The sequence below is a fragment of the Pseudomonadota bacterium genome, from assembly GCA_039196715.1.
In the GTDB taxonomy this organism is placed as follows: Bacteria; Pseudomonadota; Gammaproteobacteria; order CALCKW01; family CALCKW01; genus CALCKW01.
The window spans coordinates 1-40,630 of sequence record JBCCUP010000042.1; the positions used below are offsets into that span (position 1 = coordinate 1).

The 40,630-nt window shown below is 66.1% G+C and carries 38 protein-coding genes; 19 read left to right on the forward strand and 19 right to left on the reverse strand.

What is annotated here, in order from left to right; translation table 11 throughout:
• Positions 1–186 precede the first annotated feature (186 nt).
• The 3 genes from AAGA11_14360 to AAGA11_14370 form a co-directional block, all read right to left on the reverse strand.
• On the reverse strand, positions 187–960 hold the full coding sequence (locus AAGA11_14360) for an ABC transporter substrate-binding protein (protein ID MEM9604046.1): 774 nt from the start codon (positions 958–960) through the stop codon (positions 187–189).
• Between the two features lie 62 nt (positions 961–1,022).
• The gene (locus AAGA11_14365; GenBank protein ID MEM9604047.1) at positions 1,023–3,443 is read right to left on the reverse strand and encodes an EAL domain-containing protein; all 2,421 of its coding nucleotides are present in this window, start codon (positions 3,441–3,443) and stop codon (positions 1,023–1,025) included.
• Between the two features lie 431 nt (positions 3,444–3,874).
• The gene (locus AAGA11_14370) at positions 3,875–4,753 is read right to left on the reverse strand and encodes a LysR substrate-binding domain-containing protein (protein ID MEM9604048.1); all 879 of its coding nucleotides are present in this window, start codon (positions 4,751–4,753) and stop codon (positions 3,875–3,877) included.
• A gap of 117 nt (positions 4,754–4,870) precedes the next feature.
• Between AAGA11_14370 and AAGA11_14375 the strand changes: the two genes are divergently transcribed.
• Positions 4,871–5,620: an SDR family oxidoreductase gene (locus tag AAGA11_14375; protein MEM9604049.1), complete on the forward strand. Its 750-nt coding sequence runs from the start codon at positions 4,871–4,873 to the stop codon at positions 5,618–5,620.
• Positions 5,621–5,849: 229 nt separating this feature from the next.
• On the opposite strand, the gene AAGA11_14380 is transcribed toward AAGA11_14375, so the two are convergent.
• The 3 genes from AAGA11_14380 to AAGA11_14390 are packed head-to-tail and all read right to left on the reverse strand — an operon-like array spanning position 5,850 to position 7,581.
• Positions 5,850–6,236 carry a DUF4345 family protein gene (locus AAGA11_14380; GenBank protein ID MEM9604050.1) on the reverse strand — a complete coding sequence of 129 codons (387 nt, stop codon included), beginning with the start codon at positions 6,234–6,236 and terminating at the stop codon, positions 5,850–5,852.
• Between the two features lie 59 nt (positions 6,237–6,295).
• Positions 6,296–6,901 (reverse strand): urea carboxylase-associated family protein, encoded by a 606-nt coding sequence (locus AAGA11_14385; GenBank protein ID MEM9604051.1) that lies wholly within the window; start codon positions 6,899–6,901, stop codon positions 6,296–6,298.
• A 26-nt stretch (positions 6,902–6,927) separates the two neighbouring features.
• Positions 6,928–7,581, reverse strand: a complete 654-nt coding sequence (locus AAGA11_14390) for a sulfotransferase family protein (GenBank protein ID MEM9604052.1) — start codon at positions 7,579–7,581, stop codon at positions 6,928–6,930.
• Between the two features lie 330 nt (positions 7,582–7,911).
• Here AAGA11_14390 and AAGA11_14395 point away from each other — a divergent pair, with 330 nt between their 5' ends.
• A complete protein-coding gene (locus AAGA11_14395; protein MEM9604053.1) occupies positions 7,912–9,549 on the forward strand; it encodes a thiamine pyrophosphate-dependent enzyme in 1,638 nt (545 codons plus the stop codon).
• A 22-nt stretch (positions 9,550–9,571) separates the two neighbouring features.
• Here AAGA11_14395 and AAGA11_14400 read toward each other — a convergent pair whose 3' ends face one another.
• From AAGA11_14400 to AAGA11_14415, 4 genes are all read right to left on the reverse strand, one after another.
• Positions 9,572–10,321 carry a metallophosphoesterase family protein gene (locus tag AAGA11_14400; protein ID MEM9604054.1) on the reverse strand — a complete coding sequence of 250 codons (750 nt, stop codon included), beginning with the start codon at positions 10,319–10,321 and terminating at the stop codon, positions 9,572–9,574.
• Positions 10,322–10,337: 16 nt separating this feature from the next.
• Positions 10,338–11,039, reverse strand: a complete 702-nt coding sequence (locus AAGA11_14405) for a glutathione S-transferase family protein (protein MEM9604055.1) — start codon at positions 11,037–11,039, stop codon at positions 10,338–10,340.
• Between the two features lie 79 nt (positions 11,040–11,118).
• Positions 11,119–12,300 carry an FAD-binding oxidoreductase gene (locus AAGA11_14410; GenBank protein MEM9604056.1) on the reverse strand — a complete coding sequence of 394 codons (1,182 nt, stop codon included), beginning with the start codon at positions 12,298–12,300 and terminating at the stop codon, positions 11,119–11,121.
• A gap of 580 nt (positions 12,301–12,880) precedes the next feature.
• A complete protein-coding gene (locus AAGA11_14415) occupies positions 12,881–13,666 on the reverse strand; it encodes a copper chaperone PCu(A)C (GenBank protein ID MEM9604057.1) in 786 nt (261 codons plus the stop codon).
• 74 nt (positions 13,667–13,740) lie between these two features.
• On the opposite strand from AAGA11_14415, the gene AAGA11_14420 reads away from it, so the two are divergent.
• Positions 13,741–15,129: a hypothetical protein gene (locus AAGA11_14420; GenBank protein ID MEM9604058.1), complete on the forward strand. Its 1,389-nt coding sequence runs from the start codon at positions 13,741–13,743 to the stop codon at positions 15,127–15,129.
• Between the two features lie 33 nt (positions 15,130–15,162).
• Here the strand turns inward: AAGA11_14420 and AAGA11_14425 are convergent, their stop codons facing one another.
• Positions 15,163–15,357: a hypothetical protein gene (locus AAGA11_14425; protein MEM9604059.1), complete on the reverse strand. Its 195-nt coding sequence runs from the start codon at positions 15,355–15,357 to the stop codon at positions 15,163–15,165.
• 325 nt (positions 15,358–15,682) lie between these two features.
• Here AAGA11_14425 and AAGA11_14430 point away from each other — a divergent pair, with 325 nt between their 5' ends.
• Entirely contained in the window at positions 15,683–18,634 is a 2,952-nt protein-coding gene (locus AAGA11_14430) for an NAD(P)-dependent oxidoreductase (GenBank protein ID MEM9604060.1), read from the forward strand.
• A gap of 131 nt (positions 18,635–18,765) precedes the next feature.
• Here AAGA11_14430 and AAGA11_14435 read toward each other — a convergent pair whose 3' ends face one another.
• Entirely contained in the window at positions 18,766–19,368 is a 603-nt protein-coding gene (locus AAGA11_14435; protein MEM9604061.1) for a carboxymuconolactone decarboxylase family protein, read from the reverse strand.
• 71 nt (positions 19,369–19,439) lie between these two features.
• Positions 19,440–20,354, reverse strand: coding sequence for a LysR family transcriptional regulator (locus AAGA11_14440; GenBank protein ID MEM9604062.1), 915 nt, complete (start codon positions 20,352–20,354; stop codon positions 19,440–19,442).
• Positions 20,355–20,488: 134 nt separating this feature from the next.
• Here AAGA11_14440 and AAGA11_14445 point away from each other — a divergent pair, with 134 nt between their 5' ends.
• Positions 20,489–21,352: an NAD(P)-dependent oxidoreductase gene (locus AAGA11_14445; GenBank protein MEM9604063.1), complete on the forward strand. Its 864-nt coding sequence runs from the start codon at positions 20,489–20,491 to the stop codon at positions 21,350–21,352.
• A 34-nt stretch (positions 21,353–21,386) separates the two neighbouring features.
• On the opposite strand, the gene AAGA11_14450 is transcribed toward AAGA11_14445, so the two are convergent.
• Positions 21,387–21,749 carry an SgcJ/EcaC family oxidoreductase gene (locus tag AAGA11_14450; protein MEM9604064.1) on the reverse strand — a complete coding sequence of 121 codons (363 nt, stop codon included), beginning with the start codon at positions 21,747–21,749 and terminating at the stop codon, positions 21,387–21,389.
• Between the two features lie 213 nt (positions 21,750–21,962).
• Between AAGA11_14450 and AAGA11_14455 the strand changes: the two genes are divergently transcribed.
• Together AAGA11_14455 and AAGA11_14460 are read left to right on the forward strand one after the other, a co-directional pair.
• Positions 21,963–22,652 carry a DUF1826 domain-containing protein gene (locus AAGA11_14455; protein MEM9604065.1) on the forward strand — a complete coding sequence of 230 codons (690 nt, stop codon included), beginning with the start codon at positions 21,963–21,965 and terminating at the stop codon, positions 22,650–22,652.
• 109 nt (positions 22,653–22,761) lie between these two features.
• Positions 22,762–23,013 carry a type B 50S ribosomal protein L31 gene (locus AAGA11_14460; GenBank protein MEM9604066.1) on the forward strand — a complete coding sequence of 84 codons (252 nt, stop codon included), beginning with the start codon at positions 22,762–22,764 and terminating at the stop codon, positions 23,011–23,013.
• A gap of 104 nt (positions 23,014–23,117) precedes the next feature.
• On the opposite strand, the gene AAGA11_14465 is transcribed toward AAGA11_14460, so the two are convergent.
• The 4 genes from AAGA11_14465 to AAGA11_14480 all read right to left on the reverse strand — a co-directional run bounded on the left by AAGA11_14465 (position 23,118) and on the right by AAGA11_14480 (position 26,380).
• Positions 23,118–23,477 carry a YbaN family protein gene (locus AAGA11_14465; GenBank protein ID MEM9604067.1) on the reverse strand — a complete coding sequence of 120 codons (360 nt, stop codon included), beginning with the start codon at positions 23,475–23,477 and terminating at the stop codon, positions 23,118–23,120.
• Positions 23,474–23,887 carry a VOC family protein gene (locus AAGA11_14470; protein ID MEM9604068.1) on the reverse strand — a complete coding sequence of 138 codons (414 nt, stop codon included), beginning with the start codon at positions 23,885–23,887 and terminating at the stop codon, positions 23,474–23,476. Before AAGA11_14470 ends, AAGA11_14465 begins: the two co-directional genes overlap by 4 nt.
• 613 nt (positions 23,888–24,500) lie before the next feature.
• Entirely contained in the window at positions 24,501–25,187 is a 687-nt protein-coding gene (locus tag AAGA11_14475; GenBank protein ID MEM9604069.1) for a hypothetical protein, read from the reverse strand.
• A 92-nt stretch (positions 25,188–25,279) separates the two neighbouring features.
• On the reverse strand, positions 25,280–26,380 hold the full coding sequence (locus AAGA11_14480; protein MEM9604070.1) for an NAD(P)/FAD-dependent oxidoreductase: 1,101 nt from the start codon (positions 26,378–26,380) through the stop codon (positions 25,280–25,282).
• Between the two features lie 67 nt (positions 26,381–26,447).
• Between AAGA11_14480 and AAGA11_14485 the strand changes: the two genes are divergently transcribed.
• The 10 genes from AAGA11_14485 (at position 26,448) to AAGA11_14530 (ending at position 38,327) form a co-directional block, all read left to right on the forward strand.
• On the forward strand, positions 26,448–26,807 hold the full coding sequence (locus AAGA11_14485; GenBank protein ID MEM9604071.1) for a metalloregulator ArsR/SmtB family transcription factor: 360 nt from the start codon (positions 26,448–26,450) through the stop codon (positions 26,805–26,807).
• Between the two features lie 2 nt (positions 26,808–26,809).
• Positions 26,810–27,874, forward strand: coding sequence for a permease (locus tag AAGA11_14490; protein MEM9604072.1), 1,065 nt, complete (start codon positions 26,810–26,812; stop codon positions 27,872–27,874).
• The gene (locus AAGA11_14495; protein MEM9604073.1) at positions 27,871–28,242 is read left to right on the forward strand and encodes a hypothetical protein; all 372 of its coding nucleotides are present in this window, start codon (positions 27,871–27,873) and stop codon (positions 28,240–28,242) included. The genes AAGA11_14490 and AAGA11_14495 overlap by 4 nt, the downstream gene beginning before the upstream one ends.
• A 77-nt stretch (positions 28,243–28,319) precedes the next feature.
• On the forward strand, positions 28,320–29,450 hold the full coding sequence (locus AAGA11_14500; GenBank protein ID MEM9604074.1) for a TauD/TfdA family dioxygenase: 1,131 nt from the start codon (positions 28,320–28,322) through the stop codon (positions 29,448–29,450).
• A complete protein-coding gene (locus AAGA11_14505) occupies positions 29,447–30,043 on the forward strand; it encodes an HD domain-containing protein (protein MEM9604075.1) in 597 nt (198 codons plus the stop codon). The genes AAGA11_14500 and AAGA11_14505 overlap by 4 nt, the downstream gene beginning before the upstream one ends.
• A gap of 151 nt (positions 30,044–30,194) precedes the next feature.
• Positions 30,195–31,025, forward strand: a complete 831-nt coding sequence (locus AAGA11_14510; protein MEM9604076.1) for a phytanoyl-CoA dioxygenase family protein — start codon at positions 30,195–30,197, stop codon at positions 31,023–31,025.
• A 386-nt stretch (positions 31,026–31,411) separates the two neighbouring features.
• A complete protein-coding gene (locus AAGA11_14515) occupies positions 31,412–32,659 on the forward strand; it encodes an outer membrane protein transport protein (protein ID MEM9604077.1) in 1,248 nt (415 codons plus the stop codon).
• A gap of 10 nt (positions 32,660–32,669) precedes the next feature.
• On the forward strand, positions 32,670–34,160 hold the full coding sequence (locus AAGA11_14520) for a G-D-S-L family lipolytic protein (GenBank protein ID MEM9604078.1): 1,491 nt from the start codon (positions 32,670–32,672) through the stop codon (positions 34,158–34,160).
• Between the two features lie 163 nt (positions 34,161–34,323).
• Positions 34,324–35,973, forward strand: coding sequence for a VRR-NUC domain-containing protein (locus tag AAGA11_14525; GenBank protein MEM9604079.1), 1,650 nt, complete (start codon positions 34,324–34,326; stop codon positions 35,971–35,973).
• Positions 35,970–38,327, forward strand: a complete 2,358-nt coding sequence (locus AAGA11_14530) for a helicase C-terminal domain-containing protein (GenBank protein MEM9604080.1) — start codon at positions 35,970–35,972, stop codon at positions 38,325–38,327. Before AAGA11_14525 ends, AAGA11_14530 begins: the two co-directional genes overlap by 4 nt.
• A 58-nt stretch (positions 38,328–38,385) precedes the next feature.
• Here AAGA11_14530 and AAGA11_14535 read toward each other — a convergent pair whose 3' ends face one another.
• Positions 38,386–38,787 carry a hypothetical protein gene (locus tag AAGA11_14535; protein MEM9604081.1) on the reverse strand — a complete coding sequence of 134 codons (402 nt, stop codon included), beginning with the start codon at positions 38,785–38,787 and terminating at the stop codon, positions 38,386–38,388.
• A 190-nt stretch (positions 38,788–38,977) separates the two neighbouring features.
• Between AAGA11_14535 and AAGA11_14540 the strand changes: the two genes are divergently transcribed.
• Both AAGA11_14540 and AAGA11_14545 read left to right on the forward strand, forming a co-directional pair.
• Positions 38,978–40,189 carry a serine hydrolase domain-containing protein gene (locus AAGA11_14540; protein MEM9604082.1) on the forward strand — a complete coding sequence of 404 codons (1,212 nt, stop codon included), beginning with the start codon at positions 38,978–38,980 and terminating at the stop codon, positions 40,187–40,189.
• A 238-nt stretch (positions 40,190–40,427) separates the two neighbouring features.
• A partial coding sequence (locus AAGA11_14545; GenBank protein ID MEM9604083.1) for a DUF1840 family protein occupies positions 40,428–40,630 on the forward strand: 203 nt, incomplete at its 3' end.

The following is a 40,630-nucleotide window of genomic DNA, read 5'->3' on the forward strand; positions in this document are numbered from 1 at the left end:
CGACCAGAACCCGTCGACCGAAGGGTGTCAATCGGGCATTCTTGTGGGTGTTCATCCGGGCCTCTTTGGTGTGTTGGACGTAGACACCCAACAGCATCGAGCAAGGGGCTCGGATGAACAACCTACTGAAAGATCACAGCTAGCGCGCGGCCTGCTGACCGACGTTGCTCCCGCGCCGAACTGAGGTCAGCCGGCCTGGTACCCGCTCAGGATGGCCTGGTACGTGCCGTCGGCGACCATTGAATCGAAGGCCCCCTGCAGCTCGGTGACAATCGCGTCCGGCGTCTGGCGGTGCAGCGCGAGATACAGGTCGCTGCGTTTGAGCTCGTGGACGACCTCGTAGTCGTCTGGGTTGGCGTTCAGTTGCTGCAGGCCCCAACGCGTCACCTCGGTTTCATAGGCAATGGCATCGAGGCGACCGGCGATCAGCTTGCGGTAGTTCTGGTCGTTCGACACCACCACCTCCATGCGCTCCTCAGGGAAGCCGACGGCCTTGAGCAGGAGCTGGCCAACGTCGTCCTTGACCACGCCAATGCGCAGTTGGAACAACGTGTCGAGGTTATCAACGGTGAGCTTGCGCCCCTTGTGTGCGGTGAGCCCGACGACCGTCGGGACGAAAGGCCCCACCCACTTGAACAGCTCTTCGCGGTCAGCGGTGCGCGTGGTCGAGAAGAGCGCGTGACCGCCACGCTGCAGAGTCAGGTTGTAGCCGCGCGCCCAAGGCAGCATCTCGATGCTGGAGCGGGCGTGGCCGCTGTCCACACGCGCAAACATCTCCACCACCACATCCACGCTGATGCCGCGCAACTGCCCGGCCTCGGCGTAGTTGTACGGTGGGTACTCTTCGGTCATGAACTTCAACGAGGCCAGGCCGTTCCCGGCACGCGCCTGGCCGACGAACGGCAGCGCCGCCGAAGCGACCAACCCGGTGACAAAGCTGCGTCTTGATATCCGGTGCACGTTTCACTCTCCTTCACAACACGGTGATGTGTGCAGTGTGTTTCTGGCGTGATCCCTCGGCGTCACGCGCGTTTACGGGGGACAGGCGACGAGAACGCGTCGGCGTAGCGTCGGATGTCACCGTCGGTGAAAAACGCCTCTAGCGGCTCGGCCGGGCTGAACAGATAGCCCTGGCCGTTGTCGATCTCCATCTCAACCAGCCGCGCCAATTGGCATTCGGTCTCGATGCCTTCGGCCACGACCGTGAAGCCGAGCCGTTGCGACAGCCCGACGATGCCCTCGATCAACGCAATGGTCTTCTCCTGCTTCGCCGGGCCGGTGTGGCATTCCATCTCGCTGATGAACGAGCGATCGATCTTGATGGTGCTGACCGGGAAGCGGTTGATGTAGCTCAGTGACGAGTAGCCCGTGCCAAAATCGTCGAGCGCAAAGCGGCAACCGAGCGCGACGAGGTCGTCGAAGATGTCGATCAGACCCGATTTTTCCTGTATCAACACGTTCTCGGTGATTTCGAGCACCAGCCGCTGAGGCGGGACGTTGCGCTCGGCAAGGCAGTGCGCGATCTTGGCGGTGAGGTCGGGCTGGAACTGGGCGGCTGCGAGGTTGATCGCGACGTAGGCGCCCGGTATCCCGTGCTCGACGTCGAGTTTGCGCAGCGCCTCGCACCCGAGTTCGATCACCCGGTCGCCGATCTCCACAACGTGACCGGACTGCTCGGCCACGGTGAAGAACTCGGTCGGTTGCACGATACCGAGTTCCGGGTGCACGAGGCGCAACAGGCCTTCGAAGCCAACGGTCTCCTGCGTGACAAGGTCGACAATGGGCTGGAAATACAGCTCGAACCAGTCATTCTTCAACCCCTCCGAGATCAGGCTCTCGACTTCGAGCTGGCGCGCAGCCTCGGCGCCAAACTGCGCGTCGTAGAGGCAGAACCCGTTGCGTCCATCGCGCTTCTGTCGGTACATCGCGACATCCGAGGTTTTCAGCAGGGTCTCGACATCCCCGGCGTTCTCGGGGTAGAAGGACACGCCGATGCTCGCGGAGATCTGGACGGTGCGTTCGTCGAGCTCGATCGGCGCGCACACCATCTTGTTGATGTGGGCCGCAAGCGCGACGGTGCGCTCGCGGATGTCATCGCCCGCGATGGTGATCGCAAATTCGTCGCCACCGAAACGGCCAAAGTAGTCGTCGCGGCGCAAGAGCGGCTTGACACGCTCTGCGACCACCCGCAGCACCTCGTCGCCAGCCTGGTGACCGAGGTTGTCGTTCACCCATTTGAACCGATCGAGGTCGAAGAACAGCACGGCGATGCTCGCACCGTCTTCGGCGTGTGCAATCGAGCGCTCGAGGCACACGGCAAAGCCGGCGCGGTTGAGCAAGCCCGTCACCACGTCGGTCTGTGCCTGCTTGCGGATTTGCAGTTCGGCTTCCTTGAGCTTGCTGATGTCGGTCATCACCGCCAGCCACTGGCGCACACCGGACAGGTCGTCGACGTCACGGGTTTCGGTCAGCAGCACGTCCATGTACCCGCCGTCCTTCTTGCGGAACGACAGCGTGGTCTTGCGCGACTCGTGTTCGCCCGCGTCCCGCGCTTCGAATCGACTGGCGTACGCGTCCTGACTGGCATCGCTGATGAAGCGTGAGAAGGTTGAACCGATGACGTCATCCGGGCTGTAGCCGGTCGCGCGCAGCCAGTATTCGGAAACGCGTTGAATGCGGTCGTCATCGTCGACCGAAAACAGCATCACCGGGGTGTTGTTGTAGAGGTACACATGCCGCTTGTTGGCTTTGACAATGTGCGCGCGGTCCGCCTCGAGGTGGTCCTGCATGTCGTTGAACGCACGCGTCACCTTGCCGAGCTCGTCCTCGGTGTCCCAGACCAGCCGTGTCGCCTCGCCGGGTTTGTGGGTGGACTCGATGACCGAGGTGAGTTGCGCCAGCGGGGTGCTGATCAGGCGGCGATAGGCAATCAAGGCCACGCCGAGTACAGTGATGGTCGACACCACAAACAGCAGCGCAGACTTGCTGACTTCCTGCCAGACTGCGTCGCCGATGCGGTCGGCGAAGAACGTGATGCGCAGCGTGCCCACCGCACTGGATTTCCCGTCCACCGCGTAGAAGATCTGCTTCGCGTAGACGGTGTCGTCACCGACCGGTGCGGCGCCGTGCACACTGACGTTACTCGCTGTTGCAACCGGGTGGTCCTGGTAGTCCAGAATGTCCACGGTCGCGATGTCGCGGTCCCGGGCGATCGACTCGGCCCACTTCTCGACGTTCTCGTAGTCGAAATCCCAGAGTGGCTTGCTGATCGCCTCGCTGTTGACGTCGACGATCGCACGCTTCTTCTCGAGCATCTTGCGCTCGACCGAGTTCGTCGATACCACGAAAAAGGACGCCAGCAGCGGGCCGTTGACCCCGATGAGGGTCAACAACATGATGGACACGAACTTCGCCTGCGCCGATTTCTTGATCGAGTTGAACATCAGGCGGTCGTCTAACAGCTTTTCGGAGTCATGTTGTCCACGGTCCTTGCGCAATCGACGGCGCCCGCAGGCGCCGGCCGCGTTCACCGCATCGCGCGGGGCGACGTACCACCGGTGTTACCGCCAACCCCACACGCCTGCAGGGACACGGCGTCACGGTGGCCACAGCCACGCGCACGCAAGAACGCTCTCGAGGGGTATCGGCACGAAACTGCACGAATTGACCGAAACTCTTATTGTTAGTGTGCAGTTGATGTAGGTCGGTGGGCCGATCCTGTACGCAGGAACACGGCACGCGAACGACACCACACTGCAAAACCGCCGTGGCCCGAGCAGCGCTGCGCCCCGTTGATAGGTCGGGTTGACCGCGCCCCACGCAGGAGCCGGCGCCGAGGCGCCGCTGAGCCCAGCCGGACACCGAACCCGGTCGCTCAGCGGTGCCGCAACCAGTCCCGGAACGCCCTGATCCCGTCGCGGTCCTCCTCACCGGCGCGACACACGGCGTACAGCCCGCGCTCAAGCGGCACCGCAGACGCCTCGAGACGCACCAGGCGGCCCCGTTCGAGGTCCCGTGCGGCGAGGACATGCCGGGCAAGTGCCACGCCGTGCCCGTCCACCGCGGCCTCCAGCAAGACGCCACTGTCGGCCACTTCGATAGCCTGCGCCGCCACACGGTCTGGCGTGAGGCCCGCCTGCAGCGCCCAGCGCTCCCACCCGCCGTTGAACGCGTCGTGCAACAGCGGCAGAGCCACAATGGCATCAGCACCGAAGGGCAGCGGCTGCCCGGCCACCAGGGCCGGCGCGGCGACGGTCACCAGCTCTTCGTCGCAGACCAGCTCGTGAAACAACCCGTCCCAACCCGGCGAACCGAAGCGGAGTGCCACGTCGACGTCGCTCGACGTGAAGTCAGTCAGACTGTCGTCGGTGTCGAGCAGCAGGGCAATCTCCGGGTGTTGGTGCTTGAAGTCGCCAAGTGCCGGCACCAGCCACTTGAGCGCGAGTGACGTTGACAGCGACACCGTCAGCGCACGGGGCCGATCGGTTCGCCGCACGTCGCGCACGCCCGCGCGCAAGGTTGAGAACGCCGTGCGGGTCGACTCCACCAGGCGCTCCCCTGCCGGAGTCAGTTCAACCCCGTTGGGTGTCCGGCGGAACACGCTGACGCCGAGGTGTTGCTCCAACAGCGCGACCTGGCGGCTCACGGCACCGTGGGTGACATTCAGCGCCTGCGCCGCGCGAGACAGGCTCGCGCACCGGGCGGTTTCGTCGAACACCTGCAGTGCCCTGAGGTGTCGCAGTGTGTCTCGCATGTGAGATTTCCTCACAGCTTTGTGTGAATAAGACGATTGTAGCTGCCGTAAAACCGCCTCTAGACTGACAGGGTCACAGGAAAACGCAACGCACCCAACGGTGCCGGGAGGCCGACGATGGCAGACAGGAAAGTGGCACTGATGACCGGGACGGGCCAGGGCATCGGCCGGGGTTGCGCGATCGAGATGGCCAAGGCGGGCTACCGCGTCTCGCTGATGTCGCCGTCCAACCGCTCTGTCGAGCTCGCCGACGCGCTCGGCGGCATCGGCCGGCGCGGTTCGGTGATGGACACCGATGACCTGCAGGCGATGGTCGACGACACCGTGCGCCAGTACGGGCGAATCGACGCCATCGTCAGCAACATGGGCCACGGCGGCTCGGTGCCCGACGCGATCAAGACCGTGGGCTTCGACCCGGATTTCGACGGGCCGCTGTTGGAACTCAGCGACGCGCTGTGGCACGAGAGCCTGGACATGTACGTGCTGAGCGTCGTCCGAATCGCGCGCATCGTGACGCCGATCCTCATCGAACAGGGCGGCGGCGCTTTCGTCAACATTTCGTCGATGAACACCCTCGAACCGCGGGCGCCCTACCCGATGAGTATGCTGCGCGGTGCGCTGCACAGCTTTTCGAAACTCTACGGCGACCGGTACGCACGCCACAACATCCGCATGAACAACCTGCTGCCCGGCTTCTGCGAGAACGTGAACCTGTCCGAGGCCGCGCGGCAGTCGATTCCCGCCCAACGGCCCGCGAGCTTCGAGGAAATCGGCCAGGCTTGTGTTTTCCTCGCCTCCGATGGGGCGCGGTACATCACCGGCCAGAGCATCCTGTCCGACGGCGGCATGAACCGCGCGGTTCGCTGAAGCGCGTCTGACACAGGGCTTGCACCAACCCCACCAGCCGTGGCTTGGTGCCGCCCCATGGCCGCGGTGACTGGCCGTGCGGGCGCTTGACTTCGCGGCTGGACTGCGAGGTGCCGGCGTCGTCGGTGGCCTCCCGAACCCGGCTACGTCGGCCCGGCACCCGGCGCCGTCCAATGCGGAGACGGGCTCGAACGGGTCACCCTGAGAGTGAAAATCGGGCGCGCGGCGCTCAAACGTCCTCGGGTGGACGGGGCTGCAGACGGGTGTACCACTGCACCGCAGCGGCGAGCAGCACCGCTTCGATGGCGACGTAGACCCACTGCTTGGCCACCGATCCGTCAAGCGCTATACCGATCAGCCGTGCGAGCAGCAAGCCGAGCAGGAGTGCCGCACTTGCGGCTGCGACCGTCTGCAACGCGGGGCGCCAGGTGCTGCGGAAGAGCAGCAGAACGCCCGCACCGATGATCGTGCCCCACCAGATACGCCGTTCGATCGCCTTAAAGGTGTCCGCCGGGATCGGGTCGCTCCGCACCAGTTCCGGGTTCACGACCAGCACCGTGCCGATCGCAATCAAGGACAGGGCCGCGCGTCCCCGGGGCCCGTTGAGTGGGATCACGGCGGGACCGGGCTCCCGCTGCCCCGTGTCGACCGCTTGATGTGTGCCAGGCCGCGCACTCAGCCGAGCCGCTCGACCTTGACCGGGCGGACCTTGCCGTCCGGGCCGTTGGTCATGGCGAGGTCCATCGGGCAGGCCGAGACCACGGCCAACAGATCGCACTCGGCGCGCATCTCGAGGTACTGTCCGGCCTGCACGGTGGGCGGCACGATCTCGATGCGACTGCCGGCGAGGATGTCCACACGCTGAAATATGTTGAACGGCGACGGCAACTCTTGCGCGATCACACCCGCGTCCTCGAGCGCGAGGCAGAAGTTCTCGGCGCAGGAGCGGTGGTACCCGTCGTGGCCGAGCAGCGCGTAGCGACGCGCACAACACGCCGACATCAGCAGGTCGTGTTCGCCCGGTGAGGTGTCCTCGGTGACTGTGAGCATCGCGTGACGCCGGTTCGAGTACACCGCGTCCCCGACCGCCGGCACGAGCTTTTGCAAGGTTGACCGCGTGTGTTCCGCCGAGAGGAACTCCGAGGCGTCGGCCTGGCTGAACGCCCAGAAATCGCAGACCTGTGAGCCTTCGAGGTTGGTGATGCGCACGTGTTCGCCCGCCGCAACCCGCAGGCTCGCGCCGTACCCACCCTCAACTGTCAGCGCTTCCTGAACCTGCATGGCATCCCCTCCCGGTTGACGCCAGTTTACACACTCTCGCTGTCGAACCGCGCTTCGAACGCCGCGGCGGTGTTGGCGTGTGACGGCGCGATATCCGGCACCGGCAGGCCCAAGCGTTCGCAGAGCGGCGCCCAGCCTTCGGCCGGTTTCCAGATGATCAGGCGGTTGGCCGGTACCGTGGCCACCACGTCTGCGAAATGCGCATCGTAGCGGGCGCGCGCGGCTTCGCCGTCGAGGTCGGCATCAAAACCCGCGCGCTCGCGCATCAGCGCGTGAAAGCCGGGGACAAACTCGGGATGGGTGCCTGCGCGAATAGCACGCATGGTCTGCCAGACCGTGGCATCGGCGCTCGCCCACCAGGTGTCGGCCGAGCCCCGGTGCGAGAGCACCACGTGCGCATCGGGAAACCGCTCGGCCAGTTCACGCCAGAACAGCGACGCAGGCCAATCCACCGCCGCCACCCAGGGGTCGAGCACATCAAGCAGTTGCTCGAAATCGCTCCGCAACGCAGCAGCCACCTTGGGCATGTCGAGCTCGGCACGCGCGTGCAGCTCGGACATGTGGTAGCACGGGCCCTGCAGCAGGTGCTCGAGCATGTACTTGAGTGACCGCGTCCCCGTGCGCGGAAGTCCCGCACCGATCACCCGCAATCCCTGCCGGGCCGTCTGAAATGGGGTCATGACACCGTTCTCGTGATCCGTCACAAAGAGCGTAGCGCAGTCGAATGGACACGGCCTGAGCTGCTAGAGTGCACCGGGCATCGAGCCGACGTGTGCTTGCCCGCAAGGCATCGCCCGCGTCGGGATTCCCGCCCGGCATACGCGAAGTGCCATGATTGCAAATAATGCCTCCGATTGCGGACAGCTGGGCCTTCGGCATGACCACATCAATCCAACGCCAGACGCCTGGCCACGTTTCTCCGCACACGAGCAATCGCGCGCTGCAGAACCACCTGCCCTCAGACATCTCGATCGTCACACCCCCGTTGCTTACGTGAGGCACCAAGCCGAATGACCGCTCAGACCATCGCCTCACTGGCTGTCGACAGCCTGATCGCCAACGGCATCGACACACTCTACTGCGTGCCTGGCGTACAGAACGACGCGTTCTTCGACGCGCTGTACCACCGGCGCGACCGTCTCACGCCGGTGCACGCACGGCACGAACAGGGCTCAGCCTACATGGCGCTCGGTGCCGCACTCGCCACCGGTCAACCGCAGGCGGTGTCGGTCGTACCCGGCCCGGGGTTCTTGAATGCGTCCGCGGCCCTCGCGACGGCCCATTCGCTGAACGCGCCGGTGATGGCGTTGGTCGGGCAGATACCGTCGGGCACCATCGGCAGGGCTACCGGGCAATTGCACGAGATCGATGGCCAGTTCGAGATCCTCGGCAAGTTCACCAAGCACGCCGAACACGTCGCCGACGGCGCGCGTGCGCCAGCGCAACTCACCGACGCCTGGCGCGCCCTGCGCAGCGGCCGCCCCCAGCCGGTGGGCCTCGAGATTCCGGTGGATTGCTGGCTGAAGCCCACCGACTACGACCGAGGCACCCTGGCCGTGCCCGCCCGGGCGACACCGGTGCCGAAGGCCGATCAACTGGACGCAGCCGCACGCGCAATCCGCGCTGCACGCTGTCCGATGATCGTTGTCGGCGGCGGTGCACACGCGCACGCCGCGAACGTCCGCGCGCTGGCACACCGGCTCGGCGCGGGCGTGGTGGCGTACCGCACCGGCCACGGTGTCATGCCAGCCAGCGACGCGCTGTCGCTGACCAACCCGGCGGGCCATGCGCTCTGGCGCGACTGTGACCTCGTGATCGGCCTCGGCACCCGACTCGCGACGCAAACGGTCGCGTGGGGTCTCGACGCGGCAATGACCGTCGTCCACATCGACATCGACGCGTCGGCGTTTCGCTCGAGCGACGCCACCACCGTGGCCGTGCACGCCGACCTTGCCGATGCGCTGCCCGCGCTGCTCGACGTGCTCGGCGAACAACCGGATCGCTCGGCCTGGTGCGCCCGGATCGCGGCGGTCAAGGCGACGACGGCAAACGCGATCGCCGACACCCTCGCACCGCAGTTGGCGTGGCTTGACGCGATTCGACAGGCGCTGCCGGCCGACGGCGTGCTGCTCGACGAGCTGACGCAGATCGGCTTCGTGTCACGCTTTGCCTTTCCGGTGACCGCGCCACGGCAGTTTCTCTCAACCGGGTACCAGGGCACCCTGGGCTGGGGAATCGCCGCCGCCATCGGCGCTGCGCACGCACGTCGCGACGTGCCGGTGGTCTCGATCACCGGCGACGGCGGTGCACTCTTCACCATCACCGAACTCGCGACCGCGGTGCACCACCGGATCCCGGTGAACATCGTCGTGATGAACGACAACGCCTACGGCAACGTGAAGGGCATCCAACGCGACCACTACGGCGGCCGCTACATCGCCAGCGACCTCACCAGCCCCGACTTCGTCGCGCTGGCCGAAAGCTTCGGCGCCACAGGCGCGCGCGCGGAGACACCCGACGCGTTGTCCGACGCCCTCGCCACCGCCGTGGCGAGTCCGGACGTCAACGTAATTGAAGTGCCGGTGGGTGAGTTTCCGAGCCCCTGGCCGTACATTCTGATGCCGAAATTGCGCGGGACCGGCGCGTAGGTTGGCTGCGCTGCAGCGGCGATCACTCGGGTGCGGCGACCCAACCCGTCGCCACGGCCGAGGCCCACTCCGCCCGGCCGTGCTGACGTGCCAGCGCGACCATCCGCTTGGTGTTGTAGCGCACCTGCCTGAACGCCACCGTCCAGTGACCGGCCACGCGCTCGACAAGCGCGTAGCGCGCGTCCGGCGAGCCGGTTTGCATCCGGTGGTAGCGGGGCTTGGTGTCATCGTACGCCGGGCACCCGACGCTGCCCGGGTTCACGACGCGGCGGCCATCGGCCAGTACGACGGTGCGCGGGATGTGGGTGTGGGCGCAGAGCAGCACGTCGGCCTCGAGCCCCGCGGCGTGCGACTCGATCTGCGCACGGTCGGCGAGGTGCGGCGTGCCCGTGGCATCGACCGCTTCGAGCCAATAGGTTTCATCACTCGTCGGGGTGCCGTGGCAGGCGAACACCGCACCGTCCAGGTCCAGTGTGGGCGGCAGGGCCGCGAGCCAGGCGGTGTGTGCGTCGCTGAGCTGCGCCGCCGCGACGCGGTCCGACGGCCCCATGTCACCCGCCGGGTCTCCGAGCACCCAGCGGTCGTGGTTGCCGCGCAGACACAGCATGTCGGTGGCCATCAGGCAGTCGGCGGTGCCGCGGGCATCGAGCGGGCCGCTGACGTGGTCACCGAGGTTGACGATGCGATCGGCACCTGCGCGCCGGATGTCGGCGAGCACCGCGTCGAGTGCGTCGAAGTTGCCGTGCACATCGGCAATGACAGCCAACCTCATGCCGTCACCAGCACGGTCAGAGCTCGTGCCACTTGAAGTCCAGCCGATCGTGGAAATTCTGTTTCCAAATGGGCCGGATGATGTCGTGGGTCGCAACGTACTCGGTGATCCAGGTGCACTTGGGCAAATCCGGTTTTCGGTTGTGCCACGCGTACAGCATCGCCAGCAGGATGTCACACGGCGAGAGGCGATCGCCCAGCAGAAAACGGTGTCCGGCCGTATCACGCTCGATAAACCTGAACGCCTCGTGGTTGCGCTTTTTCGCCCCAGCCTTCACGGACTTCACCACCAGTGCATCCAACGCACCGTTGTGACGTTCCATCGCGGTGTGCTCGATGTCGTTTACACAACTGACGTACTGCTCGGTGTAGCTTTGCCGGAGGATCCCCTCGTACACGTTCACTGCGAGGAACACGGACCACCTGAGGAACGCCGGATGGTTGTCGATCCAGAGGTGTGGACCCTGTGACAACGACGGCTCGGTGTGCGCGAGGTGGGCGAGAATCGCCGCGACTTCGGTAATCCGCGTGCCGTCGGCGAGTGACAGCACCGGCACCTGCCCCCAGTCATTGACGCCTTCAACCAACCGACCCAGCGATTCATTGGGCTTGGACACCAGAGGGGTGTAGGCAAGGGGCACTTTCGCCACGGCACACGCCGCTTGCACCACGAAACCGCCGGAGCCAAGCCGGTTGTGCAAGGTGTATTTATCGGTCATGGTCGAATCAGATCATCTCGATGATGGTGTTGTCTCGATGGCTGGCCGCCCCGCGGCTCGAGTTGCGTGTCGACGTCCATCAGTCCTGTCGCTGCGCGCCAAGGGCGAGTTTCTCTCGCGGCACATCAGACGACCACGGCACACCGCGAACGACGCCCGCGGCAATGCGACCCCACTCATCAGAGCCTTTCGCACCCTTGCCACAGCCGCCGACGGCGACAGTGATCCTGCCGTTGTGGAGGGTATCCACGACAGGCAGGCCGGTCGAGGTACGGGTCACAGCGCAGGTGTCGGTGTGCCAGTGTGCACTGTCGCGCAACACCGGAAAGCGCATCTTCAGGTGGGCAGTGAACAGCGCACGTTCCCGCTCGGAGCCGGCTGACTTGAACCACTGTTGCAGATCTTCGAGCGCGGTGAACGTCGGATTGTCCTCTGAGCCGACACCAAGTTTGAGGTAGTGGTGTCCGTCCGGGTAGCGAATCGGTGGCAGTATGTAGGCACCAATCGCCGTGTCGATCATGGTCGGCATGCCCTCGAGCGTTGAGGCAGCGCGGCCCTCTATTCGCACCAACACGGTTGTCCGGCCGAACACGGTCAAGCCGAGGTTGGTCGCGCTGAGCCCACAACAGCCGGTGAATGCGCCGGTGGCCACAAGCGCGCGCTCGGTCATCAGCGACGAGCCATCCCAAAGCTCGACCTCAACCCCGTTCGAAACCAGTCGAACCGCACGCGCCGCTTGCCGAACAACCGTGGCACCGGCGGACTCCGCGAGCCGTGTTTGCGCCTGCACCAGGCGACGCGGACTGATGTGTCCCGCACCACCCAGTTCGACGAGACCGTCCACGTCCTCAGGCACGGCGAGGTAGGGAAAACGGGCCCGCACTTCCTCGCCATTCAGATGTTCGACAGCAGCGCCTTCGGACTCTCCTGTCGCAGCACACCGCGCATTGTATCGTTTGCCAAGCGGACCAATGCCGAGACCGAGATACCCCGCTGGCGTGTAGAACGGGATGCCACTTCGCGCTTCAATGTCACGGTACCGGGCGATGGAACACCGCGCCGTAATCGCCCATTCGCGCTCGGGGTCGACGTTGCGCGTCATGCGGCCCTCGTCGTAGTGGCTCGCAAACACACCGTTGTGGGGCGCACGGGAGGCGGGCTCGTCCGGACCGACACACGCAATGCCATCAGTCGTCTCGGCCAGGTGACGTGCGGCCGCGCTGCCGATCAAGCCACGACCCACCACCACAATTTTGTACATCGCACCGTGTCAGACGACCCGTCTGCCCTTATTGTTGCGTCGCGGCAGTGTGAACTGAACGCCCACGGCGGGCAATTACCAGCAGCGCTTTGGGTGCCGCGTGCTCGCTTGCACACGGCATTGGGCACGGCTCACACAGGGCATGGGGCATCGCCAAACCCCGGACCGACACCGACCCTGTGGGAGCTGCATCATCGCGAAGCGATATGTGGGGCCCGCCTAGGGGCGAATGATGTGGCGAATCCAACTCCGCATTCGCCGACGCTCGCTCCGCGAGGCGGCGGCTCCCACAGGGGCGTGGGGCATCGCCAAACCCCGGACCGACACCGCGCGTGTGGGAGCCGCATCGTCGCGCAGCGGCATGCGGCGATGTTCTCGATGCCCGACGCGCCGAATTCGCCTACGCTCGCTGCGCGAGGCGGCGGCTAACACAGGCATGGGGCATCGCCAAACCCCGCACCGACACCGACCCTGTGGGAGCTGCATCATCGCGAAGCGGTATGTGGGGCCCGCCTAGGGGCGAATGTTGTGGGGCATCCCCACGCGCACGGCGAGCCGGCCAGACACGTGTGATGGCTGGCTAGTCGACCACAATCCGGGTTTGGCCACTGACACCTTTGCCGTCCACAGCATAGGGCTGGTGCAAATTGGTGTTGAGGTCGAGCCGCACCGTGTGCTCGCCGGGCGGCAGCACGCCGATGGCCATTTCTCCACCGCAGTAGCGGCCGAGTTTGACGCCGTTCAGGTAGAGATGGCCGTGGCCGGCACCCGGTACGTGCTCGGTGTCGACACGCTCGGTATCGAACACGAAGTGGTCCACGGCGGCCGTGATGCGCCACGGACCGGACGCGCTGTCGCGCAGGGGGGTCAGCGAAATCAGCGGCGCCGGTTCGATCGGCATGCCGGCCATGCCCGCGTGCAGGCTGTGGTCCACCGGGTCGGCGTCAGCCACCGTAACCTGGGTCTTGAGCACCGAGCCGTCACCGAGGGTGAACTGCAACGGGATCAGTCGACCGGCTCTCAGATCGCCCGACACGGCCATCATCATGATGTGAGCGCCGTCGAGCGCGAAGTCGACGGTGCCACCGCCCGGCACCACCACGGACGCGAGCTCACCGCCCATGATGTGGGTGATGCCAGCGTCCGGCGAACTGAGCGCGCTGAACGTGACGGCCTCACCGGTATTGGTCAGGCTCAGGGTGACCATGAGCCCGGGCATGGCCCCGGCCATCGGCACGGCCAGACCGGCCGAAGCCACGATGTGGCGGGCCTGGTTGCTCGCACCAAACCAGAACGCGGACCCGACCCCGAGAACCGCACCCAGGATGACCACGCCTGCGAGCAGCCGCGCCGCGCTGTGCCTCATCCGCTGTGCCATTTGCGACTTGAAACGCGCTTACATTAGCATGGAAACAGTGCCTGCCGATTGCGTCCCGCCCTATGCCGCTCCGCGCCCTGGCGATTGCCCTGTGTCTGCTCTGCCCCGCCCTGGCGTGGAGCCACGCTTCCAGCCAGCAACTGGTCCTGCTCTTGCCCACGGACGTCTACAACACGGTGGGTGTCACCATCGTCGCGCTGACCGTGCTGTTCCTCGCCGTGCCGGCACTCGCTATCCAACTCACACGGTTCTCGCACGGGCGGCTGCTTGCGTGCGACTGCACCGGCGCACGGCACGCCGTCAGCCTCAGCTCGTTCGTTGTTCTCGTGATCGCGCTCGTGGCTGGGCTCACCGGTTCACGCGACCCGCTGACCAACCCGCTGCCCTTGCTGATCTGGTCGGTGTGGTGGGTGATTCTGGTGGTGCTGAACGGGCTGCTCGGCAACCTCTGGCGGTGGCTCAACCCCTGGTCGGGTGTGGTAGCGCTGTTGACCAGCGCATTCGGTATGCGAGCGACACTGACCTACCCCGCGCGGCTCGGGCACGCGCCCGCGGTGGTCGGCTTCGTGCTCTTCTCCGCGTTCCTGCTGGCCCACCCTGCGCCCGACGACCCGGCGGTGCTCGCGTCGGTCGTTGCGCTCTACTGGTTGGTGGCTCTGGTCGCGATGCTGCTCTTCGGCGAGACCGCGTGGCGCACCTACGGCGAGTTCGCGTCGGTGTTGATGACACAGTTCGCGCAGTCGGCGGTGTGTGGCCGTCGGGCGCGTGCGCTGCACGTCGGCCTGCCAGGCTGGCAGTTGAGCCACCGCCGGGACACCTCGCTGAGCCTCGCGGTGTTCGTGTTGCTGTTGCTCGGCACCAGCAGCTTTGACGGGTTCAACGAAACCTTTTTCTGGCTCGGGCTGCTGGGCGTGAACCCGCTGGAGTTTCCCGGGCGTTCCGCCGTGATCCCGCAGACACTCGCGGGCATTGCACTCGGCAACGCCCTGCTGATCGTGTTGTTCAGCGTCTGCATCGTGACAGGCTTGGCGTTGGCCCGCGCGCAGCTGCCGTTCCGGTTGGTGTTTGCCCGCCTCGCGCCGACACTGTTGCCGATCGCAGTGGGCTACCATTTCGCCCACTACCTCACGACCATTTTGGTCACCGGCCAGTACACGCTCGCCTCGCTAAACGACCCGTTTGCGTCCGGTTGGCGCCTGCTCGGCTACGACACCTTCTACGTCACGACCGGCTTCTTCAACACGCCCGACTCGGTCGCCCGCATCTACTTCGCCCAAGCCACCGCCGTGGTACTGGGCCACGTCATCTCGCTGCTCTCCGCCCACCGCGTCATGGCGTCGCTGCTCAACGACAACCGCAAGACCGCACTCAGCCAGTTGCCGCTCGCGGTGTTCATGGTGGCCTACACGCTGTTCGGTTTGTGGCTGTTGTCGGCGCCGCGCGGCGCGTGAGCCCGACGCACCCGAGACCCGCCAGGTGACCGGTCAGTAGTAGCTGCGCCGCAGCGGCGCATAGATCGAGAACGCGATCCAGGTCGCCCACGAGCCCAGTACAACGCCCGCGATCCAGGCTGCCTTCTCGCCCCCGTGTGTGCGCGGGGAGTCTGCGATCAAAACGGCCGGCAGCATCCAGATGAACACACCACAGAAGGTGAGGGCCACCCCAATCAATTCGCTCATGTTCGCTCAGGTACCGTCTCTGCGTCCCGACCGGGAGTCGTGGGTTGCGCCGTCGAACGGCCAACACCGCCGTCCCAGACGGGTGTGACCCACAGAATAGCCCAGGAGTTCAGCGACAATCGGCCCGATCCCGCCGGTCGACGCCGGCACCGATGTGACGCACATCACGCCCGGGCGCGCATTCTTCCGGAAAACAGCAGTACGACACCAATACAGGTCGCGAATGCACCAACGCGGTGCGCCGGTTTGCCCCATCGTGCGGCCCGCATCTTCTCACAGCGCCACTGCTCGGCGATCCAACCCGACAACCAGAGACCCGACCACCATGCACGACCTCGAATCGCAACGCGCTGCATCGCGCGAGGCCACCCGGCACGGCGCGCCCGCGCGCACCGTCAACCCGTTTTTCGGCGTCGGGCCCATCACGGACGTGGTCACAGACGAGATGGTCGGGCGTGAGAACCGCTTTGCCTTTGACCGCTGGTTGGAGGAGACCTACCGCAAGCTCGACGACACCGGCCGGGATCTCGGGCCCTTGACGACAGCCGAAATCGGTCGATCGATGCACCGCGGCTACCCGGCCGACGCGATTCTGCTGGACATGATGCACCACATCCACCGGTACTTCGGTTTGCCCGAAGCGAACCCGATGGCCGTCGGCCTCGGGGGCGGTCACTCGGGCTTCACGGTGGCGATCATGCACCTGATGAACCCGAACCTCGAGCACCAACGGGTGTTCGTCGACACGCCGCGACCCGAATCCGAGGCGGCCGCCCGTGGCGGTTTTTTCCGTCAGAGCTGGGGCACACAGATTCTGGAGTTGCAGCAGTTTGCGGCCAACGGCAACGCCGACAAGATCCACTTTGCCGACGCCGAGGGCAGCATTCCGTCGGCGGACGAACTCGAGGCACTCGGCATTACCCTGTTCGTCGGTGTCGGCCACGAGACCACCGGCGCCACGACCTACACCGAGTCCGAAGTCGCCTCCCTGCTCACGTGGTTGGGCGGCGACCCGGCCAATCGCCACGCCATGATCGATGCGACATCCATGCTCGGCGCCATGCCCTGGAGTCAGCCGGTGGTCGATGACTTCATGCAGAAGTGCTGCATATTCACGCCCTTTCAGAAAGCCATTGGCGGGGTGTCCGGCTACTTCCTTGCCTCGTTCACCCCGGCCGCGATGCAGTTGATCGACGACAACCAGAAAAACCCGGCGTGGGCCATCGCACGGCAATTGAAACTGGTGGTGCCGACTGACGCGAAGAAGCCGCTGACAGGTGACCAGTCTGTCGGCCTGGGACCGTTCTACGACGCCGCCGCCCACAAGATGACAGGCGGCGTAATCAACACCTTCTCATCCCTTGCGTTTGCCGAGACCACCTATTGCCTGCTGCGCGTCGAGAAGCTGATTGGCCCGGTCAGCAACATGAACGCGCGCTCGGCGGCCAACCGCCAACGTATCACCGACTGGCTCGAAGGACAGTCTCTGCTGCAAGCCGGGGTTGCAAACGCGGACAAGCGGGGCGCTGCAGTGACCTTGCTCGCCGTCAATGACCCCGGCATCACGGACGCCGGCCTGCATGCACGCATCATCGCGCGCTCGAAACAGTTGCTGGGCTACGAAGGCATTACGCACCCCAATGGCGACCACGAGCCGGGGCTCGACGCAGCGCGCTACGTCAACGCCTTCCCCGGTACCCCGGGCGACTACCGAGCGTGGATCAACGGTATCCGCGACGCCGACGACATCGAGCGCCTGCTCGAGAACATCAGCTACGCCTACCACCGCGCCAAAATCGTGGTGCTCGAGGAGGAGCTCGCCACCGAGGGCGTCCACTTCGACGCCGACACCGTGTCTGGGCCGGCAGCGCGCGTCGACGACCCGTCGAGAGCGTATCGCATCCTGATCGCTGACCTCGTTGGCCTGTCCTTCGACGCCGATGGCAAGCCCGACCCCTCCGAGGTCAGGGCACACATCGAGGCAGAGGGCGCGAGCTTCACCGACGGCGCCTGGGATGGCCGTGAACTGCCGCCGGGCCAGCACTTCTTCTACCTGCCCAACCTGTCCACCGAAGCCGAATTGACGGCAGCGTGCTGCGACAACCAGTACGACGCCGTGATCGCTGCCGCGACTTTTCTGCCCGCCAACGCCACCTTCCCCGAAGGCGGTGTGCGGATCGGCGCCGGCACCGGCAACATGGCCTGCGCCTGCTGGGGCGGCGGCGACGGCGCCGGCGGGTCGGCGCCGCTGATGAACACACCGAGCTTCAACAGCCGGGCGACTGCGCAGAGTGTGATGAAAGCGCTGCTCAAGGTCGTGCCCGATCTCGACGTGGCCGGGATGCATGCGCGAGTCGTCGCCGGCGACTTCGACACCGGCAAGCACTTGTGCGAATACCCCACGCAAAAGCTCGAGGGCAAGCGCCTGGGTGTGATCGGTTACGGCAACATCGGCCGTGAGGTCGCCCTGCTCGGCAAAGCCTTTGGCATGGACGTGACCGTGCACGCGCGTGCGCGTCACCAGGCCTGGATCGAGTCCGAGGGTTTTCGCTACGCAGCGACACCGGCAGCGGCGGCCGAGGGCGCCGACGTGCTCTCACCGCACACCGGCCTCGGCGCCAAGGGCGCCGACGGTCGCTTCGCCAACGCCGGGCTCGTCGATGCCGCGGTGCTGAGCCAACTCAACCCTGGCGCGGTGCTGATCAACTACGACCGTGGAGAAGTGGTCGACGCGGACGCGTTGCGTGACGCCATGACGGCGGGCCGGGTACGCTACGCCGCGATCGACGCCGACCTGTTCGTCGCCGAGGACGGCAGCTTGTCTGGTCCGATGGTGCCCTACCGCCCGCTGCTCGATGCGTTCCCGGGCCGACTGGAGCTGTTGCCGCACGCAGCTGCCGACACGGAGCACACATCGCGTGTTGCCGGTGCAATCCAGGCAGTGAACCAGTTGCTGAATGCGATCCGCTACCGCACGGTGGTCAACGTCAAGGGCGACATCCCGCCGGGCTACAGCGACGGAGGCGCGCACACGGTCGCCGGGGTCGGCAAGGTCTCACCGTCGGCGATCGCACGTCGGACGGCGGACGGCGAGGCATTGACCCGCTTGCGCGACACCGCCGAAACCCTCGCGGCGATCCTCGGCGCTCTCGAGAGCACGCGCGATGCCACCCGACGTGCGGAGTTGCTCGAGGCGCACGCGGCGACGCTGGTCATGGCCAACAACCGGTTGCGCCGCGACAGCGACGTCTTCGGGTTGAACGGCAACTTCGGCTAGCGGCCCGTCAACCCGCCGGCGAGGGAGCCAGACGCCCCCGCCGGGTGCATTGCGCGAGCAGCCGCTGGCGCAACCCACGGCAACGCAACGACACGCCCGGCAGCGCAGGCAAACCGGGCCACTGGCAGGCGCTAGGCGTCCGCCGCGTGTTTGCCGAGGGTCCAGCCGACCGAAGAGATGCTGCGCTCGGCGACGTCGATGGCGTGTTCCTCGAGCTCGGTCGCCATGGTGTCGTTCCAGCGGTTGAGGTAGCCGAAGAGTGAAATGGCCGCGACGATCTCAACGATCTGATCGTCGTCAAAGTGGGCCTTCAGGCGGTCGAAATCGGCATCCGTTGCTTCGTTCGGCACCAGGGCACTGTGGTAGGCCAACGTCAGCGCAGCACGCTCCGCGTCGCTGAAGAGTTCACTGGTCTGAAAAGACCAGACGGCACGGATCTTCTCGTCGCTCGCCTGGTACCGGCTCGACAGGTTGGCCATGTGCGCCTGGCAATACGTGCAGCCCGACGCCTGCGACGCAATCAGACTGACCAGCATCTTGAGCTCTTCGCTGACCGTGCCCTCGTAGAGCACTGCCTGATTGAGCGCCATGAAGGCGCGCACGATGTTCGGGCGGCGCACCATGGTCATGATGCTGTGCGGGGTGAACCCGCGCGTGTTGCGGTAGTGCTCGAAGCGCGCCTTGATGTCGTCGGCCTCGATGTCTTCGATTGCAAGCGGTGGAATGCGTGCCACGGTAGCCTCCAGGTAATTTACAGCCCATTATCTGCCGCCGACAGTGCATCCGCAAAGGGCGACAAGGTCGCTCAACCCGGCACCACCGACACCCGTGATTTGAGGAAATCAATGGCGACGCGCACCTTGCTTGGAAGGTAGGCGCGGCTGGGGTACACGAGCCATGCCGCTGTGTCGAAATCGGTTGCGGTCGCCTGGTGCTCTGGCAGCACATCAACCAGACGGCCAGCTGCAATGTCGTCACCGATCAGCCAACCGGCGAGCAGTGCGGGCCCCCCGCCACCGAGCACGATCGAGCGTAGGCTCAACGCCGACGTGACGGTGGTTTCTGCCGAGATGTCGACGGCGGTGTCATGGCCTCCGCCGCCGTGCAGCGCGCGAAAGCGCCAGCACGAGCGAAACCCGGGCAGCGCAAACACCGTGCAGGGGTGATGCGCGAGGTCCTCCGGCACGCGAATGGTGGCTGCAGTCTCGACGTAGGTCGGGCTCGCAACCACACGGTAGCGTGTCGCGCACAGCCGCGTCGCAACCACATCACCTGACGGCCGGGGACCGAGCCGGACGGCGAGGTCGACGCCGGCATCGACCAGGTCAACCGCGGTGTCGGTGAACAGCAGGTCGAGCTTGAGCTCCGGGTAGCGTGCCTTGAAATCACCGATCAGGGGCACGATCACCCGCTCACCGAACGCAACGGACGCGGTCAGCCGCAGGGTCCCCGCCGGGCCACGGCTGACCGACCGAGCCTGATCCTCCGCGTGCGCCAGTGCCTCGATGATCCCAGCCACGTGCTGCGCATAGAGCGCGCCCGATTCGGTCAACGACATGGTGCGGGTGGTGCGTTGGAACAACCGCACGCCAAGGGACTGCTCCAGCTGCGCAATCGCACGTGACACCGAGGACGCGCTGATCCCGTGCTCGTCAGCCACGGCCGCGAAGCTCAACCGGTTGGCGACATCGATGAAGAGCCGCAAGGTGTCCAGGTTCATTAGTGCGTATTCTGCACTTATGTAAACCAAGAATCGATATTTATCTTATTTATCGCGTCATTCAGGCTCTCTATACCCCTGACACACCGGGCACGCGCCCGGCTCAGGCCCACCACCGTGACGGGAGACCCCACATGACCACGATCGCTTTTCTCGGCCTCGGCGCAATGGGCAGCCGCATGGCCGCCCGGTTGCTTGAAGCAGGCCACCCCGTGACCGTCTGGAACCGCGGTGCGGGCCGTGTGCAGCCGCTGGTGGACCGCGGTGCGACCCCGGCGGACTCACCGCGTACCGCGGCGCGTGGTGCTGACATCGTGCTATCGATGGTGCGCGACGACACCGCCTCCGAGCGGGTCTGGCTGGACCCGGTCGACGGCGCGTTGCAGGCCCTCGGCGAACACAGCATCGCCGTCGAGTGTTCCACCGTGTCGCTGCCGCACGTGACGGCGCTGGCCACCGCCTTCGGGCAGGCAAAACGGACACTGGTCGATGCGCCGCTCGCCGGCTCGCGACCCCAGGCCGACGCCGGCGCCCTGCTGTTCTTCGCCGGCGGTCCAGGTGCCGCGGTTGACGCCATCACGCCAGTATTGCAACCCCTGTCCGGTGCCGTGCACCACACCGGTGACGTGGGCTCGGGCACCACACTGAAGCTCCTGGTCAACGCGCTGTTCGGGGTGCAGCTCGCCGCCGTGGCCGAGCTGATCGGCTTTGCAGCGAGGGCGGGCCTGGACACGAACGCCGCCGTAGCGGTCCTCGGCAGCACCCCGGTCTGCAGCCCGGCAGCAAAGGCCGCTGCAGAGGCCATGCTCGCGGGCCACTGGGCACCGGCGTTTCCGATCGACCTGGTCGCCAAGGATTTCGGCCTGATCGCGGCATCAGCCGCGTCGGTGCCGTTGGCCGACGCTGCCGGTGGCGTTTACACGGCAGGCGTCGATCGCGGGTACGGCGCAGACAACATCACCGGTGTCGTCCAGCTTTACACCCCCCGGGCTCGCTGAAACCACGGGCCGGCGCGGCACCACCGCGCCGGGCTTATTCCGGCATGCGCGAGGAGTGGTGCTCGATGATCATCCAGCGCTGGCCGTTCCACCGATAGACGAAGGTGAAACGCCCGGGCACAGTGCTGCCGTCGGCAAAGGTGAAGGTGTACGCGCCGGAGTTCACGGCGATCTGGCCGAAGCTCCGGATATTGGCCTCGTCGATCGTGCCCACCGGCCCCTTCGCCAGAAAACCGACGAAGTAATCTTCGATTTCGGCGGGCGAGTGACGCACCTGGTTGGACACGGTCGGCAACAGGATGGCATTGACGTCGTACAAGGCCGCAACCTGTTTCGGGTCACCGGTCTGTAACGCGCTGTTCCAAGCGTCGAATTGTGCGGCGATGTCCTGATCCACCTCAGTGCTGCTCCACGAAAACGGGGTGAGGAGTGTAAGTCAAACGCGCTTTGCACGGGACCCCACAGGGCGTGCAACTGCGGGCACCGCCCGCGTTCTGGCACCGGCCTGACAACCTGCTGTTATGTTATAATGTACGTAGCATGCAACTGCCGATTGCCGGCGCCACGCCCCGTTGCCGCGCGCTGACCACACTCCACAGGCACACAAGACATGAACCCCGCACCCGCTGAGAATGTCGTTTATGGCCTCTTCGACCCGGCAGACCGGGCCGCAAAGATGCGCCTGGCAAGCGGCAGCAAACCCGGTGTGCTGGCCGATATCTACGATGCTGACATCAGCATCGCCGTCTGGCAGCGCCCACCCGAAACCCTGCTCACCGATGCGGTGGTCGGGTTTCTGGCGGCCAACCCGACGCTCTCGGCAGCGGTCGTGGTCGCACCGGACACGACGCACTCGGCGCTCAAGGACGCGACCCGCGGCACCTTGCCCAGCCAGCTGAGCAACGACATCGCCGAACTCGTCGACATGTACTGCTGTTTGTTCAATTTGGAACGTGCCGGTCTGCGCCTGGCTACCATTGACAGGGCAATGTGCCCGCGTTTTCACGTTGACCGCATGCCCTGCCGTCTGCTCACCACGTACCACGGCAGTGCGACCGAGTGGCTGCCGCACAACAAGGTGAACCGCTCCAAACTCGGCGCCCGCAGCGGCGGCAAACCCGATGCCGTGTCGGGCCTGTATCAGAGTCCAGCCGATATCCAGCAGCTCGACACCGGCGACGTCGCCCTGATCAAGGGCGCGCTCTGGCATGACGATGAGACCACTGGCCTGGTGCACCGCTCGCCCGCTGTTGCACCAGGTGAGCGCAGGTTGCTGCTGTCATTGGATTTTGCCGATTGAACCATCAGGCCACGCTGGCGGTGCCGCCCGAGGCTACACACACCCGAAACACATGCGCGCTCCACCACCACGCGGACGCGCACAACACACCACCCAGAGACACCATGCCATGAAGCCCGACATTCACCCCGAGTACCGCGACGTGCTGTTTCACGACACCGGCGCCGACACCTACTTTCTCGTTGGCTCAACCATCGCGACCACCCGAACCGCCGAGTACGAGGGGCACACCTATCCGTACGTCCCCATCGACATTTCGAGCGCGTCTCACCCGGTGTACACGGGCAAGCACCGTGTCAGGCAGAACGACGGGCGGATTGCGAAGTTCAACAAGCGCTTCGCGCAAAAGCCGACGTCCTGACCGAGTACCCAAAGCCTGGCGGGTCGCCAGATCCGTGTGCTGTGTGCCTGTGTGGCACCCGAGCACACGCCTGCGACCGCGCGTTGGGCAACGCGGCGTCCGCCTCAACGCGGCTCGGGCCGCGTCAACAGAAACGTTGAGACCGACAGAAAGATCAGCGTGATACCGCCAAGCACCCACAAGCTCGAGAGTGTGAAATAGAGAAACACCCAGCTCGCGACCAGCATGACGATGGCGACTGTCTTGTTCTTGCGAGACACGGCCCCTTGCTCCTCCCAGTTGGTCAACAGGTTCCCGAAGTGCGGGTGCGAGTACAACCAGCGGTGCAGTCGCTCAGAGCCCCGTGCCGAGCACCACGCCGCAAGCAACAGGAACGGCACGGTGGGAATGCCGGGCAAGAAAACGCCGATGATTGCGAGCCCGACAAACACGTAAGCGGCAATCAGAAAAAAGACGCGTTTCATGCAGCGTGTGTCGGCGTGTCGCGATCGGGTTCGCCCGTGCGCGGCTGCGCGATCCACCACAGGTTGCCGCAGGGGTCCACCACGCCAGCCATGAGGTCGCCATGGGGCCTGATATTCGGTGCCATGACGCTGACAGCGCCGGCTCGCAAGGCTGCCGTGTAGACACCCTCGACGGTCTCCACAAACAGGTGCATCTGCGACACATTGGCGGAGAACGCCGCCGTTGCCTGATTCAGCATCAGAATGGAATCCCCGATGCGAACGCGTGCGTGTTGCACCGTGCCATCCGCGTAGCGGTCTTCCTTGACGACCTCGCCATCGAACACCGTCACGGTGAACGCAATCAGCGCATCCGCGTCCGTCACGGTGAAGTAGGGCGTTATCGTGCCAAGGGCTGGGGGTGCTGTCATGTCAGACCTCCTGCTGTGTTGAAAGACAACGCCGACGTGCCAGGGCGCGTGCGTGCTCGCCCCGCTGAGGGTACTCGCGCACCACAATGAGCGCATGCAGGCACACCTGAACTGGCCCCACCGAGGGTGTCAGGTAACGCCATAACGTGCTCGCGGGTCAGCCTCGGGCCGCCCCGCGTGCGGACGTGGCCCTGCGCGTCATTGCCACACCGTCTCGCGTGGTGCACGCCGACGTGGCCGGCGTTGGCCAGCCCACCCCCGACCGGTGACTCAAGCCGGATCACCGGTCGCCTGAACAGACCGCGCGGTTGTGCCACCTGGGCGGTTGCGAGCACGTCCGGCTCGCGCGTCAACCGGCACCGCACACGGTTGCCGCCGTATCCCCGCGCGTCGTGCGTGTGGTCGATACGGTACGACACACCGTCACACACCGCATCGAGGGTCTGGCTCAACGCGGCAGGCACCACGTGCTTCAGCCTCGACTGGGTTGCCACTGCCCTGTCCGGCCACCGCAAGCCACCCACGTGCCGGCGTGTTTCCGAGTGGAACGCGGTGTCAAGGTGGGTCGCGCCCACTTGTCTCGCGACCAACACACTGGCCCCTTGCACCGCGACTACGCCGCCATCAGCTTTGCCGCCGTTGCCTGCGTGGCATCCCAGAGTGGGACATCCAGCAGTGTGGCGAGCTGCGCCGCATCGTCACGCAGGGCCACGATCTTGCCGTGGTCGACCACGTTCAACCGGCTGCCGTCGTGTTTGACGAGGTTGAGCTCGTAGCTGTAGTACGTGTGGTTCTTGCCGCTGCACCGCTCTCGAATCAGTTGCACGGCGTGGATCTCGTCCAGCCGACAGTGCGCTTGCAGGGTTTCGATGCCGTGGCCACCGTGCCGGGCCCGCCCCTGCCAGTAGTAGCCGAGCGTTCGATCAAAGTGCCGAGGCTGGAGCCAGCTGCGCAGGATCAGCACGCCTGCACCGGCAAACACCAGGCCGAACAGCAACCCGAACGCAACCGCCAGAGGCCCTTCGGACGACGCTTGCGATCCGATCGCCACCGCCGCACCGACGCCAACCACAATGAAGACCGCCGGAAAGGCGAGCGCCCAGCGCCGCGGTACAAAGGCGACGTGCCACGTGCTGTGGGACCTCAGCACGTGGGTGTGCAGGTTCGTGCCACCGCCCTTGAGCGGTGTCCACGCGGTGTGCAAGGCCACGTCGTCGCCAAGGCTCGTCGGGTCGAATGCCGTGTTGGCGCTCGCACCGACTTCGGCGATCACCCTGACGATTCGGTCAACCAAACGCATGCGCTGTCTCCTGCTCCCGCGAAGGGCGTCTTTTCGCCGTTGCACGAAGGACGCCGGCCAATCCCCCGTTGCACGGGTGGCAACCGCCCGCGTCACCCACCGAGCGCCACCACAGCCCGGGCTCCGATCGCGAGCGAGGCCGTCAACCCCGGCGACTCGATGCCGTAGAGCCCGATGTAGCCCGGGACACCGTGATGCGTTTCGTCGGATAGTTGGAAGTCGGCGGCAGGCTCGCCCGGACCGGCAATCTTCGGGCGAACACCGGCGTAGTCGGGCCGCAGGCTGTTGGCCGGCAGACCTGGCCAGTAACGGCGTATGGCGGTGTCGAAAAGGCTCGCCGAGGCAGGGTCAACGCTGTACTCCGGCGCTCTGACCCACTGCACGTCCGGCCCGAAGCGCGCCTGGCCGTCGAGGTCCAGGGTCAGGTGGATGCCGAGGCCGCCGGGTTGCGGCACGGGGTAGATGAGGCGCGAGAACGGCGCCCGTATGCCGCAGCGAAAATACTGGCCCTTGGCATAGTAGGCCGTCGGCACGGTGTCGGACGGCAGGCCCTCAATGGCCCTGGCCAGCGGTATGGCGCCGAGCCCGGCCGCGTTGATCAACTCCCGACAACAGAGCGGTTCCACCTCACCGTCGATACGCAGGCGGAAACCGTCAAACACACATTCGGCGCTGGTCACACGGCTCCGGCGTGCGAACGCGCCGCCGGCGTCCTCAATGTCGCCGAGGTAGGCGAGCATCAAGCCGTGGCTGTCTACAACACCGGTAGAGGGCGAGTGCAGCACACCGGCGCACTGCAAGTGCGGCTCGAGCGCCCGGACGGCCTCGCGCGACACCGGTTCGAGATCGGTAACCCCGTTTTCAGCCGCATTCTCGCGGATGCGCTCGAGCTGTGCCCACTCGGCCTCGTCGGACGCCACCAGCCACTTGCCGCAGCGACGGTGGCCGACCCCGTGGGCGTCACAGTAGCGGTAGAGCAGCGCCTTGCCCTCGACGCACAGCGTCGCCTTGAGGCTGCCCGGCGGGTAGTAGAGCCCGCCGTGGATCACCTCCGAACTGCGCGCGCTGACACCGGTGCCGATGTCTTCGGCCGCATCGAGCAAGACCACCTCGCGGCCGGCTTGCGCCAGCGCACGCGCGCAGGCGAGCCCGACGACACCGGCCCCAACCACGACAGTCTCGACCCGGTGCATCAGTGGCCCGCCCGGTGGCGCGGTGTGTGCTCTTGATTTATTTTCATATTTCTATATATTTCGAACTATGGAAATTTCAAACGATTCAACTGTTGCCCTCGCCGATGCCGCCCGCGCCTTCGCCGCGCTCGGGTCCGAGCCGCGCCTGCAGGTCCTGACCACGCTGGTCCGCGCTGGCGAACCGGGCCTCGCGGTCGGCGAGCTCGCCGCGCGCTGCGGCATCGGCGGCTCCACGCTCACCCACCACCTGCGCGCGCTTGCCCAAGCGGGCCTGGTCACGCAGGAGAAGCGTGGCCGAAGCATCGTCTGTTCGGCAACGTTTGACCAGGTGCAGACCTTGTCGGACTTTCTGCTCTCCGAGTGCTGTGAAGACTGCCAGGGCTGCCGACACACTGAACACCACCGCGCCCGCGCGCGAGGACACTGAGCATGGAACACGTACTCGACCGCGTCAGATGGGTCGGCCGCCAGATGCCGCAACTCGATCCCGCCTGGTGGGCGAGCATCGTGGTCGTGCTCGCCACCGCCGTGGTCATCCCGGCCGACCTGCTGCCGGTGCTCGGCAACACGGTGAGCAACCTGTTGCACACCGGTGTGTTCATCGCCTTTGCGGTGATCTCGCTCGCCTGGATTCAGGCGTCCGGCGCCGAGAGCCGCATCGCCGGCGTGTTCAGCGGCCCGGAGTACCGGATGATTCTGCTCGCTGCGGTGGTCGGTGGCCTCGCGCCATTCTGCTCGTGCGAGATCATCCCGTTCATCGCCGCGCTGCTCACGATGGGCGTGCCGCTCTCGGCGGTCATGGCGCTGTGGCTCAGCTCGCCGCTCATGGACCCGGCGATGTTCTCGATCACCGCCAGCGCGCTCGGCCTCGAGTTCGCGGTTGCCAAAACGCTCGCGGCGATCAGCCTGGGCCTGTTCGGCGGATTTGTCGTGATGGCGCTGTCGCGCACGCGCCTGGTGGCGAACGCCCTTCGGCCCGAGTGGGCCCCAACAACGAGTTGCTGCGGCAGCGGACCGGGCGGCGGCAACGCCCTGCTCGAACCGGACGCGCAACCGAACTGGCGCTTCTGGCAGGACGCCGATCGCCGTGCGGTCTTCGCCAAGTCGGCCACCGACAACGCGCTGTTCCTGTTCAAGTGGCTGCTGCTCGCCTACCTGCTCGAGTCGCTGATGATCCGCCACCTGCCGGCCGAATGGGTGGCCGGCGCGGTTGGTGGCGAGGGTATCCAGCCCATCCTGATCGGCGCGCTGATCGGCGGCCCGGCCTACCTCAACGGCTACGCGGCGGCGCCGCTGCTCGCGACCTTGATCGAACAAGGCATGGTGCCAGGCGCTGCCATGGCCTTTGCGCTCGCCGGCGGCGTGAGCTGCATCCCGGCCGCAGTGGCGGTCTGGGCACTGGTGAAACCGCGCGTGTTTTCGGTCTACATCGCGCTCGGCCTGATCGGCTCGGTGGTCGCGGGCCTCGCTTGGAACGCCTGGGCGCTCGCGTGACCACGGCCTCGCGCTCGGCCGTCCGCTGGATCGCGTGTGGGTTCTGCGCCGGCGTGCTGCTGGCGCTGTCGGCGCGCGCACTGCCGGCGTTCATGGACGCCTACCTCGACGCATCGCGCGCCCGATTCGACCTCATGACCGAGGTGCCGCCCGGCGAAGCAAGCTACCTGATCAGCTACGACGATTTCGCCACCCTCGAGACACTCGCCCGCGCGGACGCGGACATTCTCGCGCTGAACGCCGGCAACATCGGCGGCATCGGTCGCATCACCTTCAGCCACGCGCAGAGTCCGGCGATCGAGCGCGTGCGTCAGCATCCGAACACCGCGTTCATGTTGAGCACGACCATTCCGCTGATTTGCCATTGAGCTTCGCGTGCGGCAGTCGCACAATTCCCACGGACGCGCGAAAGACTGCACCCTCACACAAGCCGAAGGGGCTGACCATGGTTGCCGTATCCGTCTCTGACGACAAACAGTTCCTGACCTTGGACACCGGGGGCCAGACGTCACGGTTTCACGCCGTGTGGCTGCGCGACAACGCGCCGGACAGCGCGACACGGTCACCCGGCAACGGCCAGCGCTTGATCGCGCTGCGCGACATTCCAGCCGACACGCGCGTTGCCGATGCCTCGGTCACCGCCGAGCAACTGACGGTGCGATTCGAGCCGGAAAACAAGGTGGTTGACTTCAATCTCGACTGGTTGTTTCGACACGCCTACGACCACCCTCACCCCCGCACGCGCGGCTGGTTGCCCACGCACACGAAGACCTGGGACGGCGCGCTGAATGCGCGCTACCCGCGAGCCGATTTCAACGACTTGCGCCAGTCTCGCAGGCAGTTGCGGGACTGGCTGGCCGGTGTGGCCCGCTTCGGCTTCGGCACGGTGAGCGGCGGGCCGGAGGATCCGCAGTCACTGATGCACATCGTCAAGCTGTTTGGCCACGTGCGCGAGACCAACTACGGGCGCCACTTCGAAGTGCGAACCGAGGTCAACCCGTCGAACCTGGCCTTCACCGGTCTCGGCCTGCAGGCGCACACCGACAACCCCTACCGCGATCCTGTGCCAACCCTGCAAATTCTCTATTGCCTCGAGAATTCCGCCGACGGCGGTGAAAACATGGTGGTCGACGGATTCCGTGTTGCAGAGGCACTGCGCGCGGAGCACCCGGCCTGGTTCGATGTGCTGGCAGACAATTGCGCCCGCTTCGAGTACGCCGGAGAAGCCGGAGTTAAATTGCAGGCCCGACGCCCCATGATCGAGCTCGCCCCCGACGGTGAATTGATCGGTGTGCGGTTCAACAACCGTTCGACGGCCGCCATCACGGACGTCGCCTTTGACGATATGCAAACCTACTACGCTGCCTACCGGCGCTTCGGCGAAATCGTCGACGACGCGGCGATGGAAGTGCGCTTTCGACTCGAGCCCGGTGCGTGTTTCATCGTCGACAACACGCGTGTACTGCACGCACGAAAAGCATACTCCGGTGTCGGCACCCGCTGGCTACAGGGGTGCTACGCCGACAAGGATGGCCTGTTGTCGACGCTCGCAGCACTCGAGGCCGAGAGCGCATGAGCGCTCACATCGCAGACACCCTCTCCGCCGACACCGTGGTTGATTTCATCGCCGACATCTTCTCGCGCTGCGGTGACGCGGAGTACCTTGGCGAGCCCGTGACCATGGCACAGCACATGTTGCAGGGCGCCACACTCGCCGAAAAACAGGGTTTGGACGAAACCATCGTGGTCAGTGCCCTGTTGCACGACATCGGCCATTTCACGTCCGAATTCGGCAGCTTCTCGATGGCAGACACCGAGGACCGTTACCACGAGGAGGCCGGGGCACACGTACTCGAGCGGTTCTTTCCGACGCTCGTGACCGACTGCGTGCGCTACCACGTCGCGGCCAAACGCTACCTGTGCGCCACGCGGCCTGCGTACCTAAAGCAGCTCTCCGACGCATCGGTGCACTCACTGAACCTGCAGGGCGGCCCCATGGACGAGGACGAAGTGCGGCGTTTCGAGTCGAACCCGAACCTCAAGGAAATCGTGTTGGTTCGCCTGCTCGACGACGCCGGCAAGGACCCGGACATGATCACGCCGGATTTCGCACACTTTGCGCCCATGGTTCAGCGCGTCGTGAACCGCCACTGCAGCGGCGCCGGCTAGGCGAGGTCGGAATCGCGTCGCACGCCCGCTCGCAGCACTGCGGCGAGACCTGCGCCGCGGCGGGCACCCTGCGGTATAGTGCAGGCCTCACACTGGACGCGACCAGTGGCCCGCCGGGCCGCAGCGCACAACGCACCCCGAGGAACCCGCCATGCCCACCGGCACCGCCCTGAAAACAGCGTACGAGAACGAAGGCTTCGCATTTCCGTTTCGCGGCATGACCGCCGAGCAGGCACGCGGCTACCGCGACCGGCTCGAGGCCCACGAAGCCGAGCACGGTGGCCCGCTGCAGCACAAATGGCGACACCAGACCCACCTGCTGTTCACGTGGGCAGACGAGATCATCCGAGCGCCCGCGATCCTCGACCGCGTTCAGGACGTGATCGGCCCGAACATCCTCTGTTGGGTAACCAACTTCTTCATCAAGGAACCCAAGACCCCCGATTTCGTGTCATGGCATCAGGACGCGACCTACTGGGGTCTGGAGCCGCACGATCACATCATCACCGCGTGGGTGGCGCTCTCGGACGTGCCGATCGAATCCGGTGCCATGAAATTCCTGGCCGGCTCGCACAAGGAGGGCCAGATCCAACACGAAGACACGTATGACGAGAGCAACCTGCTCACGCGCGGCCAGGAGATCGCGGTCAACGTCAACGAGGACGACGCCGCCGACGTGGTCCTGAGTGCCGGCGAATTCTCGCTGCACCACGTGCTGCTCGCTCACGGCTCGCACCCCAACACCAGCGACGACCGCCGCATCGGCCTCGCGATTCGGTACATCCCGACGACGGTCCGCCAAACCAAGCTGCGCGACGCCGCGGTGCTGGTGCGGGGGGTGGATGAGTACGGGCATTTCGATCTGCTCGACGGGCCGAAGTCCGACCTCGACGCCGCGGCACTCGCCAACCACGACGACAGCTCGGACAGGCTGCGACGCGCGGTCTACTCCGACAGCGAAAAAGACGACTTCCGTGCCTGACAACAAGGGGTCTGCCGGCTGACGTTCGCGCCGCCACGACGACAGCGCTGGGCTACCGGTGGGGCAACACCAGTCCGCTGCACGCACCGCCTGTCGCACCGCGGCTTCGGCACAGCGCGGATACACAGCCGTGTCTGACCGGTAATCAATTTCGATTCCACCTGCGCAGCCTGTTGCGCTATGGTGTGTCGCCCTTGAGCCAGGCGCCGGTGCGCTGACACCGCCCACGAAGGCGGATTGCGACGGGATTCACAGTCTGCGCTTTACTTCCGGTTTCGGCTCCAGAATACTTGTGCGGACACAAACACCTGCCCCACGTTGTTCGCTTCCCGGGGCCGCCCTGCAAGGCGTCCAGCCTTGCCCCACCACCCAACCACCAAGCTCCTATGAACAAAGTACTTGTCGTCACGACGCTCTTCTGCGCCAGCACTTTGGTGCACGCAGGCGGATACCGGGTGTCGCTGCAAGGGCAGCGCGCTCAAGGCATGGGCCACACCGGCGTTGCGCTGACGGACAGCGCAGAGTCGATTTTCTTCAACCCGGGCAGCACGGTACTGCTCGACGATGACAAGGAGTTCATCGGCGGCCTGAACCTGCTCAGCGCCACAGCGAAGTACCAGAACGTCAACACCGGCGCCTCTGCCGAAACTGACAGCGGTATCGCCACCCCGTTGAACCTCTACTACAACAGCAAAGTCAGCGACTCGCTGTCCTGGGGACTCGGCATCTACACCCCCTACGGCAGCTCGGTAAAGTGGCCGACCGACTGGGCGGGTTCTCACCTCGTGAACGAAATCGAGCTGGCCTCGGTGTTCATCCAACCGACGCTCGGTTACCGCGTGAGCGACACCGTGAGCCTCGGTTTCGGCCCGACGCTCGTCGTCGGTGGCGTCGAGTTCAACCGCAACCTCTCAACGAGCCTCGTCGACGAGAACGGCAACCGCGCCAACGTCACGCTCGAAGCGTCCGAAGTGACGTCCTACGGCTACAACATTGGTCTGCTGGCCACCGCGACAGACCGCCTGAACGTCGGCATCAACTACCGCTCGAAAGTGGATCTCGAGGCGCGCGGCGAATCGGCCACGTTCCAGAACGTGCCCGCGTCCCTGCAAGGCACCTTCTCCAACACCACCTTCGACGCCGACCTCGTGTTGCCCGCCGAGCTGACCGTGGGCCTTGCCTACGAGTTGACCGACAAGATGACCTTCGCCTTCGACGTCAACCGCACCTACTGGAGCGACTACGAAGAGCTGCGCATCGACTTCGCCAACGCTGTCCCCACCTCGGTCAACCCGCGCAACTACCAGGACGCCAACACCGTGCGCCTCGGTCTGTCGTACGAGCGCGACCCCAAGTGGACCCTCCGCGGCGGCTACTACATCGACAAGACCCCGGTGCGTGATGGCTACTTCGCGCCCGAGACACCGCGTCCCGACTCGACCGGCTTCACCTTCGGTGCGAGCTACCAGCGCAGCCCGAAGCTCGCGCTCGACTTCTCGTTCCTCTACCTGCGGTTTCTCGAAACCGACAACTCGTACGACTTCTACGTGGAAAACAACACCACCACGCCGTTCGAGGGCACCTACCTGTCGAACGCCTACAACTTCGGTTTCGGCCTGAAATACACCTACTAGAACCGCAATGATGAAAGCGAAAACACAACACCTGAGAAACGTGGCGTGCATTGCAGCCCTGACCGGCGTCCTTGCGGCCTGTGACCCTGAGTTCAACAACCCCGTTACCGACAATTCGTCGCTGAGCGCCGGCACCGCCGACTTCAGCCGCTTCGTCGCCCTCGGCGACTCGCTGACCGCGGGCTTTGCCGACGGCACGGTGTACACGCACGGCCAGGAGAACTCCTTCCCGGCGATCCTCGCCCAGCAGTTCGCTGCAGTCGGCGGCGGTGCGTTCACGCAACCGCTGATGGCCGACAACAACGGCGGGCTGTTGTTGTCCGGCAACCCGCTGCCGGGCTTCGACCAACGCCTGGTGTTGTCGGGCTCGCCGCTCGCGCCGACGTTGTCCTCCGGCACGCCGACCACCGACGTCGCCAACATCCTGACCGGCCCGTTCAACAACATGGGTGTGCCGGGCGCGAAGTCCTTCCACCTGGGCGCCGACGGCTACGGCAACCTGGCGGGCCTGCTGACCGTGCCTGCGACGGCCAACCCCTTCTTCGTTCGGTTCGCCGGCGCACCGAACAACAGCATGGTGACCGACACCCTGACCCAGGTGCCGACCTTCTTCACACTGTGGATCGGCAACAACGACACCGTGTCCTACGCCACCGCCGGTGGCACCGGGGTCGACCAGCTGGGTAACACCAACCCCGCCACCTACGGCGCCAGCGACCTCACCGACCCGACCGCGTTCGCCGGCGTCTATTCGGGCATCGTCACCGCGCTGACGGCAAACGGCGCGAAGGGCGTGCTGATCAACCTGCCGGACGTCACGTCGATTCCGTACTTCACCACGGTGCCGTTCAACGCGATCCCGATGGACGCCGACACCGCCGCTGCCAGCAACGCCGCGTTCGCGGCCTACAACGGCGGCATCGCCGGCGCAGGCTTGCCGGCCGCCGAAGTCGCGCAGCGGACCATCACCTTCGCCGCCGGCCAGAACGCGCTGGTGATCGAGGACGAGTCGCTGACGGACTTGAGCGGGTTCGGCCTGCCGTCCATCCGTCAGGCCACCGCCGCCGACTTCGTGCTGCTGCCGAGCTCGTCCAAGATCGGCACCGAGGCCACACCGGGCAACCCGGCGACGGTCTGGGGTGTGGGCACCGCACTCGTTGACGGCGACGTGCTGACCGAAGCGGAGGCCGCGCTGGTGACCGCCGCGAACGACGCGTTCAACACCACGATTGCCAACGTCGCCAACGCCAACCCGGACCTCGCGTTGTTCGACGCCAAGGCCGAACTGGCCCGGCTCGCCAGCGAGGGCATCAACTACGGGAGCGGCATCATCACCACGACCTTCGCGACCGGCGGCGGTTTCTCGCTCGACGGCGTACACCCGACCGCGCGCGGCTACGCCGTGGTGGCCAACCTGATCATGGACACGATCGAGTCGTCCTTCGGAGCGACACTGCGCCGCGTCGACCCGGGCAGCTACACGACAACATTCATCGAATAAGCCGTCACAGGCTTCTCCTGCGCGCTGTACCGCCGGGTGCAGCGCGCTTTTTTTTGGTCTGCTCTCCGACAGCGGGGCCCGTGGCGAACCGACTCTGTCGAGCACACTGAAGCCGCCGGGCAGCCGTGGTATAACTGCTGTTTATCCACACAGTGATCCGCCGATGCCACCCGATCTGCCACCGGACTACTACCTGCGCAATTTTCAGGCGCTGGTGGACGGTGTCAGCGTGCGCTACGGCGACCTGCTCAGTGCTGACGAGCACCGCTGGCTGGCGCGCTACCGTGGCTGCACGGTCGACGCCCGCTGCCTGTACGTGCGGCTGCTCACGCGCACGCGGTCGGTGTTTCGCCAACAGAAACTCTACTACGCCGAAATCGGCGACCTCGACGCGGCCGTGCAGACCCTGGTTGACGCCGAACTGATGACGGTCGATCCGCCGTTCGAGGCGGAGACCCACCTGCCGCTCTACGTCAAGGCGGAGCTCGCCGCGGCCTGCCGCAACCACGTGGCCCGAACACACGCCAGAGACGCGTTGGTGCAAGCACTCTCGAGCGAACCCGACGCACTCGGTTTCGACGCCACCGCCCTGGCCGCGCACGGGCCGGTGTTGCAGATAGAAGACGAGTCGCACTTCACCGTCTTCCGCCTACTCTATTTCGGCAACCTCTACCAGGACCTCACCGAGTTCGTGCTGCGCGACCTCGGACTGATGCGCTACGAACCCTACCCGATCGACACCGACACCCGCGCCTTCCGCTCGCGTGCGCAGATCGACGCGCACATCCAGTACTACGCCGTGCGCGGACTCGTCGAGGACGCCAACGCCCTCGACACTGAAACCCTGCTGGCTGTGCACGGCGTGCTGCCGACACCCGACGCCGGAGACCGCGCGCTGTACCGCCGGGTCGGGCGGTTCACGAACGACATCGCACGCGCGCTCGAACGCCGCGGCGACACCGACGCGGCACTCGCGCTGTACGCCACGACCGAGTGGCCCCCGTCGCGCGAGCGCCGTGCTCGCGTACTGGCAGCGACCGATCGGGCCGACGATGCGCTGGCGCTCTGCGAGGCCATCGGCGCCAACCCGATCGATGCCGACGAGGCCGAGTTTGCCACCGGCTTTGCCCAGCGCCTGCTGCGCAAGCTCGGGCGGCGTGGCCCGGTGCCGGCCCCCGCGAAACCGGTGGAGATCACGCTCGACCTCGCGCCGGAGCACCCACGTGTGGAGGTCTGTGTCGCCACGCACTTCGGCGCCGACGGCAGCTGCCACTACACGGAAAACACCCTGTTCGCCGGGGTGTTCGGCCTCGCCTTCTGGGACATCATCTTCAGTGCCGTAGCGGGCGCCTTTCACAACCCCTTCCAGCACGCACCCGCCGATTTTCGCGAGCCGGACTTCCGCCGTGTGCGTGCGGACGCCATCGGTGCGCGGCTTCAGGCGCTGGCGGCACCCGGTGCGCTCGCCGAGCAGGTAAACGCGACCTACGCAGCCAAGCACGGCCTCGCCAACCCGGCCGTGTACTGGGCCGCGCTCGACGCGGCGCTGCTTGAGGTGGCGCTCGACCGCATCCCGCTTGCGCACTGGCTCGGCGTGTTCGACCACATGCTCAACGACCTTGGCAACAGCCGCGCAGGCTTCCCCGACCTTGTGCATTTCCCTGCGGCGGGTGGCTACCAGCTGATCGAAGTGAAGGCGCCGGGCGACCGCTTGCAGAAGAACCAGCTGCGTTGGATGGCCCAGTTCACCGCCCTTGGCATACCGCACCTGGTGGCACACGTTCGGTGGTCCGAGCAGTCGGCGTCGGCGTGAGCGACCCGATCGCGGTGTCGGTGGGCGATCTCGTCGCCCTGACCTGCCTCAGCGGCGACCTGGTCAACGACGCCACCTGGGGACCAAGCGCGGTGCAAGGCATTCGTGCGCACCAGCGATACCAACGCAACGCGCTCGACGCGAACGCGGCGGTGCAGAGCGAAGTGCGGTTGCACCACGGCTTCGATGTGGACGGCGTCGCGGTCAAGGTCACCGGCCGCGTCGACCTGGTGTACCCCGGCCCGCCGCAGGCCACGCTCACCGAGATCAAGAGCACCTTCACACCCCCGGACCGCATCAACGACAGCCTGCGCAACCGCCATTGGGCGCAGCTCACGGTCTACGCAGCGCTCTTTCTCGCGCAGCCGGAGCACGCCGATGAATCCGACGTCGCCGCTCAGCTGGTCTGGTGCAATCTGCTCGATGAGCGCGACACCGTCGAGGAGCGCACCCTGACACGCGCCGACGCCGACGCGTTTCTCGCACATGCGCTGCAGCGCCTCGTCGCCTGGTACGGCCTGATCAACGCCCACCGCGAGGCCTTGCGACGCACCGGCGACGCGCTGACGTTCCCGTGGGGTGCGTTCAGGCCCGGCCAGCGTGCCTTCGCCGCCCACGTGTACCGCGCCGCGCGCGACGGCGGACAGCTCATCGCCGAGGCCCCAACCGGCACCGGCAAAACCGCCAGCACCGTCTTCCCGGCGGTCAAGGCGCTGAGCGCGGGCCACATCCGTCGTGCGCTCTACCTCACGGCGAAAACCACCGGGCGCGAGTCGGTCGATGCCGCACTCGACACGCTACGCGGAGCGGGCTTGCAGATCAGTCACATCAGCCTGCGCGCCAAACAACAGGTTTGTCCCTGCTCGCAGCCCGATTTCGAACTCGACGCGGACGGCCGTTGCCCGTGCACCGTCGGTTTCTTCGATCGGCTGCCCGCGGCGCGGGACGAGCTGATGCGCCGTGCCGCACTCGATGGTGACACCCTCGACGCTGTCGCCAAGGCACACACGCTGTGCCCGTTCGAGCTCGCCCTGCAGATGCTGCCCTGGGTTGATCTGGTGGTGTGCGACTTCAACTACGTGTTCGACCCGCTGGTGCGCTTGAGCGACCTGGCTGCACCGTCTGGCCGCAGCGTGCTCCTGATCGACGAAGCGCACAACCTGCGCGAGCGTGCGCGTGACATGCACTCGGCCGAGCTCGACACCGCGCTGTGTGCCCGAGCCGAAGCTGACGCAACGGGCAACCGTGAATTGCTGCGCGGCATCCGGCCGCTCGCACGTGCGCTGCGCAGACTCGCACGAGACCACGACCCGGGCGACACCGAACTCGACGGCCCACCGACGGCGATCAACCGCGCAATCGACCGCGTGCTGTCTCTGGCTGGCGACACGCTTGGCGCCACGCTGTGGCGCGGCGTGCAGGGCGAACTGACCCGAGCAATGTTGCGCTACCAGGTCATCGCAGGCCTCTACGGCGAAGACCACACGACCTTGCTGTCCGTCACAGCCGACGGCAAACGCCGTCGGGTTCAGTTGAGACTCGCCGCGCTCGACGCGTCGCGCGAGCTGGCCGCAAGCCTCAAGCGCCAGCGGGCGAGCGTGGTGTTTTCGGCGACGTTGCACCCGATCGACCTGACAGCGCAGCAACTCGGCCTCAGGCCCGACGCACAGCAACTGCGCCTGCCGTCGCCGTTCGACCCGGCACACTTGCGCTGCCTGGTCCACACCGGCATTGACCCGCGCTACCAGCGGCGCGACGCGTCGATCGCCCCGCTGGTGGACACGGTGAACGCCCTCTACCGCCGGCGGCCCGGCAACTACCTGGTGTTCTTTCCCTCGTACGCGTACCTCGATCGGGTGTACGAGGCGTTCACTGCCGCCCACCCGGACATCCCCACCCGAGCCCAGACGCCGGGTTCGGACGCGACGGCCCGCGCCGACTTCCTGGCCGACTTTTCCGATACCTCCGCGACGCTCGGTTTCGCCATCCTCGGCGGCGTGTTCGGTGAGGGCGTCGATCTGATCGGCGGGCGACTGATCGGCGCGGTGCTGGTGAGCACCGGCTTGCCGCCACCGACCACCGAGCGCAAGTGCGTCGAAGCCCACCTCGAGGCGCAAGGTCAGCCAGGCCGGGACGTCGCGTTCACCCTGCCCGCGATGACCCGGGTCGCTCAAACAGCCGGCCGCGTGATCCGCAGCGAGTCCGATCGGGGCGTGCTGCTGCTGATTGATCCCCGGTTCCAGCAGGCCGCCTGGCAGCGGTTGATGCCGGCCCACTGGCAACCGCAGCGGGTTCGCTCCCTCGGCGAACTGGACAGCGCACTCGACGCCTTCTGGTCACCACCGGGCGTGTAGTGTGGGGCCGCCCGGGCAGGGCCGCCCGGGCAGGGACGCCGAGGCGCGGCGGCACCGGCTAGGCGCGGCCCGGTTCGGCACAGAACACCCGCGCGTCCTCCACCACCGCCCGCCAGTGCGCGCGGGCCTCGGCGTGGACCGTGTCGTTGATGAACGCACGGTACACCGCAAGCGAGGGGAAGCGCCGCACCTGGCACAGATCCCAGCGTTCCAGATCGGGGCCGATCACCGAGAGGTGGGGTCGACCCTGCCAGACCAGCTCAACCCCGAGCCGGTGCGCGAGCGCGAACACCGCTTCGGTGTAGCGGGCAAACGCGGTCAATGGGGCGAGCGTTTCGCCGCCCGGGTAGACCGCCGTCGCGCGGAAGCGCAGCAACTCGAGCTGATCGAAGCTGACCTCCTCCGGGAGTGTCCGGAGCGCGTCGAACTGCGCGCGGCTGGGGTGGGTGTACTCTCGCATGCTCTCGCGCACCCGCCCGCACGGGCCAGTGCCCGCGGGTGCCACTCCGTCTCGTGTCAATCAGTTTGTAAGTGTAGAAACACAATCTCAGTTTGTTAGCCTGCGAAATACCTGGGGCTGTGTTGCGCACATTGACGCACACCGCCGCGCGCTGGAACACTCCGGTTCCCGACACTGCCCGCTGACCGCCATGCCCCGTCTCGCCCACGGTTTCGACCTCGACCGGCTCGACCGCATCACACCCCACATGCAGGCCTACGTGACGCGTGACCGGATCGCCGGCTGGTCCTGCGACGTGCAGCGCGACGGTGCGTCCGTGTGGCAGGCCTGTGGCGGCTTGCGTGACCGCGAAGCCGGGCTCGCGGTCGAGCCGGACACCGTCTTCCGCATCTACTCGATGACCAAGCCCGTGACCAGCGTCGCGGCGATGATGCTCGTCGAAGCCGGGCAGCTTGCGCTGACCGACCCGGTGGCCGGGTTCATCCCGGCCTTTGCTGATCAACAGGTCTACCGCTCCGGGTCGCGCCACGCACCCGCGCTCGAGCCGGTCAGCCAGCCGATGCAGATCATCCACCTGCTGACCCACACATCCGGTCTGACCTACGATTTTCTGCACGCCCACCCCGTGGACGCGATGTACCGCGATGCCGGCTTCACCTGGGGCCACCACCCGGACGCCGACCTCGCCGAGGCCTGCGAGATCTGGGCGCGCACGCCGCTGCTGTTTCAGCCGGGCGCCGAGTGGAACTACTCGGTGGCGACCGACGTCCTCGGCCGGGTCGTGGAGCTGGTCTCGGGCGAGACCCTCGACCGGTTTTTCGAGACGCGGATCTTCAAACCGCTCGGCATGCAAGACACCGGTTTCCACCCGACCGACACGCAGTTGCCGCGGCTCGCCGCGCTCTACCAGCCCAACGCCGACCGCACCGCCGAGCGCGCCACCTGGGCCGATGCACGGGCCCACGAAACGCCGCGTCTGTTGAGTGGCGGAGGTGGACTCTACGGCACCCTCGGCGACTACCAGCGCTTCTGCCAGATGCTGTTGAACGGCGGCGAGCTCGACGGTGCACGGCTGCTCGGCAGCCGCACCGTCGCGCGCATGCTGCAGAACCACCTCCCTGGCCAGCGCGAGCTCACGGCCGTCGGCCGGCCGCTGTTCAGCGAAACCGCCTTTACCGGCATGGGGTTTGGCCTCGGCTTCTCCATCGTGGTCAACCCCGCCGACACCCCCAACCTCTGCAGCGCCGGCGAGGCCGCCTGGGGCGGCGCCGCCTCCACCGCCTTCTGGGTTGACCCGCGCGGGCGTCTCTCCGTCGTGTACATGACCCAGCTCATGCCGTCGAGCACCTGGCCACTGCGATCCGAGCTGCGCAACCTCGTGTACGGTGCGCTGGTGGACTAGCTGGGTGCGATACACTAGATACTGTCGTCACGAATTGAAGAATCGAGCGAAAACAGCGATTTGCGAGAACCGCAGCGCAGTGTACGTGGTGGTACATGAGCAGCGGAAGCGCAGCAAACGCTGTTTGCAGCCGATTATCCGGCTCGTGACGACAGTATCTAGCAGGCTGACCGGGGCGGCATGCTCGCGTTGAACGGCGGCAGCCCCGGCTTTATCCCACCCGCGCAGGAGCGCGCCGATGCTGATTGAATTCAAGACCGAACACGACGGCAGCCTGGTGCTGTTCGGCAAGGTGGCCACGCAACTGCTCGAGATGATGGGCACCAGCGGCCGCGACCAGGGCGCGCTGCGTGCGGAGGACCTGCCAGCTGCCCTCGATCGCCTGAAGGCGGCCTTGTCGCAGCGGCCGGACTCCGACGAGACCGACCCGGATGCCGATGA

What these genes read in the sequence shown, in the direction of transcription:
- AAGA11_14515 (MEM9604077.1), top strand. Translation starts at nt 31,412, where the DNA reads ATGAACAAAGTACTTGTCGTCACGACGCTCTTCTGCGCCAGCACTTTG.
- AAGA11_14385 (MEM9604051.1), bottom strand. Translation starts at nt 6,901, where the DNA reads ATGCAGGTTCAGGAAGCGCTGACAGTTGAGGGTGGGTACGGCGCGAGC.
- AAGA11_14475 (MEM9604069.1), bottom strand. Translation starts at nt 25,187, where the DNA reads ATGCGTTTGGTTGACCGAATCGTCAGGGTGATCGCCGAAGTCGGTGCG.
- AAGA11_14375 (MEM9604049.1), top strand. Translation starts at nt 4,871, where the DNA reads ATGGCAGACAGGAAAGTGGCACTGATGACCGGGACGGGCCAGGGCATC.
- AAGA11_14390 (MEM9604052.1), bottom strand. Translation starts at nt 7,581, where the DNA reads ATGACCCCATTTCAGACGGCCCGGCAGGGATTGCGGGTGATCGGTGCG.
- AAGA11_14400 (MEM9604054.1), bottom strand. Translation starts at nt 10,321, where the DNA reads ATGAGGTTGGCTGTCATTGCCGATGTGCACGGCAACTTCGACGCACTC.
- AAGA11_14490 (MEM9604072.1), top strand. Translation starts at nt 26,810, where the DNA reads ATGGAACACGTACTCGACCGCGTCAGATGGGTCGGCCGCCAGATGCCG.
- AAGA11_14410 (MEM9604056.1), bottom strand. Translation starts at nt 12,300, where the DNA reads ATGTACAAAATTGTGGTGGTGGGTCGTGGCTTGATCGGCAGCGCGGCC.
- AAGA11_14470 (MEM9604068.1), bottom strand. Translation starts at nt 23,887, where the DNA reads ATGACAGCACCCCCAGCCCTTGGCACGATAACGCCCTACTTCACCGTG.
- AAGA11_14415 (MEM9604057.1), bottom strand. Translation starts at nt 13,666, where the DNA reads ATGAGGCACAGCGCGGCGCGGCTGCTCGCAGGCGTGGTCATCCTGGGT.
- AAGA11_14465 (MEM9604067.1), bottom strand. Translation starts at nt 23,477, where the DNA reads ATGAAACGCGTCTTTTTTCTGATTGCCGCTTACGTGTTTGTCGGGCTC.
- AAGA11_14480 (MEM9604070.1), bottom strand. Translation starts at nt 26,380, where the DNA reads ATGCACCGGGTCGAGACTGTCGTGGTTGGGGCCGGTGTCGTCGGGCTC.
- AAGA11_14395 (MEM9604053.1), top strand. Translation starts at nt 7,912, where the DNA reads ATGACCGCTCAGACCATCGCCTCACTGGCTGTCGACAGCCTGATCGCC.
- AAGA11_14485 (MEM9604071.1), top strand. Translation starts at nt 26,448, where the DNA reads ATGGAAATTTCAAACGATTCAACTGTTGCCCTCGCCGATGCCGCCCGC.
- AAGA11_14440 (MEM9604062.1), bottom strand. Translation starts at nt 20,354, where the DNA reads ATGAACCTGGACACCTTGCGGCTCTTCATCGATGTCGCCAACCGGTTG.
- AAGA11_14430 (MEM9604060.1), top strand. Translation starts at nt 15,683, where the DNA reads ATGCACGACCTCGAATCGCAACGCGCTGCATCGCGCGAGGCCACCCGG.
- AAGA11_14500 (MEM9604074.1), top strand. Translation starts at nt 28,320, where the DNA reads ATGGTTGCCGTATCCGTCTCTGACGACAAACAGTTCCTGACCTTGGAC.
- AAGA11_14505 (MEM9604075.1), top strand. Translation starts at nt 29,447, where the DNA reads ATGAGCGCTCACATCGCAGACACCCTCTCCGCCGACACCGTGGTTGAT.
- AAGA11_14540 (MEM9604082.1), top strand. Translation starts at nt 38,978, where the DNA reads ATGCCCCGTCTCGCCCACGGTTTCGACCTCGACCGGCTCGACCGCATC.
- AAGA11_14445 (MEM9604063.1), top strand. Translation starts at nt 20,489, where the DNA reads ATGACCACGATCGCTTTTCTCGGCCTCGGCGCAATGGGCAGCCGCATG.
- AAGA11_14370 (MEM9604048.1), bottom strand. Translation starts at nt 4,753, where the DNA reads ATGCGAGACACACTGCGACACCTCAGGGCACTGCAGGTGTTCGACGAA.
- AAGA11_14405 (MEM9604055.1), bottom strand. Translation starts at nt 11,039, where the DNA reads ATGACCGATAAATACACCTTGCACAACCGGCTTGGCTCCGGCGGTTTC.
- AAGA11_14520 (MEM9604078.1), top strand. Translation starts at nt 32,670, where the DNA reads ATGAAAGCGAAAACACAACACCTGAGAAACGTGGCGTGCATTGCAGCC.
- AAGA11_14510 (MEM9604076.1), top strand. Translation starts at nt 30,195, where the DNA reads ATGCCCACCGGCACCGCCCTGAAAACAGCGTACGAGAACGAAGGCTTC.
- AAGA11_14425 (MEM9604059.1), bottom strand. Translation starts at nt 15,357, where the DNA reads ATGAGCGAATTGATTGGGGTGGCCCTCACCTTCTGTGGTGTGTTCATC.
- AAGA11_14365 (MEM9604047.1), bottom strand. Translation starts at nt 3,443, where the DNA reads ATGTTCAACTCGATCAAGAAATCGGCGCAGGCGAAGTTCGTGTCCATC.
- AAGA11_14525 (MEM9604079.1), top strand. Translation starts at nt 34,324, where the DNA reads ATGCCACCCGATCTGCCACCGGACTACTACCTGCGCAATTTTCAGGCG.
- AAGA11_14535 (MEM9604081.1), bottom strand. Translation starts at nt 38,787, where the DNA reads ATGCGAGAGTACACCCACCCCAGCCGCGCGCAGTTCGACGCGCTCCGG.
- AAGA11_14420 (MEM9604058.1), top strand. Translation starts at nt 13,741, where the DNA reads ATGCCGCTCCGCGCCCTGGCGATTGCCCTGTGTCTGCTCTGCCCCGCC.
- AAGA11_14455 (MEM9604065.1), top strand. Translation starts at nt 21,963, where the DNA reads ATGAACCCCGCACCCGCTGAGAATGTCGTTTATGGCCTCTTCGACCCG.
- AAGA11_14460 (MEM9604066.1), top strand. Translation starts at nt 22,762, where the DNA reads ATGAAGCCCGACATTCACCCCGAGTACCGCGACGTGCTGTTTCACGAC.